The sequence below is a fragment of the Anabaena sp. CCY 9402-a genome (assembly GCF_963920945.1).
Taxonomy (GTDB): Bacteria; Cyanobacteriota; Cyanobacteriia; order Cyanobacteriales; family Nostocaceae; genus Trichormus; species Trichormus minutissimus.
Genome location: NZ_CAWUDL010000028.1, coordinates 1 through 57,671, shown reverse-complemented (window position 1 = coordinate 57,671; position 57,671 = coordinate 1). Strand labels below are relative to the sequence as shown.

The window sequence follows — 57,671 nt, the reverse complement described above, 5'->3', positions numbered from 1 at the left end:
TGTGATTTGGGCAACACTCACAGTAGCCGGATGCTCGAATATTTCGTATTTAGAACCATGATGTACGGCTCTACCATGCTCCATCACCAATAAATTAGGACAAACGCGATAAGCTTCTTCCATATTATGGGTGACAAATAAAGTTACACCTTGGTATTCAGCTAGAGTTTTCGTCATTTGTTGTTCTAGTTGACTACGCAGATGTGTATCAAGTGCAGAAAAAGGTTCATCTAAAAGTAAGGTTTCTGGAAGACTTGCTAAGGCTCTGGCTAAAGCTACTCGTTGTTGCTGTCCGCCAGAAAGTTGGTGTGGGTATCGTTCGCCTAATCCTTTTAATTGCATGGATATTAGTAACTCTTCGATTTGCGATCGCACTTTCCCATTGGAAATTTCTTTGGGTAAGCCAAAACCGATGTTTTGCGCCACTGTCATATTCGGGAACAGAGCATAATTCTGCACTAAAAACCCAACTTGGCGATCGCGGCTAGGTAGATTAATTCCTTTTTCTGAATCAAACAATACTCTGTCATTTAAAACTATGCGCCCTTTCGTGGGTGTCTCAATTCCCGCAATACAGCGCAAAATCATACTCTTACCCGCTCCTGAACCCCCCAACAATCCCAAGGGCTGCTCATCGGTATTAAATGCCACCTTCAGGTTAAAACTCGGCAATCGCTTCTCAATATCTACAAACAGTTTCACTTTTGCAGTCGCAGCCGACAACACCGAAATTTCACCCCCCTGCTCCCCTGCTCCGCGAAGTTTGCTTGGAGGGAAACCCTCCTGGCAACTTCTCTTCCTGCTCCCCTGCGTCTTCCCTCCCCTTCCCCTTAATTCCTGCCAAAAGTTGACAGCAATAATCGCTGATAGCGAGACAATCATAATCGCCAGCGACCAAAACCAAGCTTCATCTGTCGCGCCGGCTTCCACAGCAAAATAAATTGCCATTGGGATTGTCTGGGTTTGCCCAGGAATATTACCCGCTAACATCAACGTTGCACCGAATTCACCCAGCGCACGGGCAAAGGCCAAAGATGCACCTGCTAAAATCCCAGGGAATGCTAGAGGTAAACTGATGCGCCAAAAAATTTTAGCCTCATTCGCACCAAGGGTTCTAGCTACCTGGAGGAGACTACCATCAATCTGTTCAAAAGCCCCCAGCGCAGTTTTATACATTAACGGGAAAGAGACAACTGTAGCTGCGATCGCTGCCCCATACCAAGTAAATACTATACTTAAATCAAAAGGCTGCATGAGTTTCCCCATCGGGCCATTTTTCCCGAAAAACAGCAGTAACAAAAAGCCCACAACTGTAGGGGGTAAAATCAAGGGAGCTACAAAAACCCCTTCAATTAAAGATTTAGCCTTGCCACGATATCCCAACATCCAATAAGCAGCCGCAATTCCCAAAAAGAACGTGATAACTGTGGCAAATAATGAGGTTTTGAGGGATATCCAGAGGGGTGAAAAATCCAGTGGCATGATAATTCTAGACAAGAGTTAATGTGAAAGTATTGGCTTGGGCGTGATTGAGTCTAGTGTTGGCTACTCAAAAAAGCCTTATCCAGCAGGGCTATTTGTTGATAATTAAAAATATACCAACTTTATCATGATAAAGTTGGTATATCACGACAATTTACTGAATAATGCAGCAAAGTTGGTTTGTTATTTGTAGTAAAGACTTTATTTCTGTTCATCCTATTACTGTGTCAAGTTAGTTTTGATGGTTTGTAGTAAGGACTTTAGTCCTTAGAAAAATCAGGACTAAAGTCCTTACTACAAACTTGCTTATCCATCAATTCAAACTTGATGAACTACTAGTTCTGAGCGATAAATCGTTTACTACTAAACAAGATTTGATTTATGCTTACCTGAATGGAAAATATTTTTTATCTTTGCGGTCAAACATTCGTTTAAACTAATACTAAACAAGTTATAATTCAGTATTATTAACTACATATTTCTCTATAGATATCAGTGTTAATGTGTATTTATATAACATTTTCTCAAGTTTCTCCCTCATAACAAACTGTATGTGCTAGGATATGCTCTGAGAATTACATTCGGTTATAGTGTTTGTTTTTAGTATTGACAGGCTTTTCCCTTTTGGTATTTGCAGACTCTCTCCGAAATCTAAATCTCTACAAACTGATCTGATGATTTTGGAGACATATAAATGTCAATTTATGTAGGCAATCTCTCTTACGAAGTGACACAAGATACCCTCACTGCTGTTTTCGCAGAATACGGGACTGTAAAGCGGGTTCAAATCCCTACTGATCGCGAAACAGGTCGCTTACGTGGCTTTGCCTTTGTAGAAATGGAATCTGAAGCTGAAGAAACAGCAGCCATTGATGCTCTTGACGGTGCTGAATGGATGGGTCGTGATCTTAAAGTGAACAAGGCCAGACCCAAAGAAGACAGAGGTTCATTTGGTGGTGGCGGCGGTGGTAATCGCGGCGGCGGCGGTGGTGGTGGCTACAACCGTAACCGTTACTAAGTTCAATAGAATAAATTGAATTGAATTGAGTGAATGCTTAAGCAATGCTGCTTGAGCATTTCTTGTTTGGTGGTAGAGTTTGTAATTCATAACGATGCTCCGCCCCGCTACGCTCTAAGCGCAGCTGTGCCGCAGGCTTTACGTAATTCGTAAACACGGTGAAGTTAAAAGTGCTGTTAGCTTGGTAGGGTACAGCACTTTTAACTTTTCCTTTATTCTCTGGCAATTACAATATCATTTGATTTAATTACTGCATAGGCTTCTACACCTTCAACCAGTTCTAATTCTTCAGCTGACATTCTGGTAATAATAGAGGTTAACTCTACTCTGTGAACAATCTCTAGAGTCACTTCACTATTCACAGCACCAGGGACAACTTTTTTCACCACACCCTTAAGAATATTGCGGGAGCTAACTTTTAAGAGTTTTTTAGGAGCATTAACTTCTAATTCCAAATTCTGAGTATCTTTTTTTTCTACCTTGTCTTCCTCTGTGGTTGGTAATGATTTTGGTGGTGCGGGTTGCTGATGAAGACCACGCACAAGTTCCCGCAATATCTCAGTTTTCGTGCGCTGAGACTGCTGACAGAAGTCTTCTAAAAGTTTGCGCTCGTCTTCCGATGTTTGAAAAGTGATCCATCCTTGTTCTTTTCGTGGCATAATGTTACCAATTTAGTTGGTAAGTATCGAATTTATACAGGTACGATCCTACCAAGCCTTAATTCTATCTAAACCTGATTTTCCTATGAAACGAAGACAAATTATTGCTTTTCTTGGTGCGGCAGTTGCTAGCTGTTTGATAGCGGTTGGCTGGCCTTTTATGACACCCTCCCCTGTAGTAGCGCAATCTAATGTCAATCTACTGGTATCTGCGGCTGCCAGTATGAAAGATGCACTAGAAGAAATTAAACCTCTCTATCAAAAGAATAATCCTAATATCAATATTAGTTATAACTTTGGTGCGTCTGGTGCTTTGCAACAACAGATTGAACAAGGTGCGCCAGCAGATGTGTTTATTTCTGCGGCTAAAAAACAAATAGATGCTTTAGAGCAGAAAGGGTTGTTACTTCCAGGTACACGAGCTATCCTAGCAAAGAATCGCCTAGTCTTGGTTGTTCCTAAGAACAGGACTGGTGTTACTAGCTTCTATAATTTAAGAGATGCAAATATCAAGCGGGTGGCGATGGGTGAACCGAGGAGCGTACCCGCAGGACAATACGCTCAACAAGTGTTGCAGAAGCTCAAGTTATTACCACAGATTCAGCCAAAATTAGTCTATGGCAATAATGTGCGTCAGGTTTTAGCTGTGGTAGAAAGTGGTAATGCGGATGCCGGTCTAGTTTACTCAACCGATGCCAAGATATCTGACAAAGTAAAGGTTGTAGTGGCTGCTGATGAAAAATACCATTCGCCGATTATTTATCCGTTAGCTGTGGTCAAAAGCAGTAAAAACTCTAATGCGGCTAAGGAGTTTGTTCAGTTTTTAACCACTGACAATCAAGTTAAGGCTGTACTGCGGAAGTACGGGTTTATTTTGCCTTGAAAGTGGTGTAAAGCCCTGCGGGCATAGCTGCGCTTAGAGCGGTAGCAAGGCGTTTAGCCTGTACTGAGTGGGAAAAGAATTTTAGATTTTAGATTTTAGATTAAATCCCAATCCAAAATCATCAATCCAAAATCTACTCATTGAATTGCCCAATTGCCAATTCCCAATTCCCGATAATGTCACAATGAAGGTAGGTGTTATCTTGAATATTTGACTATGTATTTAACTTGGTTAGACAGCAACAGTTGGCTACTGGAAATCGGTCAACAAAGAATACTTATAGATCCTTGGTTGGTTGGTTCGCTAACCTTTGCTAACGTAGATTGGCTATTCAAAGGTTCACTGACTCAAGAACGTCCTATCCCAGATAATATTGATTTAATTGTGTTGTCCCAAGGTTTGGAAGACCATGCTCACCCACCAACACTGAAGCAACTTGACCGGAATATTCCGGTGGTGGCTTCTCCTAATGGGGCGAAGGTAGTACGGGAGTTGGGTTATACTGCTGTGACAACTCTGGCTCATGGGGAAACTGACAATTTAAATCAGCAAGTGGAAATTACTGCTGTTCCTGGTTCTCCAATTGGCCCAACGTTAATAGAAAATGGTTATGTTTTCCAAGAGCTAGCAACGGGGTTAAAGCTGTACTATGAGCCTCACGGCTATCACTCTCCCCAATTGAAACAGTTTGCCCCTATAGATGTAGTTATTACCCCCATAACTGATTTAAGTTTGCCTGTGGTGGGGGCGATTATTAGAGGACAACAGAAGGCTTTAGAAGTAGCAGAGTGGTTGCAACCGCAAGTTATGCTTCCTACTGCATCCCCTGGTGATGTGATGTATGAGGGATTGCTGGTGAAGTTTCTCAAGGCTGTGGGAAGTGGGGATGAAATGCGATCGCAGTTAGCAAAACAGCAACTCTCGACTCAGATCATTGAACCACGCCCAGGCGATCGCTTGGAATTACCATTACAAAAACGCCACTAAGTGTTAGCCTTTGAAAATGATGTCGTAAAGTGACAGCAGAATCTCCACCACAATCAGAATCACCACATACCACTCTACTCGCTGGCTACTGCTATGCTGCATAAACTCCAGCACTGTTTGTGCCGTTTGGGAAATTAGCTCTAGTTTTCGTTCTAAGGCATTGTGACGCTCACGGATTTCGTATTCATCCTCTAAACGCAGATATAAATTTTCTAGTTGTGGGGACTCCCACAGCAACTCTGGCTTATCGATAATCTCTACTCGACCCACAATCTTATGTTGAACTAACAGGGTAGTCCCAAGTTGACGCAATAATTCCCGACTCTTGCGTTTACTCCTGTTGTCACTCTGAAGACTAGCTGCAAAAGGTTCAATTTGATCAAATACAGTTGCGAGGCTTGTTTCATAATGAGAAAGAACAACACTTTTAGCAAGAATATCAGCCACTATTTGTAAACGTTCTACACTAAATTCATGGAGGAAAATTTTTCCTTCCTTAACTCGCTCACTTTCCACAATATTGAGATGCACTTCTACTTCTTCTGTTTCGGGGTCGGTAAAAGAGTCACTAACTTGTGAGGATAGTTTGCTCAAAAAGGCTGCCTTTTCCGCAGGCTCAAGGTTAAACAGAACAACTGCCCCATAGCCCAGTAGCACTGCACAGCCATGTTCACCTACTGTAACTATTAATGGCATTGTTGCCAAACAAACGTAATTCTCTAAACTTTGTAGGTTAATCTTCTTCCCAAGGAATAGTGCCTGCGCTCTGAAGCTATCTCTATTATAAAAAAGGAGTTTTTGCATTGTCGCCCTACACTATATTTTGTCTGTATAGATTTTCCAAAAGCCTATAATTGTATCACATATTGCAAACTAGCTAACTTTGACCGTAGTGAGTGCTTGCTCAACGCCCTGCTTCCGCTCTAAGCGCAGCTATGCCCGCAGGGCTTTACAGCACTATTGCACTAGGGGTTATACCCCCAAGAAAGTGGGTGGTCTTTCAACTCATAACTCATAACTCATAACTCATAACTCATCACTCAGCACTCTTCATTACTTTCATTATTTTTTCAATTGTTCTAAATAAACGGCAAGCTACATCATAATTCTGCTACATCTTTGTTAAGAAAAGTTACAACCCTCTTAACAAAAGGAAATATGTTTTATGGTAGTTTCACTTGAGAAGAATGCACCACATCAGGTTGTAATCATTGGTGGTGGCTTTGGTGGACTGTATACAGCAAAGACTCTTGGTAGAGCGAATGTCAGCATTACTCTGATCGATAAACGCAACTTTCACCTATTTCAGCCGCTTTTATATCAAGTTGCGACAGGTACGCTATCACCTGGTGACATTTCCTCACCATTACGAGCTGTATTCAGCAAAAGCAAGAATACACAAGTGTTACTGGGAGAAGTAAAGGATATTAATCCCAAAGCGCAACAAGTTATTTTGGATGATAAAGTAGTACCATACGATACATTAATTGTTGCCACAGGTGCTAACCATTCTTATTTTGGCAAAGATCACTGGAAAGACGTTGCGCCTGGCTTGAAAACTGTTGAAGATGCGATAGAAATGCGTCGCCGGATATTTGGTGCATTTGAAGCAGCAGAAAGCGAAAATGACCCCGAAAAACGCCGTGCTTGGTTGACTTTTGTGATTGTAGGGGGTGGCCCAACTGGTGTAGAATTAGCTGGTGCGATCGCCGAATTGGCATACAAAACCCTCAAAGAAGATTTCCGCAGCATCAACACCTCAGAAACAAAAATTTTACTATTGCAAGGGGGCGATCGCATCCTCCCACACATTGCGCCAGAGTTATCGCAAGTAGCCGCAGAATCGTTAGAAAAGTTGGGTGCGGTAATCCAAACTAAAACGCGGGTGACAAATATTGAAAATGACATCGTTACTTTCAAGAAAGGCGATGAAGTAAAAGAAATTCCCTCAAAAACTATATTGTGGGCAGCAGGTGTTAAAGCTTCACCAATGGGACAAGTCCTAGCAGATCGTACAGGTGTAGAGTGCGATCATGCTGGACGTGTGATTGTAGAACCGGACTTGACTATTAGGGATTATAAAAACATTTTTGTCGTGGGAGATTTAGGCAACTTCTCCCATCAAAATGGTAAACCCTTACCTGGTGTTGCACCCGTAGCCACACAACAAGGAGAGTATGTAGCTAAACTCATTAAACGACGGCTTAAAGGTCATACTTTGCCACAATTTCGTTACAATGACGTAGGTAGTTTGGCGATGATTGGGCAAAATTTAGCTGTTGTAGATTTAGGCTTAATCAAACTCCAAGGTTTCGTTGCTTGGGTATTTTGGCTATTAATTCACATCTACTTCTTAATCGAGTTTGATACGAAATTACTAGTAGTATTTCAGTGGGCTTGGAATTATATCACTCGTAATCGTCGCTCTAGATTAATTACAGGTCGACAAGCTTTTGTAGAACCAAAAACTGTTAACACTAGTTTAAGCTAACGAATAAAGCTTCACACAATCGCCACCAAGATGCTGTAGCGATCGCACTGTGCCATTCCCAAATACCTAAAACTTTGACTCGCCAAACCTGCTCAAAAAAGCCGAAATATGGTAGATATCCTGCGGGTGCGCTGTCGTCGGGGATGAGGTCTGGATAATTCACCCAAGCATCTTTCCACCGCCACCCGACACGATTACCAAAATCAATGCAGGTTTCGGCGGCGGCGGCTTGTTCATTCCCAATCATCAAAGCCATTAGTGGATCAGTCGCCGCAGTTCCTTTGATGCTTTGCCAGATGCGTTGCTGAACACTGAAACCAAAGCGTCCTTGACTATATTTCACCCAAAGTCTGTCAATAGTAGATAAGTCAGTACGAGGAAAATTGACTACACTTTCTAAGTCTAAGTGGCATTGTTGTTCTCTATTGGCAACTTTTAGCATGAGGTTTGTGGTTTCCCCATCCGCCTCTAACCATCTCCCAGCTTTTAATAAGTCTTGTAGTAGTGTGTAATCTACACCAACAGAGGAATTTAAATCATCTATATCTTCATCATTTTGGTTAGCACTCTCACTAACTACCAAGGTGTTTTCTGGCAAAACTTCAATGATTCCCTGAGAACCAGATAACCAGAAATATAGTTGATTGTCGGTGGTTGCTAAATCGAGTTGTAATTGGGTGATTAATCCGGCTGCGGTTAGTCCCAAGGGTGGAGTTGCTTGATTGAGAATCGCCAACACAGTAGCAGCAAATTGTTCATGGTTATCAGGTGGTGTAGCACAAGCAATTAAACATTGGCCTGTTTCTATTCCTAGTTGCAATTCTTCTACCCACTCCCGCACCGATGCTACAGCGATCGCCGCTTGGCCAGGACAATCTAAAATCAGAATCTGTTGGGAACTGCAACGACGTAATTGTTTTCTCAACCAGGAACGACTGATAGTTACATCATCAGCTAAAACTAATACTGCTTCACCTGTGGCTGTTTCCTGAATTTGTCCTCGCAGATATAAAAATACAGTTGCGCTGTCTACTGCAACATCTTGGGGTGATGCAGCAAAAGATGCTGACAGCAAACACTTTTGGATGGCTTTATGAATATCTGAACTGGCGTTGTCACCCCACACAGTCCAATAGTTAGTGGCGAAACTCCCCGCCGTACTGAGAATGTTGAGTAAAGCTGAGGCTGTTTTGCTTTTGGGGAGTCCTTCTACAATTAGTGCTTGTCGGGGATGTCTTGTTGATCCTTTAGAATTGGGTTTGATACCTAAAATTACGTCCCCCACCCCTTCAACAATGCGCTTGGGGGTTTGGGAGGGATATTCGGAATGAATAGAACTTTCGCCACGACCTTTTTTTAGCTGATTAATCACACGTAACTGTTGATTAGCTTTATTTATGTAAGCTAAAGTCTGGTGATAAACATAGCGGTAAAGTCCATCAGCTGCGATGATACCTTGGGAGTCTGCCGCTTCACCGCGCAATCCCCTAATTAAATAGTAAGTAAATACACCATGTCCTAACTGAGGAAATTCCCAAGATTGCTGATTGCGATCGCAAGATAATAAAGCGTAAAATCCCTTTTGTTTGGCTGCACGTTGCCGCAAAACTTCCACTAATTCTGGCGTAGGGTTAAGTTCCGGAGATATTTCTCTTCTCGCTCCCAAAAATGTCAAATTACCACTATGACAAGCATCTAGCCAGACTAATTGTTGACCAGCATCACAATCTGCCAACAACTGTAATAATTCTTGTAACTTTAACCCAGTATTAATTAAGTTATCTTTTTGAGTATCTTGGAGACACAACACCACCTCTTGACTCATTGAGTCAAGTATCCCATGTCCAGAAAAATAAACCAGAATGGTGTCACTCGGTTTAGTCGCAGCAGCCATTGTTTTGAGAGTGACACGCACATTCTCTAATAAAGGCTGCTCACCAAAATCGTGGTAAATTTTTAACTCTCTTTGGGGAAATCCCAGAGTTGCTGCATCTAATGCTGCTCCCAAACCCTGACAATCTACAGCAGGGTAACGCAAACAAGGTATTTGCTCATCCTGGTATTGATTCACTCCTACCAACAATAGCCAAAGCTTGGCCACACCCGTTTCTAGGGCATTAGTTGAGTGACTGGTACGCACACCGATCGGACACATACATATTTAAAATATTAAAAGTGAACTACCCCCACTCCCCAACGAAAGAGCAGGGGAGAACAGGGTTACGGTGTACACACGTCTATGGTTTGATCCCCCTAAATCCCTCTTCAAAAGGGGGACTTTGATTCTAGTTCCCCCTTTTTTAAGGGGTTAGGGGGGATCATAAAGATACCGGATAAGTTTATCAGACTTGTGTGTACACCGTAGAAGAACAGGGGGAAGGGTGCTTTTTCGCCTATAAGGAGCGAGGTTTGTACTTTCTCCTCTGCCCTCTACCCCTGCGCTCTTATCAAGCTATGGTCACATCTGGAGACAAATAAACATCCTGAATGGTGTGAAATAATTTTACTCCTTCTTCAAAGGGTTTTTGGAAAGTCTTTCTCCCAGAAATTAAGCCTGTACCACCAGCACGTTTATTAATAACGGCGGTACGAACTGCTTCTGCAACATCATTCTTTCCAGACGCACCCCCAGAATTAATTAAACCTGCACGTCCGCAGTAACAATTTAATACTTGATAACGGGTTAAATCAATGGGGTGATCAGTTGTTAATTCTGTGTACATCCGTTGATCAATTTTGCCATAACTTTGACCCGTGGCTTTAGCAACTGCTTCGTAGCCGCGATTATTTTCTGGGAGTTTTTGCTTAATAATGTCGGCTTCAATTGTCACACCCAAATGATTCGCCTGTCCCGTTAGATCAGCTGCAACGTGATAATCTTTGTCTTGTTTAAAAGCATTATTCCGCAAATAACACCAGAGAATTGTCACCATTCCCAATTCATGGGCGTATTTAAAAGCTTGGCTAATTTCTTGAATTTGTCTGGTAGACTGCTCTGAACCAAAATAAATGGTTGCGCCTACTGCTATTGCGCCTAAATTCCAAGCTTGTTCGACATCAGCAAACAATATTTGGTCAAATTGATTAGGAGCAGTCAACAGTTCATTATGATTTATTTTGGCTATAAGCGGGATTTTGTGGGCATATTTACGCGAGACGCTACCCAATACGCCTAAAGTAGTAGCTACAGCATTACAACCTGCGGCGATCGCCAATCTGATAATATTTTCTGGGTCAAAGTAAATTGGATTGGCTGCAAATGAAGCACCGGCGGAGTGTTCAATGCCTTGGTCTACTGGGAGAATTGAGAGATAACCTGTATTTGCTAAACGACCTGTGGAATAAAGTTGCTGGAGATTCCGCAATACTTGCGGATTGCGATCGCTATGCAACCAAACTCGATCTATAAAGTCAGACCCCGGTAAATGCAGTAAATCTTGGGAAACTTTAGCTTTGTATGTGAGCAGATTTTCGGCTTCTTCCCCTAGCAATGACTCGATAGAAGTAGTTTCTAAGAGCGTTGCAGTCATAGCGGTTTCCTCTCATTTGAGCAAATGACTTTGCCCTTAAGATAGCATTTAGCTAGAACCGACAGAAGCCCCACATCTAGTAATCAGGCATCTAAATAATATTACTGAGAAATTTATGTATAAATATACAAGTTACTTGGAGAAAGGAATATCAAAATTTATGCGTCTTCCGATGAACTGTTTCCTTTAATTAAACGGTGGAGTAGGCGACAAGGCCAAAAACACGCCCCACAAATACTTACGGAGGCAATGGCAACAAAAACACGCCAGTTCTCCTTCAGTGGATTAGCAGGCTCTGATGCCTGGTTTTGCGTATCTTTGGTTAATTCCGGCAATGAATGAGATAGCTGGCCGGCTGTACTTACCCCCTCAATCGCCGCTCCAATTAGATAAGCTACAAGGGCAATACTTAGCCAGTGATTCATCATATTTTATTGGGCAAATTTTGCGTTAATGATTCTCTGGCTCTAAACACAATCGGCTTTCAGCCGTGTCTCGAATTAGAGGCAGTTTAGATTTTATGTAGGTATTAATGCTACTATCTGACTGTGGGTCAATTCCCTGCTTGGCTTTTAATTGCTGGAGAAGCAATTGTACTAGAGCCATATCATCAAACTGGAGTAACGTAGTGACATTAGTAGACTCGATTACAGCCCAAAGCTGTTGCATCATTTTGGTAGTGATCATGAGTCTCTAACCTCTTAAGCTTTTCTTTATATTTGCACGTTTTCCTTGTTTGTGCCTAATTTTTTTGAAAGAAGTTAATCAATCAACACAATTACAATATGAGAGACGAAGCGATGCTCTGGCTCTCATATTGTGTTTGAAAAGTCGGAAAGGGTATAAAAATGTCATTCTGACTGGAGTCCTGAGCGAAGCGTTCGTGCCAGCGTTCCCGTAGGGTAGGAACTGGAAGGTAAAGCCTCCGGCAAGCGTTCCGTAGGAAAGAATCTAGGCTTTGTGGCACATACACTAGATGTTTCTCTACTTTCCCTGCGGGACGCTAACGCGTAGCAAAGCAAGCTACAACATGACAAAGAAACAGACTTTTCAAACATCCTCTAAGAGATGAGATTACCTATAATGTGGTATGTCCGTTTTCTGCAACCATTCCTGAGTGCGTCGCATACCTTCTTGCAGATCAATCTTAGGTTGATAATTCAACATTGCTTTTGCTTTAGCAATAGAATAAGCATAAGGGCGACTGATAAAATCTAGAGATTCTGGGACAATATCGGCTTTTTTCCCAAACATTTTCTGTCCTTGATGGCGCAGTTTCACTAGCAGCTTAAGTTCATCCTTCGGTAAAGAAGGATAATTTACAGGTAACCCGGCAATTTCTGCTAAACAAGTAAAATAATCTTTCCAAGAAGTTTCTTTGCCATCCGTAATATTAAAAATCTCTCCATGTAATTCTTTTTCGATGGCGAGAAAAATGGCATCAATCAAGTTATCTATATATACGTGGTTACTAACTCCCTGACCATCATTGATATAGGCAAATAATTTTTCGCGCATCAAATATAATGGTCGGATTACCCAGGGAATACTTCCTGGACCATAAACATCGCCTGCTCTGATAATAATAATGCCAAAATATGGAGATGTATTTAATTTTAATAATGCCTCTTCAGCTTCTATTTTTGTTTGGCAGTAAGGATTATTATTTGCCAAAAGCGGTGTGTCTTCTGTGACATAGTTAGGATAGTTAAAGCCATATACCATCACACTAGAGAGATGTACAAATGTTTTGACTCCAGCATTCTTGGCAGCTTGAGCGAGATTGATAGTCCCGTCAACATTTATCTCTCGAAAATCCTGGATTGACCCAACTTCTTCGTCAAGTTCAGCCGTATGTATAACTATATCTACTCCCTGAAAAGCCTTTTGGGAAATCACAGCTTCCTTAATACTGCCAACAATTACATCTCCACCTAAATTTTGCAATCTTTCAGATCGATCTGCGGAACTTTGCAACCCCCGAACTTTCATTCCTTTTGCTATTGCTAATTCAGCAGTTCGGAAACCAACAAATCCATCAATTCCGGAAATCAGTAGTTTGCATTCTGAGAGTTTCATAGATAAATTCCAAATTCAAATTTCAACAAGCTAACTAGTACCGCAAGGCGTAATTCAAAATTCAAAATGAATACAGCATAAGTGTTTCGTAGATTTGGAATATTTGGTTTATTTACGCCGTGCTGTACTAGGTTTTTATGGCTTTCAGGTGCAATTAATCCTGTGAGAGAACGAATATGTAATTTATTGTTATCAAACCAGAGATGATTTTTCCACCTTCAATGCACCACGATTTTGTACTAAGCAAAACTCAAGAAACCACTCTGAATTAAATATGCTGTGTAGGTCATGAATAACTTGGTATTAATTGGCGCACAGGTGACAGAACTACCAGCCAGAGCCTTCACAGTTTCTTCACAACTAATGTGAGGTTTTCTAGCTTTCAGGTACAAATCGGGAATAGTTAATTGCTCATCAGACCAACGCTCTAAGAGGAAAGGACGCAAAGTATACAAAGGATTATCTGTAGAGGTTGCACTTTCAATTAACTTAGCTTGCCATTCTTCGTAGGGAATGATGTTAATGTCATAACCAAAAGAGCGCACCCAGTCAACTAAGACATTCAAACCTACGGGTTCAGGATGTTGTAAGTGGAAAGCTTGACCGATCGCATCTTTTTGCATCGAGAGATGTACAATCGCTTTGCTGACATAATCTACAGGGGACATATCCAACATATATTCCACTTCTGGGAAATATCCCATTTGCAGACAACCCTTAACCATCAAATTGATAAAGTCGTGGGTGTTACCGATACCTGTCTCACTGTCAGCAGCGATGAGGGGGGGTCTATGAATAGTAACAGGCAAACCGCGATCGCTCGCAATCTTGACTAACTTTTCTGCTACCCATTTAGTTTGAGAGTAACCCAGATAAATCCCTTCCCAGTGGCTGAAATCATTATCTTCTTTTACTACCTGGCCAGCATAGACAGGAGATTCAAACACCGCCACACTAGAAACATAATGCACAGGCTTCACTTTCACCTGACAAGCCAAGCGCAAAACTTCTTGAGTTCCCAGAACGTTAGCAGCCTTCAGTGCTGAGTAAGGGAAAACATAATTTAACAAAGCACCACTATGATAAATAGTGTCAATTTCCGCCGCTAAAGTTTGAAACTGTGTAGAACTTAAACCTAACAACGGTTCAGATAAATCACCAATCACAGGGATAACTCTAGACTTACTCCCATCCTGACAAATTCCATAGCGTTCTAAATTCTTTTGCAGCTTACTATCAGCTTCGTCCAGGTTAGCAGCACGCACCAAACAATAGATATCAGCCTGAGTTTGCTTGAGCAATTCCCGAATAATGAAAGCACCTAAAAAGCCGGTAGAACCAGTTAAAAATACTTTCTTCGGTTGAGTTACAGGTAAAGCAACAGGAATAGCACCGCCAGGATGAATTGTAGGGTCAAGAACAGCTTCAGCCTGTAAGTTCAAAGTGGGGGTATCAGAGAGGCTAGAAGTATTTTTTGGACGTACAACACCTGTATCTTGTACATCTGATTTTTCTTCCACTTCTTCAGCTAAACGCTGTGATAATGATTCAATTGTGGGATAATGCCACAACAACAAAGGAGATGGTTGAAAGCCTAATAATTTCTCAAGTTGACTTACCATAGTCATGGCTTGGACAGAATCTAAAGCATAACTTTCTAAATTAATACTAGGGTCAATTTCATTAGTTTTTATCCCTAATAACTCAGCTAGATAAGACATCATCCAAGCTTGAATCTCTGCTGCACTATAAGATTGTTTTACGGTCATTGTGAAATCTCCAAATATTGACTTAAGACGATTAATTGTCTTGCTTAAAAATGAATATGCTCGAAAATATTTATTTGCCTTTGTTCAACGTATAAGCAGGGGGAAATGACTCCCGCCTTAAAGATTCTTCGGAGCATAGGTATGATTCCTCCACTTCACAAGCGTTGTTCTCGTAAGAAAGCAGGAAGCTAGCACAACAGGTGGGGTCAAATCCTCATCTGAACTAATCCCCCTGTTTTCAGCACAAGAGCCTATTTTTTAATCATTTTGTCACTGTATAATAGTCCCTTTGCTGTATATCAAGTAAGCAAGGAGCATCATTGTAATTAGAGATATTCAAAATATAGCTGATAAAATTATTTACCAGAGCTTCCATCGTTTCTTGACTAATAGAAGGACGAGAACAAACAAAATTTAATAACATCTTTCCTTGAAAAGTTGATGTATGGACAATGAAGACTCCTCCATATAAAGCATGAGTACCAGCAAAACTGATTTCTTCTAGCTCTAATTCTCCATAAACGTTGGGGATATTTACTTTGCCTACATTAGAAACAGATACTGTAGCCGCTACTTCTTTAGGATAGATAAAGCAAAAGTCTATAAGGTATTTGGCAATCAATATCATTTTAAAGATATTACCTCGCTTGATACTAATGTCTAAATTTTGTTTTACTTCTCGTGCAACTTGCCAAAAAGAGGTGGTTTTATTTATGCTATATAATCCCATATTAGATGTAGCCAAAACAGCCATATTTTCATCAGTAATTGCAGGTTTAATGTGTTTTCTTACATCAAGGTATGTCAAGCAACTTAAGCGCAGACTTTTTTTGTTTTCCTTAATTAATCTTTGTGCAACTGCGAACATCATGGCAGCACATAAGGCACTATTTACAGTTGTATTTTCTTGCCGACAACGATTGATTAACTGTTGTGTTAACTGTGAATTAAGTTGTCTGTGAACAATATGACTATAACGTTGTTCAATAGGTACGTATTTTTCAAATCCTAATGTTTCTGGTCGATACCAAATTTTTTGAAAAGCCACATTTAATAAGAAGATTAAGCTACTTATCTTCCCTTTTAAACTCTGCTCCGATTGGGGTATTAGTTTCTCTATTGCCGGGAGAGGAGTTAAATTTATCAACGGCTGGATTTCTTCCCCAATAGAGATTTTTTGATAGTAAGTTAAAATTTCTGAGTGAAGTTGAATACATGATAACGCATCTGCGATCGCATGATGTGCTGTTGTTATTAAAAAACTGGCTCTAGTATCACTTGAAATATGGACTAGGACGACTCTTAGCAGATATTTGCTACTAGGTATTGCATGATTCATTTCTTCATTGAATACTTCTGTCCATTGTTCACAATTTAAAATTTCAACAACGCGCAAAGGTATTTTCTGAGTTCCTTTAGTTTGGAATGCAAGCCTATTCTTTAAGCTCACTATCCGTGAGTTAAGCCTAGGGTGACGACATTGAATAATGTGTAGAGTTGATCTCAGTATATCTTCGTCAATATACCCCTTAATCCGACTAATGGTTACTACATTCCACGTTTTAGCACGAGCATTTAAAACTTCCATAGCTTGCTCAAGCTGTCCCAAATTTCTGTCATAACTCATATTAATTTAGCTCCTACAGGCATCAGATGTAATTTTTGAGATACACACAGACTTTGTTCACCCTACTTACTACATTAATGAAAATTTTTTACATATTATTTAGGATTCCTAAAGAAAATTAATCCTGATTAGGAGTCTATTGGTGAACCTAGACAAACTCTAAACTTTCATCTCTGATGGAAAGTATTGACTGTAGTTATCTGGCATTTGTAGCCCTTGAAACTTTAGACTCTGAATGCGGTATAAAAAAGCAGCACCTGTCATAATATGGTGAGCAACATCAACGACTTTTCGATTACTTGGCACTTCTAAATATGAGCCTCTTACCCAATCATTGAAGCTACCCATTGCTGGCCCACACCAAATTTGATAATCCATTTCTCGACCTGGTTCACCAGAATTAGACCAACGAGATGATAGACCGAGATACCAGCGAAAAATCAAAGCCATCTTTAATTTAGGGTTATTGCTTGCTTGGGCAAGTTTCACAGGGTTACGTTGAGAAAGATAAGCTACTGTCTCTTGCCAAACTGCATCTAAACTCTTTTGGAAAACTTGTTTTTCTAACTTATCTCTCTCAGCTAATGGAATATCTTCAATTGATTCATAGCTTTTGTATAAATCAAACAGTTTTTGGGCGCGTAAAGGGAAGAAAGTCCCTCTTTTGAGAACTTGAACTTTTACGCCCATTTCAAACATATCTGCGGCGGGAGTCATCATCACATCAGCCATCTCAGCCTGGGCTAACAATTGCTTAGTGTGTTGAGAAGTACCAGCTTCAATACAAGATTGGTTAATAGAACCAGTCACAACATAACCAGCCCCCATTATAAAAGCTGCTAGTGCTGACTGTGGAGTTGCAATTCCTCCGCCTGCACCAATTCTGACTGGTTGCTCATAATCATATTTGCGTTGAATGTTATCTCTCAATTCCAGAATGGAAGATAATAAACAAACCAGAGGACGATTATCTGTATGTCCACCAGAATCTGCTTCAACAGTGACATCATCAGCAACTGGGACTTTTTCGGCAAGATTGGCTTGTAATTCGCTAATTAGACCTTGCTGTACTAATTGCTTGAGAATTTTTGTAGGAGCAGGTTGCAAAAATTTAGTTGCTACTTCTCTCCTAGAAATTTTGGCAATAACTTTATTATTGATGGCGATTTGATTGACTGAATTTAAACTTAGTCCAGCCGCTCGGTAATAAACAATATTTTCAGTCAAATCTAAAAAAGCAGATGCTTCTATTGTTCTTACCTGATATTTGAGATACAAATCAACAACTCTGCGTTCAATAGCTGGTTCACTAGGACTGTGGAGTAAGTTAAAAGCGTAAGGCCCTTGGGGTAGAGCTTGTTGAATGCGGTTAATAGCAGTTTCAACACGAGCAGGAGCTAATCCACCCGCACCAAAAGAACTCAAAATACCTTCTTTTCCAAGTGCAATCACTAGTTCTTCTGAAGCAATCCCATGAGCCATTGCACCAGCCGTATAGGCATACTTCACATTGTGAAAACTCAAGAAATTTGCATCACCTAGCTGTTGACTAGTTAGAGGTGGAACAGCTATTAGTAGTTCTATTTCTTCTGTTTTACCATTCTTGGAATGACTCCAATAACCGTTATTGCTGACACCTATTTTTTCTTTGATTCTAACAATATAACATGGTTTATGTAAATTCAACAGCTTTGATTGTATGCCTATTTCATCAAAAGCTAAGGTATCTAAAGAACCTTGCCAAACTTGGTTTTTACTATCAAAAGTGTTGATTGTTCTCAATAGATTATGATAGTGTTTGGGTGAATTATTGGTGACAACCATATTTTTATTCCTCGCCTTGAAATAACTTGTGTGATAAAGATATCTGTTGCTGAATAAGAGTGCTAATCTGTTTTAGAGATTCCTGTCTAGCCTGCAAAAAAGTAGCATGAGATTGAGTCATGCTATCAACGTTTTGCTTAAGTTTTTGATAGTAAAGATTACGTAGATTCAGCAAAGAATTTTTATCAACAAATTCATCTATTTTTAAGCCATGATTTACGGGATTTGAAACATCTTTTATTGCTGTTATGAATAGTTCTTCGTGTTGTGCATAATCATCGGTTTCCAAATCGCGATGGGCTATGCCCCACCGGAGGTCATCGCGTTCTAATAAGCCAAGAGATTGACTACCATTTGTCTGATAACTTTGATCTTGCATATCTTCAGAAACTACATTAAATTTTAAGTTCGTTTGCACAGATTCAATACTGTTGTGATTCACCGCACAATTAACTTGTTCAGCCTGTTTATATATCAGTAATTCATCCTGTTGTTGAGGAGCAGAATTAATTAACAAGGTAGAAAACTTATTTTCGATAATGGGCTGATTTTTGACCTTAAAGGATATGTTAGTAGTTTTGCCATTATCTAAATTTTGAGTAGAATATAGCGGCGATAAATCTAGACTGACTCGATGACTGAAGAGCTTGGACAACGCTCTGATAATCGAAGTATGAGAGTCTATACCTCTGCGATTGAGAGAGACTGCAAGGTGTGCTTGTTCTTTGAGAGTTTCACCAATCCATCTTGAACAGTTACTACCAACACCTACTTCAATAAATATTTTGCAGCCATCATTGTAGACGAGGTTAATTAACTTGGGAAAGTCTAAATGTTGACATAGAGTTTTAGCAATATTTTGACTAATAGACTGACTTTCAAGAGTAATCGCAGAGTATTCCCCGGCAGAATAAAAAATAGTATTGGGTACGTTTTGAACAGATAAGGAATTGATTTTAACTAGTTCATTGTACTCAGAGTGCATTGGATCACAATGGATCACATGATTTATGGGGGTATGATAAGCACTACAATTTAGGGATTTAATCACTCTATGACAAGCTTCTGTCTCACCTGCAATCACCACTTCTTCTGGTGTATTAATCAAAGTCAAGTAAACACGATTTTCCTGTTCTAGAGCTTTTTGAATACGTGAGACTGGACATAAAAGTACATAATTGCTCCAAAATGTTTTGTCTTGGTAATCATCTGACATTAAGGGCAAACCCCAATATTCACGCACTGCATTTTTGGGGCCGGATAACCGCGTTTTAAACAGAGAAGATGTATGTAAAATGTCACTACTTTGCTGAAATTCAGTCCAGACACCTTGAGCAAACATCATGCTATTTTCACCCAGGCTATATCCAAAGGCAGACCGCGGTTGTAATTGGAAATAATTTCTTAAAATACTCGTCATTAGTCCAGCAATACCGACTTCAGCTTCGAGCATAGTGACGGGATTCTCTATCAATTGCTGTTCGCAGAATTCCAGTTGCTTTTTAGAAAGTTTTTTCAAACTTCTAGGATAGAAAAGTTTTTCTATATTGGCGAGGCGACTGTAAATACCCCTGATTGCCAGATCATCGTAAATTTCAGGAAATAAACGGAAGAGGTCGCGAGCCAGTCCGATATAAGAACTGAAAGAACCAGGGTAAACAAAACTGACTTGACCTCGTTCACCTAATGGTTGAGCTGTAAAGTAACTACCGACAGGAGTTTGCCAGTCTTTACCAGTCTGGAAAGCAACACTGACACCTTCGATTGCTCGTTGAATTTCTCGTGTTAATTCATCTTTATTCCGTCCGAGAATAGCTAGAGCATAAGTAGACTGCTGACGCTGTTGATAGGCTGTAAAAGTGAGACTGGCGTCGGCTGGTAAGGAAGAGCAATCTTCGATAGTTTGTTGAAGAGTACGAATCTGCTCTAATAGGGTTGCTTGATCGTCAGCAGCGATCGCAAACATATAATAAGGCATTTGCTCTAAATATTTGCTGCTGTAATTTGTCTTACTCATTTCCTCTGACAAAATTAAATGAGCATAACTCCCATCCATTTCCATGCCGTTAATAGCTGCTATTCTTCTCGTAGCTCCTGGTTCTAAAAACCAGGGTTTCGATTCAGTAGCGACATAGAAAGGGCTACCCTGCCAAACTTCTGGCATTTTGGGACTAGACCATTGGGGAACTGCGGGAATATAGCGGTGATACAAACAGAGTGCTGTTTTAACTAGGCTAACTATTCCGGATGCGGCATAGGTATGGCCGATATTGGCTTTAACACTGCCAATCGCACAACTAAGAGTTGCTTCACCTGTCTGATATGCCTTGAGCAAACCCTGAATTTCTGACTCATCTTGTTGGGGAATTCCACTACCCACAACTTCCAAATAGTTGATGTCTGTGGGTTTGATATTGGCTAGACAAAAAGCCTTTTGACAAGCTTGTGCTATGGCTTCAGCATCTGGGGTGGTAGGAACTGAGTAAATTTTAGATTTTGCATCTTCTACAAGACTAAGAGCATCAATCACTGCATAGATGCGATTGTTATCTTGTTTTGCTGTTTCGTGCAGTTTTAACACTACAGCAGCCGCACCTTCACCTACCATCCAGCCATTGACATTCTGATCGTAACTAAGAGTATTTACGCCTGTATTGATTTGTGTATCTTGATTTCGGTCTAAAATATTAGAACTACCCTCAGCTAACTCGACTGCACCCACCAAAACAGCATCAAATTCTTTCAAATTAAGTAGTTTTTGAGCAATTTCAAAAGCTTTGAAAACAGAATTTTGTTCAGATGTCAGAGTGAATGTAGATCCAGCAAAATTCCACAGTTTGGCGATATGATCAGCGATTTTGTTGTCTAGACAAATTGGATATTCACTGCCTTTATTAGTGGTTGCAAATTGCCCTTGACTTTGTATCTGAGGTAGAGCAAGGTATTTGGAAGTAGTGATGACTATTGCCATTCTAATTCCTTGAGGCAGACCTGCATCTTTGAGAGCATTATCAGCTACTTTCAGCATCAACAGTTCATGAGGATGAAAATTGTCTACTTCCTCTGATGGGATTTGTAACTGTAAAGTATCAACTTCACAATCTTGAATATACGCGCCTAATGATGATGTGTGACCAGCAGATTTATATTCATGGGAAAATTTATCGTGCCATCTTTGAGTAGGTACGGGAATAAAGTGTTGTTTCCCTTCATAAATACTGCGTTCAAAATTATCCAAATCTTTGCAATTTCCACCCAAATGGCAGTCCATGCCCACAATGGCTATTTTAGGAATTTTGTTTTGGGTCAATTCTTGCATCACCTAGCTCCTCATACTATTGGTTAGCGTATATATTTAAGGGTGTAGGGTAAAAAAGGCATCTTTCCTCTTTGGCTGTAAAACTTGCTTTATCGGAACTACCTTCTGCCTCCTACCTCCTACTTTGGTTTGTGTAGGTTCATGGGTGCAATTACTGCTTTCGCTCCCAGAATACGGGAGTAAAGTTTTCCGTCACTGTTGTGGAGCATTAAGTTAGCAGTTACACTGGTTGCAGTTTTATTGAGTATTTCACAAGAAACGTAGAAGGGTTCGTTGTAAGGAACAGGTATAAATTCTTCCAAATTTGTTATTTGTCCGGGTAAGCAAACTTCTTGGTGATAATGGCTCAACCATACCCATAAAGCTTGGGTACTTAAATCACCAATGTAAGGATTATAAGATTTTACAGGAAATTGTCCTTGAGCTTTTAGTGTGATTTCTGACCATAAACATTTAGTCGTAATTTTCTCTGGGCTAATGTTTATAACTCTAGTAATTTGTTGAAATGCTGCACCATGAAATAGAAAAGAATCTCTATTTTGATAAAAATCTTTACCAGTTATAGTAATGTTATTATCTTCAGTTAAATCTACAGAGTCATACATCGGTACTTCTGGTAATTGCCGCACAATTGTAATATTGGCACGAAAATGATAGTAGGTTTTACCTAGAGGGGTTTTACTTAAAATTGTGGTTTGAAATTCGATAGATTCAGAACCATGTTTAGTAATTTCTTGGATTTCTATAATATATTCCTTCGCCAGGGTGTGATTGAAAGTAATCCCCTTTAAAACTTTAAAGTTTTTACAACTGAAATAGCAATAACCTGGATAGCATTCTTCGCAAGCATGAATCATCCAGGATATGGCGCAGGTTGCTGGTAATACGGGAGTCCCAGCAATCACATGATCCAGCAAAAAAGGATTGGCATCTACGCTCAGATGGCGACGAATGCGATAGCTGCAAAGTTGGGGGTCTAGAGTTACTGCTGGGGGGATGATGGGACTACCAATCACAACTTGTGTAGAATCACGATGGCTGGGATGGAGTTCATTGACGAGCATTTGTGTACCTACATCAACAGGAATAATATCAATTCCCCGTTCGGCGAAGGCTTTTTTGATTTCTGGTGTCACCATACCACTATCCCAAGCACCCCAATTGATAGCGACAACGTGACAATCAGGATTGTATTGCTTCATCAAGTGGGCTGACTTATTGAGAATTTCATTAGCGATCGCATAATCCGATTGCCCAATGTTCCCATAAAATCCGGATACGGAAGAAAATAACACTAAATGCTGGAGTTGCTTAGGTGGTACACAGCGCAGTAAGTTTTCTAAACCTTTGACTTTAGCAGCGTAAACTGTTTCAAAATCCTGAATTGATTTTTTCTCAATCCGCTTATCTGCAAGATTTCCAGCCCCATGAATAATTCCTGTAACTGCTCCTAGACGCTCAACTGCACCAGTTATCTGTTCTGATAAAGCGATCGCATCAGTGACATCCACACTCAAATACTCGGCCTTTCCACCTGTCTCCTCAATCGCCTTGAGAGTTGTGGTAATTGCTCTCTGAGATGAAATCGCTTGGAACTTTTTCTGCACCATCGCCGGTGTCGGCTTTTCTCCTTGGGCTTGGAAATACTCCATAATCCGCTTTTTCAATTCCGCCTCATTCCCGCAACCCTCAGCCCACACAGGTTCAGGTTCTGGGGTAGAACGACCGAGAAGAATAAATTTGCATTGATAACGCTGTGCTAGTTTGATGACGCACTCAGCAGTTATCCCTTTTGCACCACCACTGACAAGAAAAACGGAATTATTATCAATCATTGTTCACTCGCTGAAATAGGTCGCCATAAATATTTTTTGGAGGGAAGAGGGCAGAGCTTAATGCCCAATCCTCCAGTTAACACTCAACAAACCAAAGTCACTCTTCCCTGTCCGCTATATCCCACTTCCACAATCAATCTATTGGGGTCGTAAAGTTCTGCAAGGATGTACTCTACCGATGTTTGCTCATTTAAATCAGGACTGAGGTCTATAGCTCGACAAAATACCGATTCCCATTCCTGGTTCACGGTTTTAGTCAGTCCGAACAAACCGCCGCTAATTGCACCAAAGTTAGTGTTTTGTTTGAATCCAAACTCCCCATCTAGGCGAGCAACAGTGAGAAAGCAACTGCGTCCTAAAAGTGCGGCTTGGTTCAATGGCTGTTTGAGATGTTTGGCGATAAGGAAGACATGGCAGAGGAGGGCTTTTTCTGATTCCAGATAATGGACACCACTTATTTGGGGGTGGCTGGCTGGATTCAAGTGGATAAATGCACCAATTTGACCATAATTAGTAGCGATCGCAGCTAATTGTTTTTGCAGATGCTCTTCACTCCAATCTGTCAGCACTACCCGATTGATTCCTTCAGGTAAAGGGGACTGTTTCTCCATCACAGTTTGAGGAAAAGTTAAGACAACGGTTTTCCAGCCACGTTGACAAAGAGCCTCAGCTAGTTTTGCAGTTGTCAGTGAACCATCATCAGTCAACAAAGCGATATGTTGATCAGGTAAGGCGCACTCTAAAACATCCGGTTCGGGAAGAAACTTGAGTTTAACGGGATTGCGAAAAATCAAAGATGGGGAATTAGGGATGGAGGATGGGATTGACTCTTCCTCCATCTTCTTTATTTCAGCAGGCTGAGGTGGTGAGGATGTTTTCTGTTGCGTCTCTATCAACAGCATTTTTTTTTCCGCCCCTGCAACCTGTTGCTCTATGTATGCAACAATTTCTCCTAGAGTCCGCAGTTGACCTAGTTCTTCTGGATTCGGTTTGGGTAGTTCGGGATATAGTTCTAGTAATGCTCCCAGGATTTCTACCCGTTTGATGGAATCAATCCCCAAATCAGCCTCGATATCCATCGACATATCTAACATCTCTGTTGGATAGCCTGTCTTATCACTCACTATGTTGAGTAGAGTTGGACTGAGGTTGCTTAAATCAATGGAGGATAGAGAAGGTGGGGAAGGTTGGGAAGAGATAACTTCAGTTTCCTGCAAAGTAGAAGATAAATCAGATGTTACTTCCACATCTTTGACTGTTTCTACATCTCCTGCAATCCCTGGTGCTAAAGCCCCCATATACTCGACTATTTGACCAAGAGTGCGCAGTTGTCCTAGTTCTTCGGGATTTGGTTTAGGTAAATCAGGGTAGAGTTCGAGCAATCCTCCGAGAATTTCCACGCGTTTGATTGAATCAATCCCCAAATCTGCTTCGATATCCATCGATAGCTCTAACATCTCAATTGGATAGCCAGTTTTATCACTGACAACATTGAGCAGAGTTTGACTCAGGATGGTTTCATCAATGACTATTGGTGATGGAGATTCTACTGTCGTGGTTGCAGGATGATTTTCTGTAGGTGTGATAATGTCTAGAACTGGTTTTGCTTGATGATTTGCACCATTACTTGTGCCATGACCATGACCATGACCGTTACCGTTACCATGACCATTACTATGACCGTTACCATGAGTTGATAATGGCTCAGATTTAGTGATAACACCGTTACTTCCTACAGAAACCGATGCGTTTGTTACCAAAGCCGGATGCTGCTCAACAGCACTGTAGTTAGCAAGATTTTCTGGCTCATCCAGCAGTGATACAAGACTATTTTGCTGGATTAACTGGAAAAATTGGTTGGTGTATCCCTGCTGATAATTCAGATATTGTTCATGGATGCGGAGACTTTCAGCTTGATGATCGTGAAACCGCATCATGCTACGTTCGGAACTGGAGATTGCTAGTTGCTGTGTTGGTGCTTGTTCCCCGGTGAATTTAGCATTTCCCCACAATGCTTGCTGTTGCTGCATTAGTTGGAAGAAAGTTTTGGTATATTCTGTTTGATGTTTTAAAGATTGTTCATGAACCTGTAAAACACTACGTTGATGACGATTAAATTCTATGAGTGTGTACTCTAAGCTATCGATAATTCTTTGATAACTCATAGATAGTTCCGCACTGGATTGTAGAGGTTGAATCAGCAATTTGTCCGGTTGACCATTTTGAGAAGATGTCATCTTCACTCCATTGTTGACTGATTCCCGGTTTTGTGTTTCAGAGTTATAGGTAAGTAAATCGTTACTTTTTTCTTGAGAATGTGGAGACTGGGTTAATCTGACTGGGTGATATTCGGTTAGTGTTTTCTGTTGATTACCGTTGCTAACAGGCGATGTGACTGTTACTGGCATTTGTAGAGATTTTTCAAAGGCTTGTTTTGTTTTTTCCGAAACATAGTTAGTGCTATTTAAGCGGAAATTCAAGACTTTGTTGGTGGTAACTTCTGGGGTTTTGCTTTCTAGTTGGTAAGAGTCAATGTTTTGCAAAGCTAACCCAGCCACACGCAGCTGGACAACAGCCTCTCGCAAAGTGTGATCGCTATTTTTGGCAGGATTACCATTTAAGGCTACAGCTATATGGGGGCGATCGCTCAGAATCTCTTTCACTAGGTTGGTGAGAACTTTACGTGGCCCAAATTCAATAAAGCAAGCACCACCTTCTGCATAAATATTCTCAATCTCCTGCTTAAACAAGACCTGATTCATCAGGTGTTCTTCGAGGATATTTTGAATCTCTTTTGGCTGGCTTGGATAAGGTTTGGCTGTGAGATTACTATAAACTGGGATTTGGGGCTGGTTGAAAGTAACTGTCTCAATTGCTTTGGCAAAGGGTTTCTGGGCATGGGCTACCAACTGGGTGTGAAAAGCTGCGGAAACACCAAGCAAGATGGTAGAGAAGCCTTGCGTTTTCAGAGTCTCTTCTATTTTGGCAATTTCAGCTTTTGTCCCTGCTAACACCACCTGTTGATGAGAATTGAAGTTTGCAATGCTGACTTGAGGATAATTTTTAATCAGTGCTGTAATCTGATCCACATCCCCTTTCACCGCTAACATACTTCCGGCTTCAAATTGGGGATCTTTAGGTGCAGCCATCGCTTGACCCCTAGACTTGACTAAGAAACAGTAATCTGATTCGCTCAAAACCCCAGATGCCCACAATGCTGTCAATTCCCCAAAGCTATGTCCAGCAACAAAATCAGGCTTCAATCCTGCTTGCTGTAATATCTTGTACAAACCTGCACTAAAAGCCCCAATCGCTGGCTGTGCATATTCCGTTAGCTGTAATCTTTCTAACTGGGCAGCTTTTTGAGCCGGATCAAATACAGGCGCAGGGAAAACGACTTCTGAAATGGGTTGCGAACCATCTTGAGATAAGAAATTATCCATCTGACCATAGGTTTGGCGCAGACAAGGGAAGTTAATCGCTAGTTCCCTACCCATTTCTAAGTATTGCGAACCTTGTCCAGAAAATAGTGCGACTATTTTCCCTATAGACACCCCAGTTTTGCGGTAGTAAATTCCTTGGGGATGCTCCCAGGACTCCCCCTGGGGTTTCTTTTTCATTAAGTCAATCGCTATTTCTAACAATTCCCCAGCCTGTGTGAGAGAATCGGCAACAAACCCCACTCTGGCATTTGCTACCGGAATTTCTCCAGATTGAGACGCTGCAATCAGTTCTCGATAATGCCTTTCTCCAGCATCAGATTGCAATTGATTGCGGATGTCGTGACAGCGTGACAACAACTGCTCAGGTGTAGATGCAAATAGAAGTATGGACTGGGCAGTTTGATGTAAACGATAGGGTTGCTGATGTTCCTGTTTGTATTCTTCTAAGACGACATGATAATTTGTCCCACCAAAGCCAAAGGAACTGACTCCGGCTCGTCTTGGCTGGTTATCGTGGCTCATCCAAGGTCTAGTTTCTGTATTTAAATAAAATGCGGAATTATCAATGTCAAGTTTAGAATGGGGTTTGGTGACGTTAATTGTCGGTGGTAAGACTTTATGGTGTAGTGCCAATACTGTTTTAATCAAACTCGCCGCACCCGCAGCCGCTTTTGTATGTCCAATCTGGGATTTAACGCTTCCCAGGGCAATAGATTGTTTTTTGGAATTATTTTCGCCGAAAAATTCTTTAATTGAGGCGAATTCAGTGGGATCGCCTACCATTGTACCTGTACCGTGTGCTTCCATCAAACCTACACTGGCAGGTGAAAATCCTGCATCTTCATAAGCACGGCGTAAGGCTTTGATTTGCCCTGCTGAACTGGGTGCATAGATGCTTTTATAGCGACCATCGCTAGAAGTGCCAATACCTTTGATAACTGCATAGATGCGGTCATTGTCTCGCTGGGCATCTTCTAGACGTTTCAACACTAACATTCCGACACCTTCACCCAACATCATCCCATTTGATTCAGCATCGAAGGGTTTAACATTCTCTCCGGGAGAAACAGCAGGAGTTTTGCTGAAACCTACATAGGCCATGATTGAGTTGTCGGTGTCAACGCCGCCAGTAATCATCATATCGGCTCGACCTTCAACTAGCTCACTAATTGCTACTTTCATCGCACCTAAAGAACTAGCACAGGCCGCATCAACTACACAGTTCATTCCCCCCAAATCGAGGCGGTTGGCAATTCGTCCAGCTACCACATTGGCTAGCATTCCCGGAAAGGCGTTCTCGTCCCACTGCACATATGCAGATTTGATTTTCTCGATGATTGTTTGGGTCTCTTCATCGGATAAGCCACTACTTTTGAGGGCTTTTTCCCAAACTGGGTACTGCAATCTTGTACCTAGGGGAACTGCCAATTGTCTACCTATGGCTACACCTAATACTACCCCAGTGCGATCGCGCAGTCCATCGTAGATATCGCGATGAAATTGGCGTGATTCACCATAACCAGCATCTTCCATTGCCGCTTTCGCCACCACTAAACCCAGCAACTGTGAAATATCTGTGACTTCTAGAATGTTAGGAGGTAATCCAAATTCCATTGGATTAAAATCAATATCTGGAATAAAACCGCCACGTTTGCAGTAAGTTTTGTCAGGTGTTCTAGGGTTAGGATCATAGTAATCCTCTATGCTCCAACGTGAAGGAGGCACATCAGTAATACAATCTACTTTATGAATTATCTTTTCCCAATATTCCTGCAAATTTTTCGATTCGGGGAAGATAGAAGCCATCCCAATAATCGCAATATTGGTTTGTGGACGTGGGAACGCCACATCGTTCTGTGGACGTTGCATATTTGTATTGTTAGTTAGAGGGGTTTTGTTAACCATAGTTTTTTTCACTTGTATCAGCTTGAGCAAAGCCTTTTCACAATTGCTCACTTCATCTTGCAATTGTGTCAAGCCAGCTTCGATTCTAGAAGCAGACATGATTTAATCTTTGGTGTTCGTGAAATTTTAGATTGCTTGAGAACTTGATCCCCTCTATTTATGAGGTAAATGAGTATTAGAGGTTAGGGAAAATACTGCTTTTGCCAAACAAATTAATTGCTGCTATATGAGTTAATAAAAGGCTTGAGCATGAGTAATCTTTATAGCCAATTTATCCTACTCTCTTTTATCCTATTCACTTGACAATTGCACTTATTTTAAATTGATTATTTTAGTATGGCAATTGATATGCAATTTATGTGCAACCGTATAGATTTTACTAGCAGAAATAATGTTTGTACGATTTTAGCTAGTACCGTGACAGAACAGTCAAAAGCATATAATTTATGGCATCTACACTGGTTTTGATGCTGATTTTTTCCACCATGACCAAAATTTACGTTTTCAATTGGTTTTTTACTGGGTTTAATTTAGTACATGAATGAGGATCTACAGGATTAATTTCTGAATCATGTTTGTTCTTGTTTTTCGCAATTATTGCCTGATACTCAGCAGTTGCTAATAGCTGCTGCTCAAGTTCACTCACACTAATCCCTAGCTCTGAGGCTTTTTTGGCTTTCCACTTTTCCAACTCCAAATCATGTTGATTAAGCCATATATGTAACGCAAGGCGAGCCATCTCAGCTTTGCGAACAGTTTGGCGTTCTGCATGAAAAATTAGCCTTTGGTGATCAAAGCTTGTTAATGAAAGCATAAATCTCTTTAGTTTCATTATCTCTAGATTCATAGGGCGATTATTGTCACCCAATACTAAAAGTCTTATTTACTAATAACTTAATTTAGGGAATTATTCCACAAAAAGTGCATATAAGTTGCATATGTGATGCCAGATATATTCTTGTTGATCAGGATTATTATGCGAAGGAAATATTAAATTAAGTAGAATTCCAGGGGAATTTTGTATTAATTATTTGACTAAATGAATATTGGCATTTTATGTTACCAATATTTTGTGAGTTTAAAAAATTACTTTTGTTAAAAACAATTATGATCATATTTGACAACTATGTCCCAATTCATTTAATATTTAAGTATCATTCATGACAACAAATATGTTTAATTTATTGCAGATTATTCAATTCAGTCTATATAGAGATGAATATTCTCAGAATTAATTGTAAATAGCACATTTTTCATCTATCTAAAGGTTGAATATGAATCGCATAAAAGAAAAATGCCTAAATATAAGAATCAAAAGATATAGAACAAGACAAATTTTAGTTTAAAATTATACTAAATAAAATTCTCTGGCTAGGGTAATTTATTTAGTCATTTTAATTAACTACCTTATAGGCACTATGGTTAAAGGTATTGACTGTTCAGTATCAATTCTGTTGCATATGAGTTGTAATTGAATATCAATCAGTTTATTGTTGATGCCAAAGAAGCATTCATTGTTTGAGAAAGTATAAAACCAAGAAAAATAATGATTCAATTCACTCTTGAGCAAAGGCTTAATCCTGATGAATTGCTATATGCAAATTAATCCGAAAGTGATGATTTTTAAATTAAAAGCCTGATTATGGTAAATAAACAAAAACAGTCAAGTCTCAAACCGCTAGGTGCGTGGACAATAGTTTTGATGCTTGTAATGGCAATAGTTCCGGGGCTAATTTCTCTCTATACTATTTCACGCTCTCAGTTGAAATCTCGATTGCAAGTTCCAGATGAGCCAAAAACTTATGCTAGAATCTCTGCGATTGCGGCTTTAGGAAGATTAGAGCCTCAAGGAGAAGTTATTCGGCTGTCAGCTGCAGACTCCCAAGGAGGTGCGCGAGTTGCACAAGTTCTAGTCAAAAAAGGAGCATGGGTACGTCAGGGACAAGTGGTTGCCATTCTTGACAGTTATAATACGCGTCTAGCAGCCTTAGAAACAGCCCAAAAGCAAGTCTCGGTAGCTCAAGCTAGTCTCAATCAAGTAAAAGCAGGTGCAAAAGCTGGAGACATCTCTGCACAAGAAGCAACTATAGCTCGCTTAGAAGCAGAGTTGCGGGGAGAAGTATCTGCACAGGAAGCAACCATAGCTCGCCTACAGGCAGAATTGCGTAATGCTAAAAGTGAAAATCAACGGTATCAGCAGCTATATAAAGAAGGTGCAATATCAGCATCGGACTCTGATACTAGACGTTTACGAGTCGATACAGTGCAACAACAGCTCAATGAGGCGATCGCTTCTCTGAATCGAACTGTAGAAACTCTGCAAAAGCAATTACACGAGGCTTACGCCAGGCTGAATAGTATTACTGAAATCCGTCCTACTGATGTGCAAGCAGCGCAAACTGATATTGACACCGCAATAGCCTCAGTTAAACAGGCTCAGGCAAATCTAGATTTAAGCGTTGTTCGCTCTCCTATCAATGGCCAAGTATTAAAAGTTCATACAAGAGCAGGAGAAATTATTGGCAATTTAGGCATAGCTGACTTAGGCCATACAAAGCAAATGTATGTAGTAGCAGAAGTCTATGAAACTGATATTCAAAAGGTGCAGCTAGGCCAGTCAGCTATTATTACTAGCAATGCTTTTGCAGGAGAATTAAGGGGAACAGTCAAAGAAATTGGTTTGCAAGTTGGTCAACAAAATATTTTCAATAACAATCCTGGAGCAGATAGAGATAACAAAGTTATTGATGTGAGAATTCGGATTGATAGCGTAGCAGATAATCAGAAAGTTTCTACCCTTACTGACTTACAAGTTGAGGTACTTATTCAGATTTAACACTTTCTTAACTGTAAAAATTTTCCTTCTTTTTAAGGTGTTCTACCAAGCATTCTCATTTTGACTAATTGAGGTTTTAAACATGATTCTCAACATCCCTCTAGCTTGGTTACAACTAGCACGACAAAAAGTCCGCTTTCTTGTGGCATTAGCTGGAATTTCTTTTGTAGTAGTTCTGATGTTTATGCAAATTGGATTTCAAGATGCTCTCTATGAAAGTGCTACACAAGTACATAATAACCTCCAAGCTGATTTAGTTTTAATTAGCGCACAATATAAATCATTGACATCTAATCAAAGCTTTCCTCGCTGGCGTTTATACCAGGCACTAAGTGTTGGCAACGTAGAATCTGTTAGCCCTTTATATTTACAATTTGCTAAATTAAAAAATCCTATTGACGGACTGAAGTTTCCCATATATGTGCTGGGATTTGATCCTGTAAAATCAATTTTCCAATTACCAGAAATTCAAGATAACTTAAGATTACTACAACTTCCTAACGTAGTTTTTTTTGACAAAGCCTCTCGGCCAGAATTTGGACCCATTTCTCAAGAATATTTACAAGGAAATAATGTGAGAGTTGAGATATTTAACTATAATAAATTAATTGGATACAAAGTAAAAATAGGGGGCTTATTTAGCCTGGGTCCTTCCTTTGGAGTTGATGGTAATTTAATTGTTAGCTCTTCAACTTTTCTGCGTATATTCCAAGATCGTTCGGCACAAAATATAGATATAGGCTTAATTAATCTCCAGCCTGGTACTAATCCCCAAGAGATTTTGCGCCAGCTATCAGCTAGACTACCCAAAGATGTAAAAGTTATTACCCGCAAAGAATTTGTTGCATTAGAAAAAAGCTATTGGACTCTGAGAACACCTATTGGATTTGTGTTTAATCTCATGGTAGGTATGTCGTTTATTGTGGGCATAATTGTTGTTTATCAAATACTTTATAGTAATATTTCTAATCACTTGGCTGAGTATGCAACACTAAAAGCAATGGGTTTTAAAAACAAGTATTTATTAAATGTAGTTTTTCAACAAGCTATAATTTTAGCAACCCTAGGTTATATTCCGGGGATTTTGATATCTATAATTTTGTATGATATTGCCAAGGATGCGACGAAATTACCAGTCATCATGAGTGTAACTAAGGCAATTTTAATATTCAGCTTTGCCCTTGTCATGTGTTTATTTTCTGGATTCCTATCTACTAATAAATTACGTAATGTCGATCCAGCAGATATTTTTTGATTCAGAATATATGAAATATGCTTGATAACGTCACGAAAGAAGACTACATTATTAACATACAAAGTCTTAATCATTTCTTTGGCAGCAAAACATTAAAAAGCCAAATACTGTTTGATATTAATCTCTCAATTCGCTCTAGTGAAATTGTGATTATGACTGGGCCATCTGGGTCTGGTAAAACAACTTTGCTAACTTTGATAGGTGGTTTACGGTCTGTTCAAGAGGGAAGTCTTAAGTTTTTAGGACAAGAACTTAAGGAAGTAAGTAATGAAGAATTAGTCCAAATACGCCGCCATATTGGATATATTTTTCAGGCACACAATCTACTAGATTTTTTAACAGTTAGACAAAATGTCCAAATGTCACTGGAATTACACAAAAATATTTCTAACAGTGAAGCCCGTAGCCAATCAGAAGCTATGCTGAATGCTGTTAAATTAGGCAATAAAGTTGATTACTATCCATCTGATCTCTCTGGTGGTCAAAAACAACGGGTGGCGATCGCACGCGCCTTAGTAAGTCACCCCAAGTTAGTTTTAGCCGATGAACCTACGGCGGCTTTAGATAGCAAAACAGGCAGAGATGTTGTCACGCTGATGCAAAAATTAGCCTATGAACAAAATTGCTCTATCTTAATGGTGACTCATGATAACAGAATTTTAGATATTGCAGACCGCATAATTCACATGGAAGACGGACGACTGATGCAACAAGTTTCTTGATGCTGATGTTTTGTCACAATCAAGGAAACGCGATCGGCCTAACTATAACTAAGCAAATTTCTCTCTGTGTTCTCCGTGCCTCTGTGGTTAAATAAAGAAGCTTAAAACCACGCAGACGCAGAGAAATATATGCCCAAGGTACAACTAAACGGGATTGATTTGTTCTACGAAATCAAAGGTACAGGAGAACCTTTACTGTTAATTTCTGGTTTTTTGTGTGATCATTCCTACTGGTCGCTACTCATGCCATATTTTACTCCCCACTATCAAATCATTCGTTTAGATAACCGAGGTATGGGGCGGAGTTCTGCACCAGATACTCCCTACAGTATTCAAGAAATGGCTCATGATACGGCTGCATTACTTGATTATCTTGGGATTGATCAAGTACACATTGCAGGTCATTCTATGGGTGGACAAATTGCCCAAGAACTAGCATTAATATATCCCCAAAAAATTAAAAATTTGATACTACTATCTTCTCTAGCCAAGGGTGACGAGCGATTTAATAGCATCATTGACACCTGGGGGGAACTTCCTCAAAAGATAGACATGAGGCTTTATCAAAGAGTTATATTACCCTGGATTTTTAGCGAGAATTTTTACTCAATTGCAGACATGATAGAACAGCTAATTGAATGGGCTGTACATTACCCCTTTTCACCCCAAATTCATAGCATTTATCACCATAGTCGGGCTATCCTGGGTTGTGACACCACAAATCGTCTACAAAATATTCTCTGTCCTACCTTGGTGTTATCAGGTAAACAAGATATTCTCACCCCAGTCAAATTTTCTGAACAACTAGCAGCAGGTATTCTGGGTGCTAAATTGTCAGTTATTGATGGTGGTCATGGTTTTATTATTGAGTCACCAGAGATCGTGGGTAGAGCGATGCTAGATTTTCTAGCACAGTTACATTAATTCCATATCTGGAATAAAGTTAGCCCTTTCAAGGTGACTCGCTATATCTGTACTTTCTTCTCTGCGCTCTCCGTGACTCTGTAATTAAACAGTAATTAATATAACTATTGTAACACTTAGAGTATAAGGAGGTGCATATTAACTAAATAGTAAATATTTGTAATATTTAAGATTTTCTTTAGATTTGATAGCTTAAGATTTTCTTTAGATTTTCAATAACATTTTTATGATTTCACAATAAAGGGAGCGATTGTCATGCAGGTCTGCCCTATCAATTCCAAAATATTACGTCAAATTTGGTCTGTGGTTGAACAAACCCAGAGTAGCACTCTTTTAAGACTTAGCGATCCTGATTTGGTCAGCCAACTGTTGACGCAGCTTGATAGAGAACAAGCACTCAGCAGTGAAGAACTTAATTCTGTGAACACTTATCTGTTTTCTAGAACTAATCTGATCCGTGATTTAGCGATCGCAAGACTAGCATGATCTGACAAAATCAAATAGATGGTGTGCCATTTGTAATTTAGAACAGGGTGTAATTCTGACTTGCTGCCCTTGACTATCTAAAAATATTGCTTGGTTATTATTGCTACCAAAACCACTATCAGGTTGATCAATAGGATTGGCGACAATTGCATCTAGTTTTTTGCTCCGCAGTTTTTCCATTGCTGGTGTAACAATATCGCCAGTTTGGGCGGCAAAGCCAATTAAAAACTGATGGGGTTGTTTGAGTTGAGCTAACTGGGCGACGATATCAGGGACAGGTGCTAAAGGTAAAGCTTGGGGGAGCGATCGCTTGGGTAATTTCTCTGAGCTATAATCTTTGGGCTTGACATCAGCTACCGCCGCAGACATGACAATGACATCTGCATTGGGTAAATATTCCAGCATCACCTGCTGCATTTCTTCAGCAGTAATCACAGGAATTGCTTGCACTCCCAAGGGTACATCCCACGTAGCTACGCCATGTACTAATGTTATTTTTGCCCCTCGGTGCAGGGCGGCTTGTGCTAGAGCTAGTCCCATTTTACCAGTTGAAGGATTACCAATAAACCGCACAGGATCAAGATATTCTCGTGTACTGCCAGCACTAATTAAAACTTGCTTCCCAACTAAATCACGCTTACCCTTAGTATGTAGCAGCGAATGAATATAAGTCACAATTGCCGGAGGTTCTGCCATTCTACCAGCACCGATGCGATCGCACGCCAATAATCCCGATGCTGTACTCATGCCGTGATATCTGCTATCTTCTAGTAACTGCTGCCAATTACGCTGCACCGTTAACTGTTCCCACATATCAGTATTCATTGCCGGTGCTAACAAGACTGGACAAGTGGAAGCTAACACAGTATTAGTCAGTAAATTATCTGCCATACCATAAGTTAACTTAGCCAATGTATTAGCCGTCAGAGGAGCAATAACTAACAAATCTGCCCACTCCCCCAACTCAATATGCAACGGACGAGAGTGAGTTGGTTGCCAGAAATCATTATCTGTATAGGCTTGGTGGCGGGAAAGGGTAGATAAAGTTAGAGGTGTAATAAATTCCTGTGCTGAACGGGTGAGGATAACTCGAACTTCTACCCCTGCTTTAAACAACGTCGAAACCACCTCACAAACTTTATAAGCAGCAATACCACCACCTACACCAATTAAAACTCTGGGTTGGCGGTTTTCAGTTTGGGGTTGAGAATTAGCCATAGCAAAAAGTTAGGAGTGATAGTTTAATATGAAGCCGCAGAAAGTGAGGATCACAATCTGCGGCGGTACTATGTATTTATGGGAATACAGGTTTGAGTTTTTGTCTCGTGCTGTACTAGTCTAATTGTGAATTTTCTCTATCAAAATGGATTGCCAACAATTGAGAATTGCTGTAGATTAGACTTAACTCAAACACTTATGCCTCATCGTAGGGTTCTAAATCTAAGAGATGGATGTAGGGTTCTACTAATTCAGGACGCTGAAACGCGATCGCTCGCAGTAGATGCCAGTCATTCAAACCCTCAAAAGCATTGCTGTAATTATCCATTTCTAGACGATTAGCCAATTCCTCCACCTCTGCGGCGGTCATAGCAGCGATTTCTTTCTTAGAAATGCTCAGAGTTGTCATAATGCTCGCCCCTCCCTTATGCAGCATTCGCACCCAGCACGGGTCAAGTAGCACGAATATAGTGCCACCCAATCTATATTACTCACTAGATGGCATGGATTTTCTAAAATTTTTCAGGATTTATACCATATTTTGTCAAAGATTTGTAACCCTGACTAAACAATTGTCTTGATCATGAAATTCCGTGCCACATCTAACATTTGCAAATTAATTTCATGCCCTGTGTCAAACTCATGATATTCGGCTACAACCCCCAAGGATGCTACAGTTTCCCTAGCCTTGACAGCCGCCTGTAATGGTACAACCTCATCACGCCTGCCGTGCATAATTAAAATTGGTGGTAAATTATGATTTGTTGCGATCGCATCAGGATGTAAATACCCACTCATCACAACTAAGCCGGCTAAAGGCAATTTAGAGCCGACATCTAATGTCATTGCTCCCCCTTGCGAAAATCCACTCAAAACAGTCCGTGATAAAGGTACGCCTGTACTAGCCTCTAAAGACAGCAAAAAATCTGTCAATATTTGCCGACTTTCAACTAATCCTTGATACATATTCTCCACACTCAAGTCATACCATGCTCTACCAAGAGGAGAATGAGGAAAAGGAAAAGGTGCATTAGGAAGTACAAACTGATACTGAGGTAAATTAATATGGGGTACTAAAGATGACACATCCTCAGCGTTAGCTCCCCAACCATGCAATGTCACAACTAAGCCGGCGGGTGTTTGCGAATTAGCAGGGGGAACGGTAATGTATTGCAAAGACAGAGGCTTACTCCTGAATTTATAACTCTTCTATAGTAATCCGCTTTGATTTTTAAACTTACTTGTGTGGTGCGGGAAGCGCAGCGCAAGCGCGATAGGTAAGGAGGGGAGAATAGGGAGTGGGGTTTATTTGCCTATTCCCTATTCCTCAGAAGTTTGTTAAATTCCACTCACCCTACTGTATTGGCTACTTGTTTGTTGCTTGGTCTAACCAAGCTTCTAAATCAGCAATTGACGAAAAATCCAAAAATGCTTCTCCTAATATCTCTAATTGTTCAGTAGATAATTCCCGAATTTGTGCAATAATTGAACTGTCAATTGCACCAAAACGCCGATTTAGCAGGCGATAAAAAAACTTAAATTCAGCACTTTGTACAATATCTTGATAAATAACAGATTCTTGCATAATATCCTCCTGTAAAAATTGACGAATTAAGTTTTTTCCAAATCTCAAACCAGCCAAAATTTCAGTACACCCAGCGATATTCTGTTTTTCAACTCTATCTTGAATTTTAGCTATTTTTTCGGCAATCTGTGCTAATAAGCTTGGAGGTGAATCCGTCTGAGCTAGGGACGCTAGAGGCAAAAGAGCGGGATTTTCTAGAAATAAGGCTGAATCCTGTTCCCATAAACGGACAACACGGTAGCGGTGAATGGTTACTTCATCTGTATATTCTTCAGTAAAATTTCATTATCTGTTTCTTGTAAGAAAATTACCACTTGTGTTACTGATGTACGATATTGTCGTTTCAATCTCACATAGTAATCTAGTATCCGAAGTGGAACTGGTGGATTAGATTTAGTCAGAGTTTGAAATTCTATATGGATGATGCGGCTTTCTGTTTGGAGAAATATCACTGAATCTGCACGAATTGGCTCAATAGAAAGTTCAGTTTTCAGCACTTTAACTTTTTTTGGTTCATTTGAGAGTAACCATTTAGCAAATTCTAGTGGATATTGTTCTGCCAAATATTTCCCAACATTATCGAAACTCAAAATTTTTCTTCCTTTTCATATTTGGTTGTGCTTTCTTCCCTGATTAGGTGACTTGAAAATACTATTTAGAGCAATATCTATGCCCATTTTTCTCTCTTATGGTGTAAGCAGTTCATAAGGGTTACTGAACGCTATTATCCCACATGGTCTTGAAGTGAACCCTGGGTTATGTAAAAATTGGGGTCTTTCGCATCTGAGGAATTGAGACATGGCGCGTCTAGCACTGCTGAGTGTATCTAACAAAACTGGTTTAATTGATCTAGCCCGTAGTTTGGTGGAAGAATTTGCATTTGACTTAATCAGCAGTGGGGGAACAGCGAAAGCCCTCAAAGATGCGGGAATACCAGTTACCAAGGTTTCTGATTACACAGGTTCACCAGAAATTTTAGGTGGGCGAGTCAAAACGTTACATCCCCGCATTCATGGCGGGATTTTGGCGCGGCGGGATGTGGCTAGTGATGTCACAGATTTGGAAAATAACCAAATTCGCCCGATTGATTTGGTGGTGGTGAATCTTTACCCCTTTGAATCCACGATCGCTAAACCAGGGGTAACATTAGCAGAAGCTGTGGAAAATATTGATATTGGTGGCCCGGCGATGTTACGGGCATCATCAAAAAACTTTGCTCATCTCACAGTATTATGTGATCCAGCGCAGTATGACGAATATTTGCAGGAATTGCGGCAAAATAACGGCGAAGCATCCCTAGAGTTTCGCCAGAAGGCGGCTTTAAAAGGATTTTTGCATACTGGTAGTTATGATCAAGCGATCGCATCTTACCTCTCTCAACAATCTTCAGAATCCCTTCCCCAACAGCACACCCTAAGCGGGACACAATTACAATCTCTGCGTTACGGTGAAAACCCCCATCAACCTGCGGCTTGGTATCAAAGCGGGACTACTCCCAGTGGATGGGCTGCGGCTACGAAATTGCAAGGTAAAGAACTCAGTTACAATAACTTGGTAGACTTAGAAGCCGCCCGGCGCATTATTACTGAATTTCCAGATACACCAGCCGCTACAATTATCAAACATACCAATCCCTGCGGTACAGCGTTAGGAAACACCATTGTTGAAGCCTATCAAAAAGCTTTCAATGCTGATTCTATCTCTGCGTTTGGTGGGATTGTCGCCCTCAACCGTCCCATAGATGCAGCCACCGCCAGTGAATTAACTAAGACATTTTTAGAATGTGTAGTTGCACCTGATTGTGATGCAGAAGCTCAAAAAATTCTGTCTAAAAAATCGAATGTGCGGGTTTTGACTTTAGCAGATTTGAGTAGTGGGGCTAAAACTCTAGTCAAACAAATTGCAGGTGGTTTCTTAGTCCAAGCTGCCGATGATATCATTGCAGATTCTAGTAAATGGCAAGTTGTCACAGAACGCCAACCCACGCCCGACGAGTTAGCCGAAATGCTGTTTGCTTGGAAGATTTGCAAACACGTTAAATCTAATGCCATTGTACTCACAAGCGATCGTACTACTCTAGGTGTCGGTGCTGGGCAAATGAACCGCGTTGGTTCAACTAAAATCGCCCTAGAACAAGCTGGAGACAAAGCCCAAGGTGCAACTCTCGCCAGTGACGGATTTTTCCCCTTCGATGATTCCGTCAGAACCGCCGCCGCCAGAGGTATCACCGCGATTGTGCAACCAGGGGGAAGCTTACGAGACCAAGATTCCATCAAAGCCGCTAACGAACTGGGTTTAGTCATGGTGCTGACTGGTACACGTCACTTTTTACACTAATAGCAGTGATCACTGTTTACTGTTCACTGATTTAACTCCCCTATCCCCTGTCACCTGTCCCCTGTCACCTATCCAGTTTACAAAGTGTCACTGATAACACTAGCTTTTATTTCAATGCGGTGTTACTCTCTAGGAGTGTGAGGAGCAAGTTGAAAATTTAAGAGTGCTTGGAGTGGAAACACGGTAACACGTCCAGGCACTTTTTTAATATTTATTTGAACTAAAAATATTTCTTAGTCTTCATAAAGTGCTTGCTAGATTTTAGGCGATCGCTTCGATTTTGGTAGTGTTCAGAGAGTTTTTTTGCATTGGTTTTGACTTTTAGCTCCCATATAGGACTTACGCACAAATTACGGAAAACAAACCACAGAGACGCAGAGAACACGGAAAAATAAGGGTTTGAGAGAGTTTTTGCGTAAGTCCTGCCATATTGTTAGTTGTGCCAGTAGCTTTATTGCAATTCTAGTGACAAAATTGGTAATAATGACACAACTAGCGATACTGTAAGCAATGCCAGAAGATGAATTTGAAAAGACTTCCACCAAACATTGAACTATAAATTATGACTCAAGCCTTACGGAAAAGAGTAACATTTGAAGATTTTGCAGCGTGGCGACCCGAAGGTGGAAGATACGAATTACATGATGGTGTGATTGTTGAAATGGCACAACCAGTGGGAGACCATGAAGATGTTGTTGGTTTTTTAGCACTAGAAATATCTGCTGATATCAAGCGTCTAAATTTACCTTATTACATTCCAAAAACTGTATTAGTCAAGGCACTTGAAAGTGAATCAGCATATTCACCAGATATATTAATAATCAATCGACCAAATTTAGTGAATGAGCCTTTATGGAAAAAGGCATCAACGGTATCTCAAGCTGCATCTATTCCACTGGTTATTGAAGTTGTTAGTAGTAATTGGCGGGATGATTACTACAAAAAATTAGCTGATTATGAAGCTATAGGCATTCCTGAATATTGGATTATAGATTATGCAGCTTGGGGTGCTAGAAAGTTTATTGGTAATCCTAAACTGCCTACTATATCGATTTATCAATTAATCGATGGTGAGTACCAAGTTACTCAATTTAGAGGTGATGCCCATATTGTCTCACCTACTTTCCCTGAATTGAATTTAACCGCCGAACAGATTTTTCAATCTGGAGGTCTACCAACATAGCCACAACCACACCGAATTGATTTTGAAGGCAATTTCAGGTTGCTAGAAAATAGAATCACATGGCTGCGAACATGATTTTTAAGATTAGTTTTGACTGGAATAAAAACTTCAATAGAATTCATCAAGAATAAGGCAAGACACGGACTGCTTTAAAAGTAAACTACACAAGCTTCTGCTCGATTTCGTCAAGCTGCTGATCTAATCTATTCTGTTCTGTTTTAGCTTCTTGGATTTGCGATTCTAATTTAAACTTGGTAGACGGATCATTTTCAATCAACAATGCTTTTTGTATCATAGCCAGTTTGTTGCTGACAATATCATATTGTTGCTGTAATGAATCCCGTTCTTGCTCTAATCTCCGACGTTGCCTATCTGTGATTCCAGTTTGACTAGTAGTTAGAGGTGTAGTATTTGCAACAGGATTACCGGAGGTTTTTGATTGGGAAATCTCCTCAACTACCCGGCGAATCCCTTGAGCCACATTCAAAAAAGCGTCATCTTGATCTGCCCATTTTGTCACAGGTTTTGCATTTTTGGGCAATGCTTGCAGTTTACTAAACGGCGCACCACTCCAGTCTGACGGTTTAAGAATAATGGGAATTACACGAGCCTCTCTTGCATCATGACGTTCCATCGCTCGCATCATTTCTTTGTCGTAGCAGTAATCTGAAGCCAAAAAGTTAGCACTCACCAACAGCAGAATAATGTCTGCAATGTCAAGATTATCATCAATCGCATTTGCCCATTCCCTACCCGCACTGATTTCTCTGTCATGCCAAGCCTCAATCACTCCCTGACGTTTCATCATGCTCAGATGAGTAGCTAATTCATCGCGCAACGCTTCATCTTTGTGGGAGTAAGAGAAAAATACTTTGACGGTATTAGACATAAATGCTGGTATAAATGACCTTGGAATTATTGTATATGAATATACAGATTAACCTTTTGAAATTAATAATCTGACAACGAGAAACTGTCCTTTAAGTATTAAATGTAGCATGGAAATAGATTGATAAATTTGTGTCTGCGCTATTATATCCGAGTATTTAGTACAAATAGACGCGATCGCAAGGTCTATTACTGATAACATATATAAATGTATATTTTATCAATTTGGAGGTTAAACAAAAGCTCTTGCCCTAAATAATAAATCCATTTCAATGATCTTGATTTGCCAATGACAAAGTATTCATTAGGGAATAATTTTGTGATGGGTCAGATGTTTGGGAAGGTATAGAGTCTTGCTAATTTTATGGATATCTCATCTGTAATTCTCAACATTCATCCAGTTAAAAAAGCCTAAACATAAGTTAAGTTGGCGCGATTAAAGCAAAGTATATGAAGACAAATAAATTAGGCTACAACCTCCTTCCCGCCCGTCTCCTGCCTTATCTATTTACGCCGACTTACTTAGCACTATATAAAGTCAACTAGAGAGGAAGACAAATGTCACATAACTCAGGGTTGTATATCATACTAGTCAGTGTTCACGGCTTAATTAGAGGACATAATCTAGAGTTAGGACGAGATGCTGACAACGGTGGACAAACAAAATATGTAGTCGAACTCGCCTCTACATTAGCTAAACACCCCGACGTAGAAAGAGTTGACCTAGTAACTCGGTTGGTGCAAGACCCCAAAGTAAGTTCTGACTATGCCCAACCAGTAGAAATTCTCTCCGATAAAGCCCAAATCATTCGCCTAGCCTGCGGCCCCCGCCGTTACCTCCGCAAAGAAGTCCTCTGGCCTTATTTAGATACCTTTGCAGATGAATTGCTCAGACACATTCGCAAAGTCGGCAAAATACCTAACGTAATTCATACACACTACGCAGATGCAGGCTACGTAGGTAGTCGAGTTGCAGGTTGGTTAGGTACACCCCTAGTGCATACAGGTCACTCTCTGGGACGGGTGAAACTGCAACGATTACTAGAACATGGCACTAAACCAGAAAGCATCGAGGAAAACTATCACATCAGTACCCGCATTGAAGCAGAGGAAATTACCCTCGGCGGTGCAGCTTTAGTCATCGCCAGTACCCATCAAGAAGTTGAAGAACAATACAGCGTTTATGACCGCTATCAACCACAAAGAATGGTGGTAATTCCTCCTGGTGTGGCGTTAGAACGTTTCTACCCAGTATCCGATCCTTGGCAGAATCCACCCATTTACCAAAAATTACAACGATTTCTGCAAGACCCCGACAAGCCGATGATTACGGCAATTTCCCGACCGGCTGTGCGTAAAAATGTAGCTACTCTGGTCAAAGCCTTTGGGGAAGATCCCGAACTGCGTAACTTAGCTAATTTGGTGATTGTGCTAGGAAACCGAGACGACATCACCACAATGGAATCAGGCCCCCGCCAAGTTTTGACGGAAATCTTCCAATTAATCGATCGCTATGATCTTTATGGTCATGTCGCCTATCCCAAACATCATACTTCCGACGACGTACCCGACTTATATCGGCTGACCGCCAAAACACGCGGCGTTTTTATCAATCCAGCCCTCACCGAACCCTTTGGGCTAACTCTCATTGAAGCTACAGCTTGTGGTGTACCCATCATCGCCACCTCAGACGGCGGCCCACGGGATATCATCGGAGCTTGTGAAAATGGGCTACTAGTTGATCCTTTGAATATTAAAGACATCCAGAATGCACTGCGAAGAAGTTTGACAGATGCCGAACAATGGCAACGCTGGTGTAATAATGGTTTAGTTAATGTCCGTAAACATTTCTCTTGGCAGAGTCACGTTGAGCAATATCTAGAAAAAGTGCGCCTATTCCCCCAACAAAAAGTACAATCTTTACTCAGTCCCCTTGTAGCATTTCCAGCCACTGAACACCCAGGCTGGAATATACCTGATACCAACCGCTTACCAACAGCCGATCGCTTTCTGGTGACAGAAATTGATAATACACTCCTAGGTGATCAAGAAGCCTTAGAAAAGTTGATTGGGCGCATCCGCAATGAAGGACAAACAACTGGTGTCTGCATTGCCACTGGTCGCACTCTCCAAAGTACCTTGAATATGCTAGAAGAATGGCGGTTTCCCATGCCAGATTTGCTGATCACTTCCACTGGTAGCGAAATCTACTATGGCCCGCAGATTGTCACAGATACAAGTTGGCAAAAACACATTAGCTACAATTGGCAACCAGAGGCTATTCGGGAAGCTATGAAAAATATCCCTGGATTAGAATTGCAATCAACAGAGGCTCAAACCAAGTTTAAAATCAGCTACTTTGTTGATCCCAGTATCTCGCCCAGCTACCGAGAAATTATCCGCCATTTGCGTCGTCAGCAACTCCCCGTTAAAGGGGTTTACAGTCATAGTATGTATCTTGATTTGTTGCCCATCCGCGCTTCTAAAGGAGATGCCCTACGTTATATTGCCTTAAAATGGGGCTTACCTGTGAAACGGTTCTTAGTCGCAGGGGCATCAGGCAATGATGAAACAATGTTAGCGGGTAATACTCTAGCGGTTGTGGTGGGTAATTACAGCAAAGAAATCCACAAATTGCGCGGCTATGCCCAGATTTACTTTGCTCAAGGTCATTATGCCTGGGGTATTTTGGAAGCACTAGATCATTATGACTTTTTCGGGAATCTGTCTCAAACTCAGCCGGAAATGGTATTAGTCTAATCATCTCTCTTAAGGTTGGTAATCGGTAATGGGTAATAAAACCAATTAGCCATTACCGATTACCAATCAATCTGTAATTTGGAGACTTGAAGACGTGATGAATAGCGTCTCTACAATATGGGTTTTGGGTATTGTCTCTACCTTACACCCCTACACCTCGCTTCGGTTAATAGACTTAACTGCAACTCAGTATGAGGATGAATTTTTGCTGGATGCTTTATTTGGACACCAAAAGTCAAGTAAGATGCACATTTGAAGCCTTGGCCGTATAAGCATCTAATTGTTGGCAAAACTAGCATGATTGATCAATGCCCCCCAAAGTTGACTGTATCTGGATTAACGCTGAGTATATTTTTCCTACTCAGTAACACAGATTTGCCAGTGATGAAAGCTCAAGCAGTTGAAGATACACCATTGCTAAATAATCCTCAAAATCATCTACCCAGCAACTTAAAATATGGGTTATCGGGTATTGAAAAAACTACCGTCACGGCAAAAGCCTCTTTCCTTCCGGTTGGGGATGAGCTAATTTTGTCACAGCAATTCCCACCGCCGCAGGATGTCCAACCACCTACATCTCCTACTTTGCCATCCCCCCAACCGCTACAGCCATTACCACCACCAGCCGAGTTACTCCAGCCTACTATCCCAGATACCCAACCTCAGCAACCAATACCAGAGAATATTCCTCAAACAATAACTGTAGAAAGGTTTGAAGTTTTAGGTAGCACTGTATTCAGCCCAGAAGAATTAGCCAAGGTGACTGCTGAGTTTACCAACAGGACAATCACTTTGGCAGAACTGTTTCAGGCTCGCTCGAAAATTACCGAACTGTACGTCAGTAAGGGTTACATCACTTCTGGTGCTTACATCCCACCCCAAACAATTAAATCTGGTGTAATTACAATTCAGGTGGTGGAAGGAAGATTAGAAGACATTCAGATTAGTGGAACACAACGACTCAATCCTAATTATGTGCGTAGCCGTTTAGCGATCGCCACCTCTCCCCCTTTAAATCGAGAAAAGTTATTAGAAGCATTACAACTGCTGCAACTCAATCCCTTAATTGCCAACTTGTCGGCAGATTTGTCAGCTGGGGCGACTCCGGGGACAAGTTTACTACAAATTAAAGTCAAGGAAGCTAGAACCTTTAATACTCAATTAGCCCTGGATAATGGCCGCTCGCCTAGTGTGGGTAGTTTTCGTCGCCGTATCCAAGTCAATGAAGCTAACTTACTGGGTTTAGGGGATGGTTTGAGTTTAGCCTATACTAATACCGATGGCAGCAATACCTTTGATACCAGCTATACATTACCCATCAATCCCCGCAACGGCACACTCAGCCTGAGTTTTGGGACTTCCGCTAGCAATGTAATTGAAGAACCTTTTAATATTCTCGATATTGAATCCTCTTCTCGCTACTATGAGTTGACACTCCGCCAACCTTTAATGCAAACTCCCACCCAAGAATTCGCATTGGGATTGACGGCTTCGCGGCGTGAAAGTGAAGCCACTTATATAGAAGGTGCAAGACTACCCTTTCCCTCCTTGGGTGCTGATGACGAGGGACGCACACGGATATCTGCGTTACGTTTTTTCCAAGAATGGACGACTCGCAATAGCCGCCAAGTGATTGCTTTGCGATCGCAATTTAATCTCGGTATAGGTGCGTTTGATGCCACTGTGAATAACGACGCTCCCGATAGTCGGTTTTTCTCTTGGCAGGGACAAGCACAATGGGCGCGGCTATTAGCACCAGATAGTTTGTTAATTGTGCGTGCTAATACGCAACTAGCATCACGAACACTGTTACCTATAGAACAGTTTGGTGTGGGTGGACTAGATAGTGTGCGGGGCTATCGCCAAGATTTTCTCCTGGCAGATAATGGTGCTTTTGCTGCGGCAGAAGTGCAAATACCGATTTTGCGTCTATCCCAATCTAGAGGTGTGTTGCAGGTTGTACCTTTTGCAGATTTTGGGGTGGCTTGGAATAATTCTCGCACTAATCCTGACCCTAATACTTTAGCATCGGTGGGCTTGGGCTTAAGGTGGTCACAGGGCGATCGCTTGAGGGCGCGTCTTGACTGGGGCATTCCTCTGGTATCTGTTGACTCCCAGAACGGAACTTGGCAAGAAAATGGGCTATATTTTTCTGTGGTTTATAATCATTTTTAATTCTTGCTTCTGTGGTTAGATACATTTTTAACCACAGAGGCACGGAGAACACAGAGAAGAAATTTTTCCAGATTAAAACCGGGTTTGATACTCAACTACAGCGCGACTATCATCTTCTAGGTTAGTGGAAGCACGCACCCGGATTTGATCGTTAATGCGGTAGTTAATCCCCCATTGGAAGGGGTCATTAGCCGTCAAAATCTTGATGCTAGAAATAGACAACTTAGTGGAAATATCAATGCCGGCTTCGGCTGCTAATTCTATAGATGAACTACTTTTACCTGCTTCTGGGTTATCAGAAATTACGGTGGGGAATATCCGCAGTTCACTTAAACCAAAAGCCCCACCGATTTGGCTGAAGGCTGACTGAAAGTTATTAAATACTGCTGAACCAGCGATGTTGATGATACCGAGGGTACTGTCACCTCCTTGGGGATTCACGAATCCACCACCTAATAAAGCCACAATTTCGTTTTCACTGCGGGATGGACTGCTTTTTAATTCTAGGGTTTCGTTGAGTCGGCTGGCGGGGCCTTTGACATTGGCTTCCACTCGTACAGACTCCAATGCAGCTAAACCGGTAGGATTCAGCCTATCCCCACTAAAGTCGCTGTTTTGGAGTACATCTAGGACTTTCGCAAATAGCTGTACATCTAAATCGGGGTCGCGGGGTTGGTTGGCTCTAAAGGTGGCGGTGTGTTTATAACCGCTAGCTAGTTTAAACTGGGTGGTGAATAAGTTCACCCCACCGTCTTTTAACTGGATTGTACCAACAGGGATGGGGTCGGCAAAAGTACCATTAACTATAAGGTTGCCTGTGGCGCGGAAGTTTAAAATTGGTTGACGGGTAATTTGAAGGTTTTTGCCTAATTCTAGTTCTAAATCATTAAACCGGGCGATTGCAGCCGCTCCATTAACTTCCTGTTTATCTTGCTTGTTCAGTTTTGTGAGTGATATGCCAGTATTACTATTATTCTGCTCGGTATCGGTAGACTCTGCTAACAATACCTGACCATCATATAAACTGATCTTACCGCCGATAGCTGGGGTTAAAGCTGAACCAGTAATCTGTAAGTTGCCACTCGCCCCTCCTTGATAGAGTCCTTTCAGGTTCATGGCTAACTGATCAAGGTTAACATTCAGGGGATTGTTAATCGGTAGTTCGTTGTTGAAAATCGGAATCTCCCCAGAGGCTTCTACTTTACCACGGCTAAATCTGCCTTGCAGACTTTCTACGAGAATGCGGTCAAAATCAAACTGCACTCTACCTGTAACACCTCTCAACTTTTGTGGTAAAGCCTGAGCCGAAACTGTGGCATCTTGGATAGTAGCAACGCCATTTAATATGGGCTTTTGTCGAGTTCCTCGTACTGTTAAGTCTATTTCCCCCTGACCTTTTTCAAAGGCGATTTGGTTGGTTAACAGGTTTAATATTCCTAATCCCTCATTTTGCACCTTGATATCCAAGCTGATTTGGTCATTGTCTGGTGCTACAGTCGCAAATGGCAACTGATAAGGAATACTGCCATTAATATTGACGGGTTGTGGCCCAGCCACGGATAAGGTACTACCAAAGTTCAAGCGTCCATTAGCATAGCTAAAACTGGCGTTGGCTGATTCTATTGCTTTCTGGTTGAGTGTACCTTCGGTAATTTGCCATTCTCCTCTGGCTTGAGGGTTGGCAACACTACCTGCCAAGGCTGCTGTACCGCTAAGATTACCTGTAATGCCTACGGGTAGGTTAACAAAGTTATTCAATACCTGTAATGGGAAGTTACTGACTCGCAATTGACCAGATTGGTCTGCACCGCCAATGTTTCCGGCAAAAGCTACCAGACTATTTTCTGATTCAATGCGTAAAGGTCGCACTTGCAAAACGCCATTTTCAAAGCTACCTTGAGCAATGATTTGGTCAGCACGATAAAAACGGTTTTCTTCTGTTTCTTTACCCCAAGTAAAGTTCTGCCCGTTTAAATTAAACTGTACTGATAAGCCTTTGGGGGTGGCAGTATCTAGGGCAACTTCTCCGTTAAAAGTTCCTTGTAAGTCTGCTAACTCAGGTATTGGTGAAGCATTACGCTGTTCTTCTTGTCCAGTTCTTAAAGCATCTATTTCATAAAAGCGTTTGATCTGGTCAAGTAACGGGCGATTCGGTAAACCTTGGGCGTAGGTAGTTAAGTCCTCGGCTGTGCCATAGTTAACTGCTGAACCATTGTTTTGGAAATCTTGGAGTTCAAAAATTTGGGCTACTGTAAGTACGTCTTGGATATTTCCTTGACTGACGTTGAGTTTACCTTGCACTCTTGGCCCTTTGGGGGTTTGAGCAAAATTACCAGCTAGGGCGTAGCGACTGTCACCTTTGATAAATTCACTGCTAGTAATGCTGACTGTATCATCACTGTAACGGAACTGAGTGGTGATGCGATCGCCTTTAATCCGGCCGATTTCGGGATTCGCGATCGCTAAATTAGCTGTAGTTGCAAATGTGCTTTGATTAAATTGTACGTCGCCCGTTAATAATCCCGTGACTTTCCCCCCACCCAAACGGAGACTTGGCGGCGGTGACACATTCAAAATTTGTAAGGGGAAGCTGGCAACTTTCACTGACCAATTATCCCCCTTAACTTGACCTTGGGCGATCGCTTGTTGCCACTGCACAAGGAAGGATTCGGGGCGATTATTGGCATTGAGATTTAAAGCAATGCGATCTCTATTTCCTCGCAAGTCTAAATTTAAACCTTTTCCTGACTGCACATTCCCAGTTAATAATGGTTCAAAGGCGATACCCTGCACCACAAAGTCTTTTAAGCCGATCTGCCCTACTACATTGGGCAATGGTAACTTCCCAGTCACGCGACCGTTAAAATCAACCTTTCCTGTCACCGCTACCTGATTGGGTAGAGTCACAGGTAACTGTTGCAGATCAAAATCTTGGGCTTGGACGTTGAGATTTAAAGCTGTAATTTCTGGGATACCTGGACTGGTGGCATTGGCTGCTATATCGCCACTGATATTTAAACCGGGGGCATTTGCTTGCTGAATTGTCAACTTCTCGCCATTCCAAGCCAGTCCGGCTGTAAGGGGGCGTTCAATTCCCGGTACGCCTTGGGATAACTGCACTTGTCCAGCCGCCTGCACATCAGCTAATCTCGCTGAACCCAAATTACCAGCTAATTGCAACTGTCCGCCAAATTGTCCCCGCAGTTGTTGATTAAACCGATTTAACTGCACACCAGTTGCCGCAACTGCTGTTTGATAGCGACCGTTAGCTAGTTGAATGTTGGAGAATACAACATTACCCCCTGCTACATTCAGTTGTGCTTCTCCCCTCGCTTGGATGCTTTGGGGACTCAAGGCATCTAATCCCCCACCTACATTCAATTGACCAGTTAAGTTACCTTGAAATTGTGGCGGAACAGTTGCCAAGCGTTGCACAGGGACATTATTCGCTTGGACTTGTGCCTGATAACGACCGTTAGCTAGTTGAATATTTGATGCTGTAATTGTGCCATTGCCGACATTAATTTTTGCTTGTCCATTGGCTTGGATGGTTTTGGGGCTGAAGGCATCCACTGCCCCAGCAACATTTAATTGCCCAGTTAAATCGCCTTGCAGGGGTACATTTGCCAAGCGTTGTACGGGGACATTATTAGCTTGGATTTGGGTTTGATAACGACCGTTAGCGAGTTGAATATTCGCGGCGGTAATTGTCCCATTGCCGACGTTAATTCTGGCTTGTCCACTGGCTTGGATGGTTTGGGGACTGAAAGATTCGACTGACCCAGCAACATCTAATTGACCAGTTAAATTACCTTGAATTGGGACAGCCGCCAAGCGTTGTACAGGAACGTTATTAGCTTGGACTTGGGTTTGATAGCGACCGTTAGCGAGTTGAATATTCGCTGCTGTGATTGTCCCGCCGTTAACCCGCAGCCTTGCTTCCCCATTACCCTGAAGAGTTTTGAGACTAAAATTTTCTCTGTTGCCGGCGATTTGGAATGTGCCGTCTAAGGGATTAGCTAAAGCTGGCGGAGAATTTTTGAGGATGCGTCCCAGGCGGACATTGTTAGCCACTAAACGGGCGGCGAAATTTTGGTCTTGTAATTGGATATTCGCGATCGCAATTCTACCACCACCAATTTGCACTCCCGCCCCATCGGCACGAATACTAGCAATTTGGAAAGGTTCAGCCGTCCCAGCCAAAATGAAGCGACCGTTTAATTCTACCCCTGCCAAAGAGACATTTTGCAGTTGATTTTGGTCAACAAAGGGTTGTAAGCTTACACCAACAGCTTGAGCCACCGCTTGCCAACGTTCATTAGCGAAAGTACCATTACCTCGCACTGTTCCACCAGCTACCCGCGCCACCACATTGCGGAAGTTATAGTTACGATTTGTACCAACTATCACTTCACCAGTCGTAGGATAAATTGCCCCTGGGGCAGCAAATTTGACCAATGTTTGGGCATTGGTAGGTGTACCAGTGACACTACCTGTAGCGGACACAGTACCAATTTTAAAAGCAAGATCAGGATTATAGAGTTTAGCGATCGCATCTCCCGGAACTTGCTTGGCTACAAAATTTAAATTTAATTGGGGATTTTCTCCAAGTTGGATGATACCGCCACCGTTAATTTCACCCCCTACCGTAGTTTCGCCTTGAATATCTTCCAGCTTAACTAAGGCATCCTTAGCATTAAACTCAAACTTACTACTAACGCGCTTAAAATTAATTTTATCAATGCGGGCAGTTTTAATAGTGGTGACAGTACCTGAAAGAATAGGGTTGGTAATATCCCCTACCACTTGCAATTTCCCTTGTAATTGTCCAGCTACGGGTACAGGCAGTTTTAACTTGAGTGTTTCTTGAGCATTGGCGACACTTACCCCATTGATGCGTCCAGCCAACTTATAGCCTTTATTACTGTCGATAATTCCTGCGGCGACTAGAGGAATTTTGCCATAATTGGCGGTCATATTCTCCAGTTTAATTTCCGTTCCCTGGAAATAGATACTACCTTGGCTATTAATGAATGGTTGTGGTGTTCGGGGAATTTGCAGCGTTACCCCTTCTAAGTCAGCACTACCATACAATAAAGGCTTCTGCTCTGGTGCTAGTTGGATTCGCAAATCACCATTGACTCGACCTGTTTGTAAATCCAGTGGTAATTTTACAAGACTAGTAACATTGGTAGCTAGTATTTTTTCGGCTTGAAGTTGCAGATTCGCGGCTAACGTCTTAGGACGCACATCCCCCGCAATAGAAATTTTACCCCCAGTAGCCGCCTGACCTTGGACTACAAATTTCACCAGTTGATTGTTTTCTAATAATTGAGCCGATCCCAACACTTGAGAAAAAGCTATAAGAGACGAAGGATTATCTACCTTGTCTATCTTGTCGCCTTCCCCTACCCCCTCAAGCTCTTTCTTCTGCGGTAAAAGTACCAAATTGCCATTACGGAAGCGTAGTGTATTTAAATCAGTTTTAATCGCTCCTGCTGCTCCCGGTGGTGCAAGGGTCGTAGTAATCCACAGTCCTTCGCTATCCTGTTCAATGTAAGCATCCGGGTTCACTAAGGTAACATCTAGTTTTAGCTGGCGATTAAAAATTAACAGCAATGGGTTAAAACCTACTTCCACAGCATCGACTTCCACCTTATCCGGATCTGTGGATGTGGCGGGGATGGCGGAAGCACCAAAACTAACTCCTGTGAGTGAGAATTGTGTAACTTTGCCCAATTTTACCGGACGGTTGAGTGTACTGGTGAGACTTTTTTCTGCTAACGGCGTTAATTCTTTTTGGACAAAAATCCACAATCGCCAAGCACCGCCGATTAAACCCAGCAGTAAAATACTCCCTAGGGCTATACCACTACGCTTTAGAACCAGTAACCATAAACGCTTGCGGTCAGTATTACGGGATTGATGATCTTGATCGGAAGATTTACTCATCTGGGTTCACTTCTTTTTTGCTGGATGTGGTAAGCACACTACTAGCACTATGGGCATATTACTATACCAAGATACAAACCAATCTCAGGTTTTGACATGAGGATGAACTCGTAATCATTATCGATTATTCACTAGTTTTGCTTATTTGCTCCCCTACACCCCTATACTCTTACACCCTTATGTCCCTACACTTGGGAAAAATTTGGATTAAAGTGAAAAATAATGCTGTGACTTTCACAGGTACACGGTCTAGAACTTTAATGAATAGATAGACATCAAAATATAAAGAAAGATGATTACGCCAATGCGGGTTTTTGTGTTGATTTTTAATGCTCACACGGAAAATGAGGGGATTCATACTGTGCGTGTGGGCGATCGCAATAAAATTTTCATGTTTGAGTCCCAAGACGATGCTCTTCGCTTTGCCCTGATGTTGGAAGCGCAAGATTTCCATACGCCTACTGTCGAAGCAATGGACGCAGAGGAAATTAAGGAGTTTTGCGAAAATGCTGACTATGAATGGGAAATTATCCCAGAAAACAGCTCTGATCCGAGTCACTTCATTCCTCCAGAAATCAATCTCGAAGAAACCGACTGGCAACCTGATGGGCAAACTGATGGACAATATGATCAGACTGGCGACGACAGCTTAGATTTTGACGATGTACCACCCGCAGAAGAAACAGAATTTTCTCCGACTGAACTAGAAAAAATTCGTCGCAAGTTAGAAGGATTGTTGTAGTTTAGTGCTGAGTGCTGAGTGCTGTTAGCGGAGCGGGGCGTTTAGCCCGTGCTGAGTTAGGAGTGGGGAGTTAGGAGTGCTGAGTGCTGAGTGCTGAGTTAGGAGTGGGGAGTGGGGAGTTAGGAGTGCTGAGTTATGAAGACAGCGAATAAGCGTTTTGTAACAAGTAAATCAGTAGTAAGTAAGGATAAACTAACTTGTTATTCAGAACGCTTTAAAACTCCGTGAGGCTAACATCATTCAGCACTGAGTTTCAGTCAATAGCAATTGGTACATAATTCGGAAGTAGAGATACAGGCTAGCATAAATGACAAATTTGCAGGAACGCGGGCATTTATTGACTGAACAAGTCAATCCTTTGAGTCTGAACTTAGACCAACTTAGTGGTTTAGAGTTGGTGGAGTTATTTAATAGTGAAGACCATAAGGCAGTGGCGGCGGTGGCGGCGGCTAAGGTGGAAATAGCTAAGGCCATTGAGGAGACAGCCGCACGGTTGCGCCAGGGTGGACGCTTGTTTTATGTGGGTGCGGGGACAAGTGGTCGGCTAGGGGTATTAGATGCGGCTGAGTGTCCCCCAACTTTTTGTACACCCCCAGAGTTGGTACAGGGGATTATTGCTGGTGGTGCTGGGGCGTTGGTACGTAGTTCTGAGGATTTAGAAGACCGGGCTGAAGATGGTGATGCGGCGATCGCTCAACGCCATATTACTCTCTTAGATGTAGTGGTGGGAATTACTGCCGGTGGGACGACTCCTTTTGTCCACGGTGCGCTGAATGCTGCCCGTCAACGGGGTGCTTTAACAATTTTTATGGCCTGTGTACCAGCAGAACAGGTCGGTTTTGAGGCTGATATTGATATTCGGTTATTAACCGGGCCGGAGGTGTTGGCAGGTTCTACCCGTCTCAAGGCTGGTACAGTCACCAAGCTAACTTTAAATATTCTGTCTACTGGGGTAATGGTCAAACTAGGCAAAGTTTACGGCAATCGCATGGTAGATGTAGCGGTCACAAATCAAAAATTACGCGATCGCGCTTTACGCATCTTACAAGACCTCACAGGCTTAAGTCGGGAAGCAGCTGGTTATTTATTAGAACATAGCGGTAAATGGGTAAAACTGGCGTTATTAATGCACTGGACTGGTTTAAGCAAAGAAGATGGCGATCGGCTGTTATCAACACACCAAGGTAATCTCAGAGATGCTGTTGCCAGCTATAAAGATACTCAGCCATCTTGAACATTCTCTAGAGAAATACTCTACACACGGCTGCTACTATATTTTGGTAGTTAGCCTTTTTTTACGAGCAAACTAAGCTGTAACCAAAAGCAATTGTTAGTATAAAAGCTTGGGTATTATTACCTGATTAAGATTATATAAAATACAGGGTTAATTAGCATTAGGAAATAATGTGGCTTTAACTACGCTATTGATTTGAATTAGTAAGATAAACTCAATCTACCGACTTTCATTTACTAAAAAACAAGGATAAATAATGAGCCAAGAATCAGCCAAAATAATCTTATGGGAAGAAAACCAAAAAGATTTTATCAAAAAGTTCTATGATTTACAATTTCTTCCCAGGATAGGAGAAGAAGTTTACTTAAGAAAGGAGAAATGGAAGGTAACTAGACTTGAACATGATGTAGAAGTGAATGAGATTAATATCTACATGGAATTAATTAAAAAAGTTAAGCAGGATAAATCATCTGATCGCAGTTGAATATCAATTTTGGGAGCAATAGTATAGGTAAAGTCGCAACTTAGACGTAGAATGAAGGGATGAAATCATAGTTAAGAAAATACTATGAATGACTCAGCATTCACTATCTTTATCATCTTTGGAAGCATTTGGGTTTTGATGGCAACCGCAGGTGTAATTGCTCTGTTAAAAGCAGATGGGCAAGAAATTCGTTTTGGTAAGACAGGACTGATTATTACTCTTTCTATCATCCTTCCAATTATCATTACCCTTGCCTATGCTGCATTTCGGGGTACATTCTGAACAATTTATATATCGGTAGGATGATACTTTTAATTACAGGTCATTGAGATGGTATGACCAACTGCATCACACCAGAGGAACGACGTTTACGAAGTGTTCCCAATACGGTTCGGATCAGATAATTTGCCAAAATCTAACTAAAAACGAGTCCATGCGATCGCTTCTCTAGCTTCCCTGCGGGACGCTGCGCGTTCGCGCAGCGTGTTGTAGACAGACGCTTACGCGAACGCTCCATGACAATTCAACTTAACTTTTCACCAGTCCCCAATCCCTGATACCTAAAACGGAATATCATCTGGATCTGGTTCGGCCACAGGCTGATAGCTGCTAGGTTGAGTGACAGGTTCGTAGGTGTTCACCTGGGGAGTGACATTCACTGGACTTGCTACTGGGGTAGCCGTTGGACGTGGTGACTCGTAACTAGGAACGTTACTTGGTGCTGGTGGTGGGGGTGGTGGTGTTTCTGTCGCAGATGGAGTTCTCTCTGGTGCTGGCGATGATGTGAAATCACCGCTTAAAGGTTGAATTTGTTGTACAGTCAACTCAGCACGTTTTTCTTTAAAACCCTCTTGACGCTCAACCGTTTGCATCCCTAAACGTCCAGCTATGATCACGCGATCGCCTTGGTGATAGTTTTGCTGAATTTCTGTAGCTAAATTCCCCCACCCCACAACTTTTAAAGTCGCCGGCGCATCTTCTGAACGCTGGGAATTGGGAAACTGCACCAGCATTTCTGTGATTGCTAAGTTATCTGATGTATAGCGTAATTGCGGTTCTTGAATGATTTCCGCCATTAAAACACAGCTGTTCATGACATCCTCCTGGGTTAATAATTCGTAATTCGTAATGGGCTGCGCCCCGCTACGCTAACGTAATTCGCAATTATGAATTCATTTATAAACTGTCGATTGTTCTTTATTCCTAGCATAAAAGCCAAGCGATGGCGTTGCACAGCAGTCATAACACTACTGGACACCTTCGCCTGACTAAAACGAGCATTGATCTTGCATGAGTAGTATAATTGTACCATTGATTGATGTATTCTTACTCAATACCCTCACGCATTTGGGTAAAAAAGTTAGTAGACAATTATCAATAAATTCATAACTGCATCTATTTTGGCACTATATCTAATAAATAAACTCTTGAATTTATTAGTCAAACAGAAGATTATTTATACAGAGTTGATTTCCTTCTGACTACTACATACATTTAAGGGGAAAACCATCATGGCTAACATCACAATTTCCGATTTGCAACCAGTTGAATTAGAATATGCAGAGTTGTCAGACCTCGAACTAGAAATAATCATGGGCGGAAAAGGTGAAGTTTCTGTTTCAGGTGGTTATAGCGAAGACAAAGGTGCATATGTTGAGGCTAAAGTTACTTTTAAATTTTAAGTAATTGAAGTTAACTCAAGATAGTCAGCTTTAGAAAAAAATTTAACCTTCTTTCTCAAGAAAAAGAAGGTTAAATTTTTTCTATGAATACGCATAGAAAAAACCTCCCCCAATACAGTTCGGTTAACGTTATGGGTGAGTAGAGACGTTATTATTTTGGCAAATTATCTTATCCGAAACATATTGAAACTTCCCTTTACTAAGAGGTTGTTTAAAAAGTCGTGTATGTATACTGTAGCCCTTATTCAGAGGATGTTGGGATCTGACTTTTCACGGTATCTGGAAAACCCCTCTCCCTTGCACTACCGTGTATACACAAGTTGGATGTAAAGTAGATGCAGAGGATTTTCAAGAGGC

40 protein-coding genes and 1 pseudogene (1 of these 41 running past the window's edge) are annotated in these 57,671 nt (G+C 41.2%); 19 read left to right on the top strand and 22 right to left on the bottom strand.

Annotated features, from left to right (window positions below):
• Positions 1-1,482: the 5' portion of a molybdate ABC transporter permease subunit gene (gene modB, locus ACM0OR_RS12520; RefSeq protein WP_414576461.1), read on the bottom strand. It extends 381 nt beyond the left edge of the window; only the first 1,482 of its 1,863 coding nucleotides appear in the window; it begins with the start codon at positions 1,480-1,482; the stop codon falls past the left edge of the window.
• A gap of 694 nt (positions 1,483-2,176) precedes the next feature.
• Between modB and ACM0OR_RS12515 the strand changes: the two genes are divergently transcribed.
• On the top strand, positions 2,177-2,500 hold the full coding sequence (locus tag ACM0OR_RS12515; protein ID WP_190706500.1) for an RNA recognition motif domain-containing protein: 324 nt from the start codon (positions 2,177-2,179) through the stop codon (positions 2,498-2,500).
• A gap of 212 nt (positions 2,501-2,712) precedes the next feature.
• On the opposite strand, the gene ACM0OR_RS12510 is transcribed toward ACM0OR_RS12515, so the two are convergent.
• Positions 2,713-3,159, bottom strand: a complete 447-nt coding sequence (locus ACM0OR_RS12510) for a molybdopterin-binding protein (RefSeq protein ID WP_323265478.1) — start codon at positions 3,157-3,159, stop codon at positions 2,713-2,715.
• Between the two features lie 85 nt (positions 3,160-3,244).
• Between ACM0OR_RS12510 and modA the strand changes: the two genes are divergently transcribed.
• Complete coding sequence (gene modA / locus ACM0OR_RS12505) at positions 3,245-4,042, top strand: molybdate ABC transporter substrate-binding protein (RefSeq protein ID WP_414576460.1); 798 nt, start codon at positions 3,245-3,247, stop codon at positions 4,040-4,042.
• A 216-nt stretch (positions 4,043-4,258) separates the two neighbouring features.
• Entirely contained in the window at positions 4,259-5,029 is a 771-nt protein-coding gene (locus ACM0OR_RS12500) for an MBL fold metallo-hydrolase (RefSeq protein ID WP_414576459.1), read from the top strand.
• A 3-nt stretch (positions 5,030-5,032) separates the two neighbouring features.
• On the opposite strand, the gene ACM0OR_RS12495 is transcribed toward ACM0OR_RS12500, so the two are convergent.
• Positions 5,033-5,833 (bottom strand): RMD1 family protein, encoded by an 801-nt coding sequence (locus tag ACM0OR_RS12495; RefSeq protein ID WP_323265476.1) that lies wholly within the window; start codon positions 5,831-5,833, stop codon positions 5,033-5,035.
• Positions 5,834-6,194: 361 nt separating this feature from the next.
• Between ACM0OR_RS12495 and ACM0OR_RS12490 the strand changes: the two genes are divergently transcribed.
• Positions 6,195-7,520 carry an NAD(P)/FAD-dependent oxidoreductase gene (locus tag ACM0OR_RS12490; RefSeq protein WP_323265475.1) on the top strand — a complete coding sequence of 442 codons (1,326 nt, stop codon included), beginning with the start codon at positions 6,195-6,197 and terminating at the stop codon, positions 7,518-7,520.
• Here ACM0OR_RS12490 and ACM0OR_RS12485 read toward each other — a convergent pair.
• The 12 genes from ACM0OR_RS12485 to ACM0OR_RS12430 form a co-directional block, all read right to left on the bottom strand.
• Positions 7,507-9,675, bottom strand: coding sequence for a GUN4 domain-containing protein (locus ACM0OR_RS12485; protein ID WP_414576457.1), 2,169 nt, complete (start codon positions 9,673-9,675; stop codon positions 7,507-7,509). The genes ACM0OR_RS12490 and ACM0OR_RS12485 overlap by 14 nt on opposite strands.
• 292 nt (positions 9,676-9,967) lie before the next feature.
• Positions 9,968-11,050: a class I fructose-bisphosphate aldolase gene (locus ACM0OR_RS12480; protein WP_414576455.1), complete on the bottom strand. Its 1,083-nt coding sequence runs from the start codon at positions 11,048-11,050 to the stop codon at positions 9,968-9,970.
• Between the two features lie 158 nt (positions 11,051-11,208).
• Complete coding sequence (locus tag ACM0OR_RS12475) at positions 11,209-11,475, bottom strand: hypothetical protein (protein ID WP_323265502.1); 267 nt, start codon at positions 11,473-11,475, stop codon at positions 11,209-11,211.
• Between the two features lie 25 nt (positions 11,476-11,500).
• Entirely contained in the window at positions 11,501-11,737 is a 237-nt protein-coding gene (locus tag ACM0OR_RS12470) for a hypothetical protein (protein WP_414576453.1), read from the bottom strand.
• 387 nt (positions 11,738-12,124) lie between these two features.
• Positions 12,125-13,129: an NAD-dependent epimerase/dehydratase family protein gene (locus ACM0OR_RS12465; protein ID WP_414576452.1), complete on the bottom strand. Its 1,005-nt coding sequence runs from the start codon at positions 13,127-13,129 to the stop codon at positions 12,125-12,127.
• Positions 13,130-13,368: 239 nt separating this feature from the next.
• Entirely contained in the window at positions 13,369-14,898 is a 1,530-nt protein-coding gene (locus tag ACM0OR_RS12460) for a thioester reductase domain-containing protein (RefSeq protein ID WP_414576451.1), read from the bottom strand.
• Positions 14,899-15,160: 262 nt separating this feature from the next.
• Positions 15,161-16,525 (bottom strand): phthiocerol/phthiodiolone dimycocerosyl transferase family protein, encoded by a 1,365-nt coding sequence (locus ACM0OR_RS12455; protein WP_414576449.1) that lies wholly within the window; start codon positions 16,523-16,525, stop codon positions 15,161-15,163.
• Between the two features lie 159 nt (positions 16,526-16,684).
• Positions 16,685-18,349, bottom strand: a complete 1,665-nt coding sequence (locus tag ACM0OR_RS12450; RefSeq protein ID WP_414576447.1) for a PfaD family polyunsaturated fatty acid/polyketide biosynthesis protein — start codon at positions 18,347-18,349, stop codon at positions 16,685-16,687.
• A 4-nt stretch (positions 18,350-18,353) separates the two neighbouring features.
• Positions 18,354-21,668, bottom strand: a complete 3,315-nt coding sequence (locus ACM0OR_RS12445) for a PfaB family protein (RefSeq protein ID WP_414576446.1) — start codon at positions 21,666-21,668, stop codon at positions 18,354-18,356.
• A 119-nt stretch (positions 21,669-21,787) separates the two neighbouring features.
• Positions 21,788-23,503 (bottom strand): SDR family NAD(P)-dependent oxidoreductase, encoded by a 1,716-nt coding sequence (locus ACM0OR_RS12440; RefSeq protein ID WP_414576444.1) that lies wholly within the window; start codon positions 23,501-23,503, stop codon positions 21,788-21,790.
• Between the two features lie 83 nt (positions 23,504-23,586).
• Entirely contained in the window at positions 23,587-28,950 is a 5,364-nt protein-coding gene (locus tag ACM0OR_RS12435; protein WP_414576443.1) for a beta-ketoacyl synthase N-terminal-like domain-containing protein, read from the bottom strand.
• 397 nt (positions 28,951-29,347) lie between these two features.
• Positions 29,348-29,683 (bottom strand): hypothetical protein, encoded by a 336-nt coding sequence (locus ACM0OR_RS12430; RefSeq protein ID WP_414576442.1) that lies wholly within the window; start codon positions 29,681-29,683, stop codon positions 29,348-29,350.
• 810 nt (positions 29,684-30,493) lie between these two features.
• Between ACM0OR_RS12430 and ACM0OR_RS12425 the strand changes: the two genes are divergently transcribed.
• The 5 genes from ACM0OR_RS12425 (at position 30,494) to ACM0OR_RS12405 (ending at position 35,074) form a co-directional block, all read left to right on the top strand.
• Positions 30,494-31,687 carry an ABC exporter membrane fusion protein gene (locus ACM0OR_RS12425; protein WP_414576440.1) on the top strand — a complete coding sequence of 398 codons (1,194 nt, stop codon included), beginning with the start codon at positions 30,494-30,496 and terminating at the stop codon, positions 31,685-31,687.
• 82 nt (positions 31,688-31,769) lie between these two features.
• Positions 31,770-32,942: an ABC transporter permease DevC gene (devC, locus tag ACM0OR_RS12420; protein WP_414576439.1), complete on the top strand. Its 1,173-nt coding sequence runs from the start codon at positions 31,770-31,772 to the stop codon at positions 32,940-32,942.
• A gap of 17 nt (positions 32,943-32,959) precedes the next feature.
• Positions 32,960-33,664, top strand: a complete 705-nt coding sequence (locus ACM0OR_RS12415) for a DevA family ABC transporter ATP-binding protein (protein ID WP_414576438.1) — start codon at positions 32,960-32,962, stop codon at positions 33,662-33,664.
• Positions 33,665-33,793: 129 nt separating this feature from the next.
• Positions 33,794-34,588 carry an alpha/beta fold hydrolase gene (locus ACM0OR_RS12410; RefSeq protein ID WP_414576437.1) on the top strand — a complete coding sequence of 265 codons (795 nt, stop codon included), beginning with the start codon at positions 33,794-33,796 and terminating at the stop codon, positions 34,586-34,588.
• 255 nt (positions 34,589-34,843) lie between these two features.
• Positions 34,844-35,074 (top strand): hypothetical protein, encoded by a 231-nt coding sequence (locus ACM0OR_RS12405; protein ID WP_414576436.1) that lies wholly within the window; start codon positions 34,844-34,846, stop codon positions 35,072-35,074.
• On the opposite strand, the gene coaBC is transcribed toward ACM0OR_RS12405, so the two are convergent.
• The 4 genes and pseudogenes from coaBC to ACM0OR_RS12385 all read right to left on the bottom strand — a co-directional run bounded on the left by coaBC (position 35,066) and on the right by ACM0OR_RS12385 (position 38,467).
• Complete coding sequence (gene coaBC, locus ACM0OR_RS12400; protein ID WP_414576435.1) at positions 35,066-36,292, bottom strand: bifunctional phosphopantothenoylcysteine decarboxylase/phosphopantothenate--cysteine ligase CoaBC; 1,227 nt, start codon at positions 36,290-36,292, stop codon at positions 35,066-35,068. The two genes, ACM0OR_RS12405 and coaBC, sit on opposite strands and share 9 nt — an antisense overlap.
• Positions 36,293-36,488: 196 nt before the next feature.
• Positions 36,489-36,701, bottom strand: coding sequence for a DUF2555 domain-containing protein (locus ACM0OR_RS12395; protein ID WP_190706429.1), 213 nt, complete (start codon positions 36,699-36,701; stop codon positions 36,489-36,491).
• Between the two features lie 155 nt (positions 36,702-36,856).
• Complete coding sequence (locus ACM0OR_RS12390) at positions 36,857-37,468, bottom strand: alpha/beta hydrolase (RefSeq protein WP_323265455.1); 612 nt, start codon at positions 37,466-37,468, stop codon at positions 36,857-36,859.
• Between the two features lie 190 nt (positions 37,469-37,658).
• Positions 37,659-38,467 (bottom strand): annotated as a pseudogene (locus ACM0OR_RS12385) (Rpn family recombination-promoting nuclease/putative transposase).
• Between the two features lie 208 nt (positions 38,468-38,675).
• On the opposite strand from ACM0OR_RS12385, the gene purH reads away from it, so the two are divergent.
• Positions 38,676-40,214 carry a bifunctional phosphoribosylaminoimidazolecarboxamide formyltransferase/IMP cyclohydrolase gene (purH, locus tag ACM0OR_RS12380; protein WP_414576434.1) on the top strand — a complete coding sequence of 513 codons (1,539 nt, stop codon included), beginning with the start codon at positions 38,676-38,678 and terminating at the stop codon, positions 40,212-40,214.
• A gap of 562 nt (positions 40,215-40,776) precedes the next feature.
• Positions 40,777-41,397 carry a Uma2 family endonuclease gene (locus ACM0OR_RS12375; protein ID WP_414576433.1) on the top strand — a complete coding sequence of 207 codons (621 nt, stop codon included), beginning with the start codon at positions 40,777-40,779 and terminating at the stop codon, positions 41,395-41,397.
• A gap of 160 nt (positions 41,398-41,557) precedes the next feature.
• Here ACM0OR_RS12375 and ACM0OR_RS12370 read toward each other — a convergent pair whose 3' ends face one another.
• Positions 41,558-42,286 carry a TIR domain-containing protein gene (locus tag ACM0OR_RS12370; RefSeq protein ID WP_414576432.1) on the bottom strand — a complete coding sequence of 243 codons (729 nt, stop codon included), beginning with the start codon at positions 42,284-42,286 and terminating at the stop codon, positions 41,558-41,560.
• Between the two features lie 557 nt (positions 42,287-42,843).
• Between ACM0OR_RS12370 and ACM0OR_RS12365 the strand changes: the two genes are divergently transcribed.
• The 3 genes from ACM0OR_RS12365 to ACM0OR_RS12355 all read left to right on the top strand — a co-directional run bounded on the left by ACM0OR_RS12365 (position 42,844) and on the right by ACM0OR_RS12355 (position 47,220).
• Positions 42,844-45,045: an HAD-IIB family hydrolase gene (locus ACM0OR_RS12365; RefSeq protein WP_414576431.1), complete on the top strand. Its 2,202-nt coding sequence runs from the start codon at positions 42,844-42,846 to the stop codon at positions 45,043-45,045.
• 97 nt (positions 45,046-45,142) lie between these two features.
• Positions 45,143-45,301, top strand: a complete 159-nt coding sequence (locus ACM0OR_RS12360) for a hypothetical protein (RefSeq protein WP_414576430.1) — start codon at positions 45,143-45,145, stop codon at positions 45,299-45,301.
• 41 nt (positions 45,302-45,342) lie between these two features.
• Complete coding sequence (locus tag ACM0OR_RS12355) at positions 45,343-47,220, top strand: ShlB/FhaC/HecB family hemolysin secretion/activation protein (RefSeq protein ID WP_414576429.1); 1,878 nt, start codon at positions 45,343-45,345, stop codon at positions 47,218-47,220.
• Between the two features lie 72 nt (positions 47,221-47,292).
• Here ACM0OR_RS12355 and ACM0OR_RS12350 read toward each other — a convergent pair whose 3' ends face one another.
• The gene (locus ACM0OR_RS12350) at positions 47,293-53,172 is read right to left on the bottom strand and encodes a translocation/assembly module TamB domain-containing protein (protein WP_414576428.1); all 5,880 of its coding nucleotides are present in this window, start codon (positions 53,170-53,172) and stop codon (positions 47,293-47,295) included.
• Positions 53,173-53,464: 292 nt separating this feature from the next.
• Here ACM0OR_RS12350 and ACM0OR_RS12345 point away from each other — a divergent pair, with 292 nt between their 5' ends.
• The 4 genes from ACM0OR_RS12345 (at position 53,465) to ACM0OR_RS12330 (ending at position 55,914) form a co-directional block, all read left to right on the top strand.
• Positions 53,465-53,914 carry a DUF3110 domain-containing protein gene (locus ACM0OR_RS12345; RefSeq protein WP_414576427.1) on the top strand — a complete coding sequence of 150 codons (450 nt, stop codon included), beginning with the start codon at positions 53,465-53,467 and terminating at the stop codon, positions 53,912-53,914.
• A gap of 307 nt (positions 53,915-54,221) precedes the next feature.
• Positions 54,222-55,148 carry an N-acetylmuramic acid 6-phosphate etherase gene (gene murQ / locus ACM0OR_RS12340; protein WP_414576426.1) on the top strand — a complete coding sequence of 309 codons (927 nt, stop codon included), beginning with the start codon at positions 54,222-54,224 and terminating at the stop codon, positions 55,146-55,148.
• Between the two features lie 256 nt (positions 55,149-55,404).
• Positions 55,405-55,632, top strand: coding sequence for a hypothetical protein (locus ACM0OR_RS12335; RefSeq protein WP_323265445.1), 228 nt, complete (start codon positions 55,405-55,407; stop codon positions 55,630-55,632).
• Positions 55,633-55,716: 84 nt separating this feature from the next.
• Positions 55,717-55,914, top strand: a complete 198-nt coding sequence (locus ACM0OR_RS12330; protein ID WP_414576425.1) for a hypothetical protein — start codon at positions 55,717-55,719, stop codon at positions 55,912-55,914.
• Between the two features lie 278 nt (positions 55,915-56,192).
• On the opposite strand, the gene ACM0OR_RS12325 is transcribed toward ACM0OR_RS12330, so the two are convergent.
• Positions 56,193-56,726: a single-stranded DNA-binding protein gene (locus ACM0OR_RS12325; RefSeq protein ID WP_414576424.1), complete on the bottom strand. Its 534-nt coding sequence runs from the start codon at positions 56,724-56,726 to the stop codon at positions 56,193-56,195.
• Between the two features lie 417 nt (positions 56,727-57,143).
• Between ACM0OR_RS12325 and ACM0OR_RS12320 the strand changes: the two genes are divergently transcribed.
• Positions 57,144-57,314, top strand: a complete 171-nt coding sequence (locus ACM0OR_RS12320) for a hypothetical protein (protein ID WP_323265443.1) — start codon at positions 57,144-57,146, stop codon at positions 57,312-57,314.
• Positions 57,315-57,671: the final 357 nt, after the last annotated feature.

What these genes read in the sequence shown, in the direction of transcription:
- ACM0OR_RS12490 (WP_323265475.1), top strand. Translation starts at nt 6,195, where the DNA reads ATGGTAGTTTCACTTGAGAAGAATGCACCACATCAGGTTGTAATCATT.
- ACM0OR_RS12470 (WP_414576453.1), bottom strand. Translation starts at nt 11,737, where the DNA reads ATGATCACTACCAAAATGATGCAACAGCTTTGGGCTGTAATCGAGTCT.
- ACM0OR_RS12435 (WP_414576443.1), bottom strand. Translation starts at nt 28,950, where the DNA reads ATGTCTGCTTCTAGAATCGAAGCTGGCTTGACACAATTGCAAGATGAA.
- ACM0OR_RS12395 (WP_190706429.1), bottom strand. Translation starts at nt 36,701, where the DNA reads ATGACAACTCTGAGCATTTCTAAGAAAGAAATCGCTGCTATGACCGCC.
- ACM0OR_RS12370 (WP_414576432.1), bottom strand. Translation starts at nt 42,286, where the DNA reads ATGTCTAATACCGTCAAAGTATTTTTCTCTTACTCCCACAAAGATGAA.
- ACM0OR_RS12320 (WP_323265443.1), top strand. Translation starts at nt 57,144, where the DNA reads ATGGCTAACATCACAATTTCCGATTTGCAACCAGTTGAATTAGAATAT.
- ACM0OR_RS12350 (WP_414576428.1), bottom strand. Translation starts at nt 53,172, where the DNA reads ATGAGTAAATCTTCCGATCAAGATCATCAATCCCGTAATACTGACCGC.
- ACM0OR_RS12485 (WP_414576457.1), bottom strand. Translation starts at nt 9,675, where the DNA reads ATGTGTCCGATCGGTGTGCGTACCAGTCACTCAACTAATGCCCTAGAA.
- ACM0OR_RS12440 (WP_414576444.1), bottom strand. Translation starts at nt 23,503, where the DNA reads ATGATTGATAATAATTCCGTTTTTCTTGTCAGTGGTGGTGCAAAAGGG.
- modA (WP_414576460.1), top strand. Translation starts at nt 3,245, where the DNA reads ATGAAACGAAGACAAATTATTGCTTTTCTTGGTGCGGCAGTTGCTAGC.
- coaBC (WP_414576435.1), bottom strand. Translation starts at nt 36,292, where the DNA reads ATGGCTAATTCTCAACCCCAAACTGAAAACCGCCAACCCAGAGTTTTA.
- ACM0OR_RS12325 (WP_414576424.1), bottom strand. Translation starts at nt 56,726, where the DNA reads ATGAACAGCTGTGTTTTAATGGCGGAAATCATTCAAGAACCGCAATTA.
- ACM0OR_RS12335 (WP_323265445.1), top strand. Translation starts at nt 55,405, where the DNA reads ATGAGCCAAGAATCAGCCAAAATAATCTTATGGGAAGAAAACCAAAAA.
- ACM0OR_RS12460 (WP_414576451.1), bottom strand. Translation starts at nt 14,898, where the DNA reads ATGACCGTAAAACAATCTTATAGTGCAGCAGAGATTCAAGCTTGGATG.
- ACM0OR_RS12360 (WP_414576430.1), top strand. Translation starts at nt 45,143, where the DNA reads ATGAATAGCGTCTCTACAATATGGGTTTTGGGTATTGTCTCTACCTTA.
- ACM0OR_RS12355 (WP_414576429.1), top strand. Translation starts at nt 45,343, where the DNA reads ATGATTGATCAATGCCCCCCAAAGTTGACTGTATCTGGATTAACGCTG.
- ACM0OR_RS12515 (WP_190706500.1), top strand. Translation starts at nt 2,177, where the DNA reads ATGTCAATTTATGTAGGCAATCTCTCTTACGAAGTGACACAAGATACC.
- murQ (WP_414576426.1), top strand. Translation starts at nt 54,222, where the DNA reads ATGACAAATTTGCAGGAACGCGGGCATTTATTGACTGAACAAGTCAAT.
- ACM0OR_RS12405 (WP_414576436.1), top strand. Translation starts at nt 34,844, where the DNA reads ATGCAGGTCTGCCCTATCAATTCCAAAATATTACGTCAAATTTGGTCT.
- ACM0OR_RS12430 (WP_414576442.1), bottom strand. Translation starts at nt 29,683, where the DNA reads ATGAAACTAAAGAGATTTATGCTTTCATTAACAAGCTTTGATCACCAA.
- ACM0OR_RS12330 (WP_414576425.1), top strand. Translation starts at nt 55,717, where the DNA reads ATGAATGACTCAGCATTCACTATCTTTATCATCTTTGGAAGCATTTGG.
- ACM0OR_RS12415 (WP_414576438.1), top strand. Translation starts at nt 32,960, where the DNA reads ATGCTTGATAACGTCACGAAAGAAGACTACATTATTAACATACAAAGT.
- ACM0OR_RS12450 (WP_414576447.1), bottom strand. Translation starts at nt 18,349, where the DNA reads ATGGTTGTCACCAATAATTCACCCAAACACTATCATAATCTATTGAGA.
- ACM0OR_RS12345 (WP_414576427.1), top strand. Translation starts at nt 53,465, where the DNA reads ATGATTACGCCAATGCGGGTTTTTGTGTTGATTTTTAATGCTCACACG.
- ACM0OR_RS12510 (WP_323265478.1), bottom strand. Translation starts at nt 3,159, where the DNA reads ATGCCACGAAAAGAACAAGGATGGATCACTTTTCAAACATCGGAAGAC.
- ACM0OR_RS12365 (WP_414576431.1), top strand. Translation starts at nt 42,844, where the DNA reads ATGTCACATAACTCAGGGTTGTATATCATACTAGTCAGTGTTCACGGC.
- ACM0OR_RS12445 (WP_414576446.1), bottom strand. Translation starts at nt 21,668, where the DNA reads ATGCAAGAATTGACCCAAAACAAAATTCCTAAAATAGCCATTGTGGGC.
- ACM0OR_RS12455 (WP_414576449.1), bottom strand. Translation starts at nt 16,525, where the DNA reads ATGAGTTATGACAGAAATTTGGGACAGCTTGAGCAAGCTATGGAAGTT.
- ACM0OR_RS12500 (WP_414576459.1), top strand. Translation starts at nt 4,259, where the DNA reads ATGTATTTAACTTGGTTAGACAGCAACAGTTGGCTACTGGAAATCGGT.
- ACM0OR_RS12410 (WP_414576437.1), top strand. Translation starts at nt 33,794, where the DNA reads ATGCCCAAGGTACAACTAAACGGGATTGATTTGTTCTACGAAATCAAA.
- ACM0OR_RS12425 (WP_414576440.1), top strand. Translation starts at nt 30,494, where the DNA reads ATGGTAAATAAACAAAAACAGTCAAGTCTCAAACCGCTAGGTGCGTGG.
- devC (WP_414576439.1), top strand. Translation starts at nt 31,770, where the DNA reads ATGATTCTCAACATCCCTCTAGCTTGGTTACAACTAGCACGACAAAAA.
- ACM0OR_RS12465 (WP_414576452.1), bottom strand. Translation starts at nt 13,129, where the DNA reads ATGAAACTCTCAGAATGCAAACTACTGATTTCCGGAATTGATGGATTT.
- ACM0OR_RS12495 (WP_323265476.1), bottom strand. Translation starts at nt 5,833, where the DNA reads ATGCAAAAACTCCTTTTTTATAATAGAGATAGCTTCAGAGCGCAGGCA.
- ACM0OR_RS12480 (WP_414576455.1), bottom strand. Translation starts at nt 11,050, where the DNA reads ATGACTGCAACGCTCTTAGAAACTACTTCTATCGAGTCATTGCTAGGG.
- ACM0OR_RS12375 (WP_414576433.1), top strand. Translation starts at nt 40,777, where the DNA reads ATGACTCAAGCCTTACGGAAAAGAGTAACATTTGAAGATTTTGCAGCG.
- purH (WP_414576434.1), top strand. Translation starts at nt 38,676, where the DNA reads ATGGCGCGTCTAGCACTGCTGAGTGTATCTAACAAAACTGGTTTAATT.
- ACM0OR_RS12475 (WP_323265502.1), bottom strand. Translation starts at nt 11,475, where the DNA reads ATGAATCACTGGCTAAGTATTGCCCTTGTAGCTTATCTAATTGGAGCG.